General features: G+C 70.4%; 37 protein-coding genes (1 of these 37 cut by a window edge). 18 read left to right on the forward strand and 19 right to left on the reverse strand.

The window, feature by feature from the left end; all coding sequences use genetic code 11:
• The 4 genes from asnB to nadE form a co-directional block, all read right to left on the reverse strand.
• On the reverse strand, positions 1–443 hold the start of the coding sequence (gene asnB / locus CAP_RS27820) for an asparagine synthase (glutamine-hydrolyzing) (RefSeq protein ID WP_044246541.1). It extends 1,579 nt beyond the left edge of the window; only the first 443 of its 2,022 coding nucleotides appear in the window; it begins with the start codon at positions 441–443; its stop codon lies beyond the left edge, outside the window.
• Complete coding sequence (locus tag CAP_RS27825) at positions 443–2,059, reverse strand: class I adenylate-forming enzyme family protein (RefSeq protein ID WP_081865324.1); 1,617 nt, start codon at positions 2,057–2,059, stop codon at positions 443–445. The genes asnB and CAP_RS27825 overlap by 1 nt, the downstream gene beginning before the upstream one ends.
• A 78-nt stretch (positions 2,060–2,137) precedes the next feature.
• A complete protein-coding gene (locus CAP_RS27830) occupies positions 2,138–2,401 on the reverse strand; it encodes an acyl carrier protein (protein WP_044246543.1) in 264 nt (87 codons plus the stop codon).
• A 111-nt stretch (positions 2,402–2,512) separates the two neighbouring features.
• Positions 2,513–3,487 (reverse strand): NAD(+) synthase, encoded by a 975-nt coding sequence (nadE, locus tag CAP_RS27835; RefSeq protein ID WP_044246545.1) that lies wholly within the window; start codon positions 3,485–3,487, stop codon positions 2,513–2,515.
• Between the two features lie 274 nt (positions 3,488–3,761).
• On the opposite strand from nadE, the gene pyrR reads away from it, so the two are divergent.
• Positions 3,762–4,316, forward strand: coding sequence for a bifunctional pyr operon transcriptional regulator/uracil phosphoribosyltransferase PyrR (pyrR, locus tag CAP_RS27840; RefSeq protein ID WP_044246547.1), 555 nt, complete (start codon positions 3,762–3,764; stop codon positions 4,314–4,316).
• Positions 4,313–5,263: an aspartate carbamoyltransferase catalytic subunit gene (locus CAP_RS27845; RefSeq protein WP_081865325.1), complete on the forward strand. Its 951-nt coding sequence runs from the start codon at positions 4,313–4,315 to the stop codon at positions 5,261–5,263. Before pyrR ends, CAP_RS27845 begins: the two co-directional genes overlap by 4 nt.
• Positions 5,264–5,801: 538 nt before the next feature.
• Here CAP_RS27845 and CAP_RS27850 read toward each other — a convergent pair.
• Complete coding sequence (locus CAP_RS27850) at positions 5,802–7,220, reverse strand: hypothetical protein (RefSeq protein WP_231511729.1); 1,419 nt, start codon at positions 7,218–7,220, stop codon at positions 5,802–5,804.
• 185 nt (positions 7,221–7,405) lie between these two features.
• Here CAP_RS27850 and CAP_RS45685 point away from each other — a divergent pair, with 185 nt between their 5' ends.
• The 9 genes from CAP_RS45685 (at position 7,406) to ribD (ending at position 14,775) form a co-directional block, all read left to right on the forward strand.
• Positions 7,406–8,158: a YceD family protein gene (locus CAP_RS45685; protein WP_052376124.1), complete on the forward strand. Its 753-nt coding sequence runs from the start codon at positions 7,406–7,408 to the stop codon at positions 8,156–8,158.
• Positions 8,159–8,162: 4 nt separating this feature from the next.
• On the forward strand, positions 8,163–8,363 hold the full coding sequence (rpmF, locus tag CAP_RS27860; RefSeq protein WP_044246550.1) for a 50S ribosomal protein L32: 201 nt from the start codon (positions 8,163–8,165) through the stop codon (positions 8,361–8,363).
• A gap of 35 nt (positions 8,364–8,398) precedes the next feature.
• Complete coding sequence (locus CAP_RS27865; protein ID WP_044246552.1) at positions 8,399–9,400, forward strand: beta-ketoacyl-ACP synthase III; 1,002 nt, start codon at positions 8,399–8,401, stop codon at positions 9,398–9,400.
• Positions 9,401–9,556: 156 nt separating this feature from the next.
• Positions 9,557–10,501, forward strand: coding sequence for an ACP S-malonyltransferase (fabD, locus tag CAP_RS27870; protein ID WP_063748763.1), 945 nt, complete (start codon positions 9,557–9,559; stop codon positions 10,499–10,501).
• A gap of 61 nt (positions 10,502–10,562) precedes the next feature.
• Positions 10,563–11,309, forward strand: coding sequence for a 3-oxoacyl-[acyl-carrier-protein] reductase (fabG, locus tag CAP_RS27875; RefSeq protein ID WP_044246614.1), 747 nt, complete (start codon positions 10,563–10,565; stop codon positions 11,307–11,309).
• Positions 11,310–11,559: 250 nt separating this feature from the next.
• Entirely contained in the window at positions 11,560–11,808 is a 249-nt protein-coding gene (gene acpP / locus CAP_RS27880) for an acyl carrier protein (RefSeq protein ID WP_044246556.1), read from the forward strand.
• Between the two features lie 86 nt (positions 11,809–11,894).
• The gene (gene fabF, locus CAP_RS27885; RefSeq protein ID WP_044246558.1) at positions 11,895–13,139 is read left to right on the forward strand and encodes a beta-ketoacyl-ACP synthase II; all 1,245 of its coding nucleotides are present in this window, start codon (positions 11,895–11,897) and stop codon (positions 13,137–13,139) included.
• Positions 13,140–13,146: 7 nt separating this feature from the next.
• On the forward strand, positions 13,147–13,608 hold the full coding sequence (nrdR, locus tag CAP_RS27890; protein WP_044246560.1) for a transcriptional regulator NrdR: 462 nt from the start codon (positions 13,147–13,149) through the stop codon (positions 13,606–13,608).
• Between the two features lie 63 nt (positions 13,609–13,671).
• Positions 13,672–14,775: a bifunctional diaminohydroxyphosphoribosylaminopyrimidine deaminase/5-amino-6-(5-phosphoribosylamino)uracil reductase RibD gene (gene ribD / locus CAP_RS27895; protein WP_231511730.1), complete on the forward strand. Its 1,104-nt coding sequence runs from the start codon at positions 13,672–13,674 to the stop codon at positions 14,773–14,775.
• Between the two features lie 37 nt (positions 14,776–14,812).
• Here ribD and def read toward each other — a convergent pair whose 3' ends face one another.
• The 3 genes from def to CAP_RS27910 all read right to left on the reverse strand — a co-directional run bounded on the left by def (position 14,813) and on the right by CAP_RS27910 (position 18,304).
• Complete coding sequence (def, locus tag CAP_RS27900; protein ID WP_044246565.1) at positions 14,813–15,325, reverse strand: peptide deformylase; 513 nt, start codon at positions 15,323–15,325, stop codon at positions 14,813–14,815.
• A gap of 26 nt (positions 15,326–15,351) precedes the next feature.
• Positions 15,352–17,661, reverse strand: a complete 2,310-nt coding sequence (locus tag CAP_RS27905; RefSeq protein WP_044246568.1) for an ATPase, T2SS/T4P/T4SS family — start codon at positions 17,659–17,661, stop codon at positions 15,352–15,354.
• A 382-nt stretch (positions 17,662–18,043) separates the two neighbouring features.
• Positions 18,044–18,304, reverse strand: a complete 261-nt coding sequence (locus tag CAP_RS27910) for a hypothetical protein (RefSeq protein WP_156041200.1) — start codon at positions 18,302–18,304, stop codon at positions 18,044–18,046.
• A gap of 402 nt (positions 18,305–18,706) precedes the next feature.
• Here CAP_RS27910 and CAP_RS27915 point away from each other — a divergent pair, with 402 nt between their 5' ends.
• Positions 18,707–18,928 (forward strand): cold-shock protein, encoded by a 222-nt coding sequence (locus CAP_RS27915; protein WP_044246572.1) that lies wholly within the window; start codon positions 18,707–18,709, stop codon positions 18,926–18,928.
• Between the two features lie 196 nt (positions 18,929–19,124).
• Here CAP_RS27915 and CAP_RS27920 read toward each other — a convergent pair whose 3' ends face one another.
• Positions 19,125–20,123: a formylglycine-generating enzyme family protein gene (locus CAP_RS27920; RefSeq protein WP_044246574.1), complete on the reverse strand. Its 999-nt coding sequence runs from the start codon at positions 20,121–20,123 to the stop codon at positions 19,125–19,127.
• Between the two features lie 150 nt (positions 20,124–20,273).
• On the opposite strand from CAP_RS27920, the gene CAP_RS27925 reads away from it, so the two are divergent.
• The 3 genes from CAP_RS27925 to fxsT all read left to right on the forward strand — a co-directional run bounded on the left by CAP_RS27925 (position 20,274) and on the right by fxsT (position 26,027).
• Positions 20,274–21,803 (forward strand): SIR2 family protein, encoded by a 1,530-nt coding sequence (locus tag CAP_RS27925; RefSeq protein ID WP_044246576.1) that lies wholly within the window; start codon positions 20,274–20,276, stop codon positions 21,801–21,803.
• 26 nt (positions 21,804–21,829) lie between these two features.
• A complete protein-coding gene (locus CAP_RS27930; RefSeq protein ID WP_231511731.1) occupies positions 21,830–22,954 on the forward strand; it encodes a tetratricopeptide repeat-containing protein in 1,125 nt (374 codons plus the stop codon).
• 223 nt (positions 22,955–23,177) lie between these two features.
• Positions 23,178–26,027 carry an FxSxx-COOH system tetratricopeptide repeat protein gene (gene fxsT, locus CAP_RS27935; protein ID WP_044246577.1) on the forward strand — a complete coding sequence of 950 codons (2,850 nt, stop codon included), beginning with the start codon at positions 23,178–23,180 and terminating at the stop codon, positions 26,025–26,027.
• A 42-nt stretch (positions 26,028–26,069) separates the two neighbouring features.
• Here fxsT and CAP_RS54095 read toward each other — a convergent pair whose 3' ends face one another.
• From CAP_RS54095 to CAP_RS27965, 5 genes are all read right to left on the reverse strand, one after another.
• Positions 26,070–27,935 carry a dihydrolipoamide acetyltransferase family protein gene (locus CAP_RS54095; RefSeq protein ID WP_081865327.1) on the reverse strand — a complete coding sequence of 622 codons (1,866 nt, stop codon included), beginning with the start codon at positions 27,933–27,935 and terminating at the stop codon, positions 26,070–26,072.
• Positions 27,936–27,946: 11 nt separating this feature from the next.
• Positions 27,947–28,930, reverse strand: coding sequence for a pyruvate dehydrogenase complex E1 component subunit beta (locus CAP_RS27950; RefSeq protein WP_044246578.1), 984 nt, complete (start codon positions 28,928–28,930; stop codon positions 27,947–27,949).
• Positions 28,927–29,904 carry a pyruvate dehydrogenase (acetyl-transferring) E1 component subunit alpha gene (gene pdhA / locus CAP_RS27955; protein ID WP_044246579.1) on the reverse strand — a complete coding sequence of 326 codons (978 nt, stop codon included), beginning with the start codon at positions 29,902–29,904 and terminating at the stop codon, positions 28,927–28,929. The genes CAP_RS27950 and pdhA overlap by 4 nt, the downstream gene beginning before the upstream one ends.
• Entirely contained in the window at positions 29,901–31,223 is a 1,323-nt protein-coding gene (locus CAP_RS55200) for a putative metal-binding motif-containing protein (protein ID WP_081865328.1), read from the reverse strand. Before CAP_RS55200 ends, pdhA begins: the two co-directional genes overlap by 4 nt.
• Positions 31,224–31,406: 183 nt before the next feature.
• A complete protein-coding gene (locus CAP_RS27965) occupies positions 31,407–32,930 on the reverse strand; it encodes a serine/threonine-protein kinase (protein WP_269324689.1) in 1,524 nt (507 codons plus the stop codon).
• Between the two features lie 192 nt (positions 32,931–33,122).
• On the opposite strand from CAP_RS27965, the gene CAP_RS27970 reads away from it, so the two are divergent.
• Positions 33,123–34,196, forward strand: coding sequence for a hypothetical protein (locus CAP_RS27970; protein WP_044246623.1), 1,074 nt, complete (start codon positions 33,123–33,125; stop codon positions 34,194–34,196).
• 98 nt (positions 34,197–34,294) lie between these two features.
• A complete protein-coding gene (locus CAP_RS27975; RefSeq protein WP_052376128.1) occupies positions 34,295–34,576 on the forward strand; it encodes an oxidative damage protection protein in 282 nt (93 codons plus the stop codon).
• Between the two features lie 15 nt (positions 34,577–34,591).
• Here the strand turns inward: CAP_RS27975 and CAP_RS27980 are convergent, their stop codons facing one another.
• The 4 genes from CAP_RS27980 to CAP_RS27995 all read right to left on the reverse strand — a co-directional run bounded on the left by CAP_RS27980 (position 34,592) and on the right by CAP_RS27995 (position 43,108).
• Positions 34,592–36,679: a response regulator gene (locus CAP_RS27980; protein WP_044246581.1), complete on the reverse strand. Its 2,088-nt coding sequence runs from the start codon at positions 36,677–36,679 to the stop codon at positions 34,592–34,594.
• 7 nt (positions 36,680–36,686) lie between these two features.
• On the reverse strand, positions 36,687–37,103 hold the full coding sequence (locus CAP_RS27985; protein WP_044246582.1) for a response regulator: 417 nt from the start codon (positions 37,101–37,103) through the stop codon (positions 36,687–36,689).
• 121 nt (positions 37,104–37,224) lie between these two features.
• Complete coding sequence (locus tag CAP_RS45690) at positions 37,225–42,093, reverse strand: ATP-binding protein (RefSeq protein WP_052376130.1); 4,869 nt, start codon at positions 42,091–42,093, stop codon at positions 37,225–37,227.
• 121 nt (positions 42,094–42,214) lie between these two features.
• Positions 42,215–43,108: an SDR family oxidoreductase gene (locus tag CAP_RS27995; protein WP_044246583.1), complete on the reverse strand. Its 894-nt coding sequence runs from the start codon at positions 43,106–43,108 to the stop codon at positions 42,215–42,217.
• A gap of 99 nt (positions 43,109–43,207) precedes the next feature.
• Between CAP_RS27995 and CAP_RS28000 the strand changes: the two genes are divergently transcribed.
• Positions 43,208–44,110 (forward strand): LysR family transcriptional regulator, encoded by a 903-nt coding sequence (locus CAP_RS28000; RefSeq protein ID WP_044246585.1) that lies wholly within the window; start codon positions 43,208–43,210, stop codon positions 44,108–44,110.
• 122 nt (positions 44,111–44,232) lie between these two features.
• Here the strand turns inward: CAP_RS28000 and CAP_RS48775 are convergent, their stop codons facing one another.
• Positions 44,233–45,435, reverse strand: coding sequence for a glycoside hydrolase family 19 protein (locus tag CAP_RS48775; protein WP_081865330.1), 1,203 nt, complete (start codon positions 45,433–45,435; stop codon positions 44,233–44,235).
• Positions 45,436–45,804: the final 369 nt, after the last annotated feature.

Raw genomic sequence — 45,804 nt, forward strand, 5'->3', positions numbered from 1 at the left:
AGGGGGTTGATGCCCACCCGGTCGCGCGAGAAGAAGGCGCGTCTGCGGGTGACGTCCCAGAGGACGAAGGCCCACTGGCCATTCAGCCGGTCCACCATGGCCTCGCCGTACTCGGCATAGGCGTGGATGAGGATCTCGGTGTCGCTCTTCGTGCGGAACTGGTGGCCCTTGGCGGCGAGCTCTTCGCGCAGCTCGATGTAGTTGAAGATCTCGCCGTTGAAGCAGACCCAGAGGGTCTCCTCGGCGTTGGCCATGGGCTGCCAGCCGCCGTCGAGGTCGATGATCGACAGGCGCGCGTGGGCGAGGGCGACGTGCTTGTCGCGGTAGATGCCGTAGCCGTCGGGGCCGCGGTGGCGCAGGGCGCGGGCCATGCGCAAGGCGAGGTCACGATCGGGAGGGGGCGCTTCGAGGCGTACGTTGATGAGGCCAGCGATACCGCACATCAGAGTAGCTCGCTTTTCTTGACCTTGCCGCTCGCCGTCTTCGGCAATGTGTCGACGAATTCGACGAACTTGGGCACGGCGATCTCGTCCATGTCGCTGCGGACCTTGCGGCGGATGTCGTCGGCGCTGACCTCGGCCTGCTCTCCCCGAACCACGACGATCTTCACGGCCTGGCCGAGGACGGCGTCGGGGACGCCCACGGCCGCGGCCTCGATCACGCCGGGGATCCTGCACACCACCGATTCGACTTCGAGAGGGCTCACCTTCTCTCCGCGGGTCTTGATGATGTCATCTTTGCGGGCGACGAAGTAGAGATGGCCGTCGTCGTCGGTGCGGAAGAGATCCCCGGTGTGGAGGACGACCTCGCCCGGGAGATCGCCAGGCTGGAGGGCGCGCGCGGTGGCCTCGGGGTTGCGGAAGTAGCCGCGCATGACGTTGGGGCCGCGGACGACGAGTTCGCCGGTCTCGCCAGGGAGGGCGCGGGTGCCGTCCTCGCGCTGGATCCAGAGCTCTTCGTTGGGCATGGCGATGCCGACCGAGGCGGGTTTCTCCAGGGCGAGGGCGGGCGGGAGGTAGCAGACGCGGGTGCACTCGGTCTGGCCGTACATGGCGAAGAACTGGACGGCGGGGAGGAGCTCGCGGAGCCGGAGGACCTGGGCGCCTGGGAGTCCGTAGGCGGCGTTGGTCATGTACCGGAGGGCGCTGAGGTCTGCCTTGGCCAGGTTCTTCAGGGAGAGCATGGAGGCGAAGATGGTGGGGACGCCGGCGAAGCCGGTGATCTTCTCGTCGGCCAGGCGCTGGACGATGGGCCAGGGCATGGAGAAGCCCTTTTCGAGGACGAGGGTGCCGCCGAAGAGGTGGGTGACGAGGAGCTGGAAGAGGCCGTAGGTGTGCGAGAGGGGGAGGACGCAGAGGACGATGTCCTCGGGCGTGTGCGCGAGGTAGGTGCCGATGGCGGTGGCGCTGGCGCGCAGGTTCTGGTGGGTGAGCATCACCCCCTTGGGCTCGCCGGTGGAGCCGCTGGTCCAGCAGAGGGTGGCGAGATCCAGCTCGATGGAGCGCCGCGGAGGGGGCGTCTCGGCGGCAGCGGCGAGGGCTTCGGGGAGGTCGCGACCCTCGGGAAGGGGGTGCGCGGTGGGGGCGGCGGTAGCCGCGGCCGCGGCGGCGGCGGCGGCAGGTGCTGGCGCTCCGGTCAGGAAGAGCGCAGGGGGAGGGGTGCCGTGGGAGAGGTCGGGGAGCGCGGCGAGGCACTCGTGCGCGCTGCGGGCGACGATGAGGGCGCGGGGCTCGGCGACCTGGACGACCTGGCCGAAGCGGCGGCCGCGGGTGTTGGCAGGGAGGAGGGAGGGGACGCCGTCGGCGCGGATGGCGCCGTAGTAGGTGACGACGGCGTCGATGCCGTTGTCGAGGACGCCGATGACGCGCTCGCCGCGGGTGACGCCCGCTTCGCGGAGGGTGGAGGCGCAGCGGTCGACCAGCGCATTCAGCTCTGCGTAGGTGAGCCTTCGTCCCTCGCTGATCAGCGCCAGCCGGTCGGGGGTGGCCTGCGCGCCAGCGCGGAGCGCGTGATCGATGAGGAAGCGGTCCGAGAGCGGGTCACGGAGGGGTGTGTGCACGGGGTCCTCGGCTCCACGAGTGCGGGAGGAGGCGATGCCCGTCAGCGCTACCCCGTGACTCGCTCGGCAATGGCTCGTTCAGGAGGCGCCGTTCTTCTTGTTCTCGACGTACGCGGTCAAGCGGGCGATTGAACCGAAATTCTCGGGGACCATCTCTTCGTCGGCGACCTGGATGCCGAGGTCGGATTCGAGGTACGAGACGATCTCCAGGACGGCGGTGGAGTCGAGGATGCCCTGATCGAGCAGGTGCACGTCCGCCCCCAGGTCTTCGGTGGCGCCGCGATACCCGAACGAGGTGACCAGGAACTTGCGGATGGTGGATTCAGTGGTCGCGGTGCTCATATTCAGCAGGTACGTCTATCACTTCAGGGTTCAGGGTGTCGAGCGCGTGGTGACGCTACACAGGTAACGCCCCGCATGCCGCGTGGGCGTTACCTGGGCGTCGTGCGGGGATCAGGCCTTGGGAAGATCGTGGACGAGCATCGGGCGCGCGTGCAGGTACTCGGCGACGCGGCGCTTGGCCTCGATGTCCTTGTAGACGCGCTCGACCTGCTCGGGGGTGATGCCCACGGCAGGCGCGGTCTCCGCGGCGGGCACGCCGTGGTTGTGCGCGTAGAGGCAGAGGTCCATCTTGTCGTGGGGGAGCGAGAAGTAGAACTCGTCCTGGCCCTGGGGGAGCGAGAAGGTGTCGGTGGTAGGGGCGCGACGCCGGATCTCCTCGGGGACGCCGATGTACTCGGCGAGGGCGTAGACCTGGGTCTTGTAGAGGTGGGCGATGGGCTTGAAGTCGGCGGAGCCGTCGCCCTGCTTCACGAAGAAGCCCTGATCGTACTCGAGCAGGTTGGGGGTGCCGGCCACGGCGTAGTTGAGGCGATCGCCGTGGTAGTACTCCATCATCTTGCGGCAGCGCTGCTTGAAGTTCGTGGCGGCGACGAGCTGGAGGTAGGCCTTGAGCGGCATGCGCCGGGTGCGGGGCTCCTCGCCGGGCGGCTGCACGGTGAGTTGCGAGACGTTGAGCCGGTCGCTTTCGAGGATGGAGGGGAGGGTGATCTTGAAGCGCCAGTCCTCGGCGTACTCGGGGAAGACCATGCGGATGGCTTCGTCCTGGCGGGCATAGCAGCCGAAGCCGGAGAGCGCGGGGCGGATGCTCTCCACGACGGCGTCGATGCCGAGGTGGTCGGCGAGGCCGCGGCCGAGCCGGAGGGCGTCGTCCGAGGTGTCACGCTCGGGCATGAACAGGCCGGTGACTTTGTCTTTGCCCAGCGCGCGCGCGCACAGGGTGACCACGACCGAGCTGTCGATTCCGCCAGATATCCCGACCACGGCGCCTCTGCGGCGCAGCTTGCCGAACACCTGATCACGGATGGCTTGCTCGATCTCGCTCGCCACAGCCGGAGCATCGATCTTGAGGACGTCTCGAGAAAACATGGACCCATCCACCTCTTGAGAAGTCCGAGAGCCTAACGGAAACAGGGGTGAAAGGGGAACCCCTCACCGGGAATTCCGGAACCCTGTGCTGCGCCATGGATCGGGGCTGTCGCAGCGGTCCGACGCAGACGGGAGCGGCGAGGGGCGGGCTTCCGTGCGAGGCGGGCTTCTGCGCGAGGCGGGCTTCTGCGCGAGGTGGGCGTCTGCGCATGGCGGGCTTCTGTGCGAGGCGGGCTTCTGCGCGAGGCGGGCACGTGCTAGCCCTGCCGTCGCGATGGCAACCCTCTTGGACCCGCCGGCGATCGCGCGCGGCTTGCGGCGTGTGGCTGGAGAGATCGCGGAGCGTGACAGTGGCATCCAGGATCTGGCGCTGATCGGGATCCGCCGGGGGGGAGAGGTCCTCGCCCGGCGGATCGCGGCGCTGCTCCTGGAGCTGGAAGGGCACGCTCCGCCCGTGGGGGAGGTGGACATCACCCTGTACCGGGACGACGCGGCGACGGCGCTGCCGAACCCGCGTATCGGGCCGAGCCACATTTCCTTTCCGGTGGAGGGGCGCCGGATCCTGCTCATCGACGATGTGCTCTACACGGGGCGCACGATTCGCGCGGCGCTCGATGCGGTGCTCGATTACGGGCGGCCGCGGCGCATCGAGCTGTTCGTGCTCTTCGATCGGGGGGGCCGGGAGCTGCCCATCCACCCCGATTACGTGGTGCGGGCGGCGGTGGTGCCGCCGGAGGAGCACGTGGACGTGGTGGAGCGGGACGGGGAGCTGTGGACGCTGTCGACGGCCTCGGGTGAGGCGCGCGCGGCGAAGGAGGGCGGGGCGTGAGGCGGGTGTTCCAGCGCCGGCACCTGCTGGGCATCGAGGGGATGAGCGGCGCGGAGATCGTGGCCATTCTCGACGCGGCCGAGTCGTTCTTCGATGTGTCGCGCCGCAGCGTGCGCAAGGTGCCGACCCTGCGCGGCAAGACGGTGATCAACCTGTTCTTCGAGGCGTCGACGCGGACGCGGACGTCGTTCGAGCTGGCGGGGAAGCGGCTGAGCGCGGACGTGATCAACATCAGCCCCTCGACGTCGAGCACGACGAAGGGGGAGGGGCTGCTCGATACGGTGCAGAACCTGCAAGCGATGCAGCCCGATGTGCTGGTGATCCGGCACGGGGCGTCCGGCGCGCTGCACCACGTGGCGCCGCGGGTGCGGGCGGCGGTGGTGAACGCGGGCGACGGGATGCACGAGCACCCGACGCAGGCGCTGCTCGATGCGTTCACCATCCGGCGGCAGAAGGGGAAGGTGGAGGGGCTGACGGTGACGATCTGCGGGGACATCCTCCACAGCCGGGTGGCGCGGTCGAACGTGCACCTGCTCAAGGCGCTGGGGGCGCAGGTGCGGCTGGCAGGGCCGCGGACGCTCTTGCCGGCCGCCGCGGCGTCGCTGGGGGCAGAGGTGTTCCACCGGCTGGAGCCGGCGCTGGAGGGGGCTGACGTGGTGATGATGCTGCGCATCCAGCGGGAGCGGCTGCAGGGGGCGTTCCTGCCGACGTCGCGGGAGTACAGCCGGGTCTTCGGGCTCAACGCGGCGCGGCTGCGGCTGGCCAGGCCAGATGCGATGGTGATGCATCCGGGGCCGGTGAACCGGGGGGTGGAGATCGATCCGGCCGTGGCCGACGGGGAGCAGAGCGTGATCCTCGATCAGGTGGAGGCAGGGGTGGCGGTGCGGATGGCGGTGCTGTGGATGCTGGCCGCCGAGCCCAGTGAGGCGCCGCCCGCAGCAGGGTGAGGGAGGCCGGGGCGAGAGGGGGAAGAAGCTGGCGTGAGGGGGGAGAGGCCGATACGACAGGAGCGCCGTCCGCCATGGTGGAGGCGGAGGGCGTGGGGTGGGGAGCTGGGCTGACGTGGTCGGGAGTTCCGGCGACGTGGTCGGGAGCTGGGCTGACCTGGTCGGGAGCTGGGCCGACGTGGTCGGGAGCTGGGCTGACGTGGTCGGGAGCTGGGACTGACCTGGTCGGGAGTTCCGGCGACATGGTCGGGAGTTCCGGCGACGTGGTCGGGAGTTCCGGCGACGTGGTCGGGAGTTCCGGCGACGTGGTCGGGAGTTTCGTCCGACGTGGTCGGGAGTTTTGTTTTCCTGCTCGGGAGTTGCGCGATCCTGTTCGGGGAAGGCGTTTTCAGGGTGAAGGAGGGCGCGCGGGGGGTGAGGGAGGACGCGCGAAGGGTCAGGGAAGATACATGTGGGGTGAGGGGGAGGGTGGGATGAGGGAGGGGCGCGGGGCGAAGAGGGAGGGGGAGGCGTCCGTCATGGTGGAGGAGGGAGCAGGTCAGTCAGGCTGGTGGAGGACCTGCTGGGTGCGCTCGAAGAAGTAGAAGCGCTCGTGGCCAGGGCGCTGGAAGGTGAGGGCGCCGAAGGCGTTGATGGCGATGGCGACGGCGCCGAGGACGTAGAAGGGGGCGCGGAGGGGGCGGCCGCTGGCGGCGATCATGGCGAAGAGGAAGGGGGCGAAGTCGTTGGAGAAGCGGTAGCCGAACTGGACCCAGCCGCTGTTCTGGTAGAGGAGCGAGGGGAGCATCACCGCGGCGGCGGTGAGGGCGAGCGCCCAGAAGAGGGGGGTCGCGCGCCGGGGCCAGAGGGCCCAGGCGTAGAGGGGGGTGGTCAGCCAGAGGGCGAGGCCGTGGGCGTTGATCTGGAAGGGGGCGCCCTTGACCTCGGTGTAGGGGAGGGAGGTGAGCACCACGGCGAGGTTGCGGGGGAGGTAGTGGTACGAGAAGAGGCCCCAGCGTTCGATGCGGGCGCGCCAGCCGATGGCGAGGTAGCGGTGGCCGAACTCGAGGGGGTCGTCGAAGCGGGCGTGGTTGTGCCAGAGGAGGAGGGCGAGGACGGCGGCCGCGGGGATGGCGAAGAGGGTGAGCTGCCAGAGGAGGCGGGGGAGGCGGCGCGGGTCGTCGCCGGCGCGGGCGATGCGCGCGGCCTCCCAGAGGAAGAAGGGGGCGGCGAAGCCGAGGGGGGTGCGGGTGGCGAAGCCGAGGCCGAGGGCGAGGCCGGCGGCGAGGGGGTGGGCGGCGTCGATGGCGCAGTAGAGGTAGGCGCAGGCGAGGGCGGCGCCGACGACGTGCGCGGCGAACCAGACGGTGCCCTGGACGGCGCTGAACCAGTAGACGGTGCCGAGGGCGAAGAAGAGGGCGAGGGCGGCGTTGTCGCGCTGGGTGCGGCGGGTGCGGGGGGCGAGGCGTTCGAGGGCGAGGAAGAGGACGGCCGGGGCGATGCCGGCGAGGGCGATGAAGAACTGGCCGTCGCGCACGCGCTCGGCGCTGCCCGCAAGCTTGACGAGGGGGGCGATGAGGACGGCGGGGAAGGGGGGGAAGCTGACGAAGACCTTGTCGGCGAAGACGGCGAAGTCGTTGTTGCCGGTGTACGCGGGGGGCGGGCCGCCGAGATCGAGGCGGCCATGGAGCCAGGCTTCGGCGAGGAGGGCGAAGTGGTTGAAGGGGGTGTGGGCGGCGAGGCGCTCGCGGGCAGCGGTGACGAGGTAGAGGAGCGTGGTGAGGGTGTAGAGGGCAGCGGCGATGAGGAGGCGGCGGCGGGCGCGGTCGGTGCGCTGGGCGGTGAGTTCGGCGATGCCGGACGGCCGGTCTTCGGGCGCTGGGACGGGCGCTGGAACGGGCGCTGGAACGGGCGCTGGAACGGGCGCTGGAACGGGCGCTGGAACGGGCGCTGGGTCGGCCTGGCGCTTGGGGGTCATCGAGAGGGGCGGCACGCTACCATGGGGGATGGCGGTGGAAGCTCCCCGGACGATCGAAAGGCTTGCGAGCGGGGCCACCTCGCGCTAGGCACTCTCCCCCCCGGTCTCCGTCAGCGCGCCTCGTTGCAGCTCCGGTCCGTGTCCGCCGCTTCCGAGCGGTCAGCTCCCCGGGGGCGCCCGTCGCCATGCCGCTGCTCTCCTTCGTTGCCAATGACATCGACATCACCGGGACGCCGGTGAATGCCGCCCTCCCGGTGGAGTGGCTGGACAAGGAGCTCGCGGACGCGGAGGCGAAGGCGACGTCCGCCGGGAAGGTGAGCGGTCGGCTCTCCCGGTCGGGGCCGACGGACATCGTGGTCCGGGCGCGGGTGCTGGCAGACCTGAACGTGCCTTGCGCGCGCTGTCTGGGGCCGGCGAAGGCGGCGGTGGACACCGAGATTGCGCTGTTTCTCCTGCCCGCCAAGGCTGCCCGTCCGGGGAGCCAGGGGGAGGGGGCAGGCGCGCGGGAGGGGCGCAAGCCCGCGAAGGGGGACAAGGAGCAGGAGTACGAGTTCACCTCGGAGGAGGCGGACCACGATGTCTACGACGGGGAGGTCGTGGTCCTGGATCCGTTCGTCAGGGAAGCAATCCTGCTCGAACTCCCAAGCTTCCCCTTGTGCTCGGAAGCATGTCCGGGTATCCGTCCCGCCGTGCCGGGGTCTGCGGAGGAGGGTGACTCACCGCTCGCCTCGGAGCAGCCTCCCGAGGAGCGTCCGGCCTCGATTGCCGACCTCCGCGACAGGTTTGCTCAGCGCTCGGGTCGTGCCCCTGGCGCATTCGGTCCCCACAAGGGAGCGAATGGTTTCACGGGCGCCGTTCCTTCGCTGACCAAAGAGACGTTCCAAGAGACGTTGAAAGAGATGCCCGACGTGGCGTCGAAGAAGAGCAAGAAGGAGTAGCCCCGTGGCTGTCCCGAAGAGGAAGAAGACTCCCCCCAAGCGCGACATGCGGCGCGCTCAACACGACAAGGTCACCCCGGTGCAGGTCATCTCCTGCGAGAACTGCGGGGAAGCCAGGCTGCCGCACCGCGCCTGTGGGGCCTGCGGGCACTACAACGGCCGGAAGGTTGCCCCCACGGGCGACGAGGGCGGCAGCACGAGCTAGCCGACCGGACGCCTTCCTGCCTTGAACGAGCGCTCATGAGCACCCCAACGCCGACGCCCCGGAGCCGCATCCTGGGCACCGGGCACTACGCGCCGGCGCGGGTGGTCACCAACGTCGATCTCGAAAAAGTCGTCGATACCTCGGACGCCTGGATCACGGATCGTACCGGGATCCGGCGGCGGCATCTGGCCGCAGACGGCGAGACCACGAGCGACATGGCCGCGGCCGCGGCGCGTCACGCGCTGGAGGCCGCAGGGCTGAGCGTCGCCGATCTCGACATGATCATCGTGGGCACGATCAGCGGCGATACGCCGGTGCCGTCGTGCGCGGTGCACGTGCAGCAGAAGCTCGGCGCGGAGGAGATTCCGGCGTTCGATATCTCGGCGGCATGCGCGGGGTTCCTCTACGGGATGACGATCGCGGATCAGTTCATCGCCACGGGGACGGCGACGTGCGTGCTGGTGATCGGGGTGGAGCTGCTGTCGCGGCTGGTGAACTGGGAAGACCGGACGACCTGCGTGCTGTTCGGGGATGGGGCCGGGGCGGTGGTGCTCGGGCCAGCGCGCGGGGACGGGAGGGGGATCCTGTCGACGTGCCTGTTCTCGGACGGGGCGCTGTCGACGTCGCTCATCGTGCCCGCAGGGGGGACCGCGGAGCCGGCGACGCCAGAGGGGCTCGCAGGGAAGCGGAACAAGGTGCACATGGTGGGGCAGGACATCTTCCGGTCCGCCATCAAGAACCTGACCAGCGCGTCGACGCTGGCCCTGAAGGCGTCGGGGCTGAGGAGCGCGGAGCTCGACTGGGTCGTCGCGCACCAGGCGAACCTGAGGATCATCACCCAGGTGTCGGCGCGGCTCGGGTTTCCGCTCGAGAAGTTCGTGCTCAACATCGAGGAGTACGGGAACACGTCGAGCGCGTCGATCCCCATCGCGCTGGATGAGGCGGTGCGCGACGGTCGGATCCAGCCGAACCAGAGCGTGCTGCTCTGCGCGCTGGGCGCCGGCCTCTCCTGGGGCGCGGCACTGGTCCGGATGTAGTACTGCGTACCCTGGAGCAGGGGCCTTCGGTCCCTACGCTCCCGATGGTCGCTACCCCGTGCCCTCGTGTGGAGCGCTGCGCCAGGGATCCGTACCGGGTGGGAGAGGCGCGAGCCGAGTACGCAAAGGGGTCGGCCCGTGCTAATCGGCGGGGCCGTGAAGATTGCATGGCTGTTTCCTGGGCAGGGTGCGCAAGAGGTGGGCATGGGCAAGGCCCTGGCCGAGGCCTCCGAGGCGGCCCGTGGGGTGTTCGCAAGGGCCGATGCCGCGCTCGGTGAGCCTCTCTCGGCGCTGTGCTTCGAGGGGCCGATGGAGGCGCTGACCCTGACGCGGAACACGCAGCCGGCGCTGGTGACGGCGAGCTGCGCGGCGCTGGCGGCGCTGCGGGAGCGGTACCCGGATCTGCCTCGACCTGCCTTCGCGGCGGGGCACTCGCTCGGGGAGTACAGCGCGCTGGTGGCGGCGGGGGCGCTCTCGCTGGAGGACGCGGTGCGGCTGTGCCGGCTGCGGGGCGCGGCGATGCAAGAGGCCGTGCCGGCCGGGGAGGGGGCGATGGCGGCGGTGATGGGGGTGGATGCGGCGACGCTGCGGGAGCTGTGCGCGGAGGCGGCGGCGGCGGCACAAGGGGAGGTGGTGTCGCCGGCGAACTACAACGGGCCGGGGCAGACGGTGATCGCCGGGCACGGGAGCGCGGTGGGCAGGGTGGGGGAGCTGGTCGCGCAGAAGGGGGGGAAGATGGTGATGCTGAAGGTGAGCGCGCCCTTCCACTGTGCGCTGATGCAGCCGGCCGCAGAGCGCCTGGCAGGGCCGCTCGCGGAGACGGAGATGGGGGCGTTCGCGTTCCCGGTGGTCGCGAACGTGGACGGGGCGCCGAACGTGGACGGGGGGCGCGCGCGGACGCTGCTCGTGGAGCAGGTTGCGAGCCCGGTGCAGTGGCTGCGCACCATCGAGCGGATGGCGGAGGAGGGGGTGACGCACGCGCTGGAGATCGGGCCCGGGAAGGTGCTCGCGGGGCTGGTGAAGCGGATCTCCAAGCAGATCGCGGTGCACGGGGTGAACGATCCGGCGAGCGTGGAGCGGGTCGGGGCGTTTCTTGCGTGAGGGCGCTGGCTGGCGTTTGATGGCGTCTGCGGGCGCTTGAGGTAGTGGAGGCTCGATGTCGATGTTCGGGATGACGGGGAAGGTGGCGATCGTCACCGGTGGGTCGCGGGGGCTGGGGCGCGCGGCGGCGGAGGCGCTCGCGGCGCAAGGCGCGCACGTGGTGCTGACGTACGTGCGCGGCGAGGCGGAGGCGAAGGCGGTGGTCGAGGCGATCACGGCGAGCGGCGGGAAGGCCGAGGCGGTGGGGTTCGATCTCGCGGACATGGCGGCCTCGGAGGCGGCGGTGACGGAGGTGGCGAAGCGGCTGGGGCGGCTGGACATCCTGGTGGCGAACGCGGGGATCTCCATCGACAACCTGCTCCTGCGGCTGAAGGAGGAGGAGCTGGATCGGCTCTTCGCGGTGAACGTGAAGGGGGCGATTGCCTGCTCGCGGGCGGCGATCAAGGTGATGATGCGGGCGCGGAAGGGGCGGGTGGTGCTGCTGTCGAGCGTGGTGGGGGAGATGGGGAACGTGGGGCAGACGGCCTACGCGGCGACGAAGGCGGCGCTGCTCGGGGTGACCAAGTCGCTCGCGCGGGAGTATGCGAGCCGGGGGATCACGGTGAACGCGGTGGCGCCGGGGTTCATCGAGTCGGACATGACCGCCACGCTCAACGCGGAGCTGAAGGAGGCGATGCTGAAGGGCATTCCTCTGGGGCGCATCGGCCGCGGCGAGGAGGTGGCCGCGGCGGTGGTGTTCCTGTGCTCGGACGAGGCGAGCTACATCACCGGGCAGACGCTACGCGTCAACGGTGGGATGTACGTGTAAGCGCGTGCGCGGCAGAAGTCTGTCATGCGATCGCGCGCTCGTACGTAACTCGTACGTAACTCGTACGTAACTCGTACGTAAAAGAAGATGCTTCCGGATTTCTGTGATGCAGTGAAGTCAACGATGGGCTAGTAGGGGCCCGCGAACGTGTGGCTCTGTCCCGGTTCGACGGGTCGGTCAGCCTTCGTTTGATTGTACGGCGAGGCCCCTGGACTTGATCGGGAGCCCGATTTTTGCTGGAGAGGATGCCATGGCAGAAGGGCGCGACATCACGGCCGAGGTGAAGCGGATCATCAAGGAGCAACTCGACGTCGACGAGAAGGACATCAAGTCCGAAGCGACGTTCATCGAGGATCTGGGCGCTGATTCGCTGGGCCTCGTCGAGCTGGTGCTTGCGTTTGAAGAGGCGTTCGAGATCGACATCTCGGACGAAGACACGGAGAAGATCCGGACGGTCCAGGACGCCGTCGACTACATCGAAGCCAACACCAAGAAGTAACGTCTGCCGGATGGGGGTCCGCCGAGCCGGTGCCCTGACTTTCACGTCCGGCCCCGTGCTGCCCGGCCCCTTGCTGGGAAATACCCATGGAACGCGTAGTCATCACGGGCATCGGGCTCGTCACGCCGAACGGCATCGGGACGCAGGAGACGTGGCGCTCGGTCGTCGCGGGTGAGTCGGGCATCGGTCCGATCACCCTCTTCGATGCTTCCCAGTTTCCCACCCGCTTCGCGGGTGAGGTGAAGGGGTTCTCCGCCGAGCAGTGGATGCCGAAGAAGAAGGTCAAGGAGATGGGCCGCTTCGCCCACCTCGCCCTGGCCGCAGCGCAGCTCTGCATGAAGGATGCGGCGATCGAGCTGACGGAGGAGGACCGCGAGGAGTGCGGCACCCTGATCGGTGTCGGGCTGGGCGGGCTCGAGTACCTGTACCAGCACTCGCTCACGCTCCACGACAAGGGGACCTCCAAGGTGAGCCCCTACTTCATCCCCACGGTGATCGCGAACCTCGCGGCAGGGCAGGTGGCGATCGCGCTGAACCTGCGCGGGGTGAGCTACTGCAACACGAGCGCCTGCTCGTCGAGCGCGCACTCGGTGGGCGAGGCGTTCGAGTGGATTCGCCGCGGTCGCTCCTCGATCATGCTGGCAGGCGGCGCGGAGGCGACCGTGACCGGCCTCGGCGTCGGCGGGTTCAGCGCGATGTTCGCGCTCTCCAGGCGCAACGAGGAGCCGCAGCGCGCGAGCCGGCCCTGGGATCGCGATCGCGATGGGTTCGTGATGAGCGAGGGCGCGGGGTGCGTGCTGCTGGAGTCGCTCACCCACGCGCGGAAGCGGGGGGCGACGATCTACGGGGAGGTGACGGGGTACGGCGCTTCCTGCGATGCGTACCACATCACCAAGCCGAGCCCCGAGGGTGAGGGGGCGCAGCGGGCGATGAAGATGGCGCTCGCGGACGCGCGGCTCGCGCCCGATCAGATCGGCTACATCAACGCGCACGGGACCTCGACGGGCCAGGGCGACGTGGAGGAGGCGCGGGCGATCCTCTCGCTGTTCGGCGATCACGCGCGGGAGAAGAAGCTCTGGGTGAGCTCGACCAAGTCGATGATGGGTCACCTGCTCGGCGCGGCAGGCGCGGTGGAGATGGCGCTCTCGACGCTGGTGCTGCGGGAGGGGGTGGTACCTCCGACGATCAACCTGGACAACCAGGATCCGGAGTGCACGCTCGACTTCGTTTCGGGCAAGGCGCGGGAGCGCGTGCTCGACCACACGATGAGCAACTCCTTCGGGTTCGGGGGGACCAACGTGTCGCTGGTGCTCTCCCGCTTCAAGGACTGATCTTCCCATGAAGTGCCCCTTTTGCGGCCACCTCGAAGATCGGGTCATCGACTCACGCGCGGGTGGCGCAGGGGAGGTCATCAGGCGGCGGCGGGAGTGCGCGGCCTGCGAGCGGCGCTTCACCACCTACGAGCGGGTGGAGGACATTCTGCCAACGGTGGTCAAGAAGGACGGCCGCCGGGAGCCCTTCGACCGGCAGAAGCTGGGCCGGGGGCTGCGCATCGCCTGCAACAAACGGCCCGTGTCGACGGAGCAGCTCGAGGCGATGGCGGACGCCATCGAGCGGGAGGCCCAGGAGTCCGAGCGGCGGGAGATCACCTCGGCCGAGCTGGGGGAGCGGGTGATGCGGCACCTCCGGGGGCTGGACGAGGTGGCTTATGTCCGGTTCGCCAGTGTATATCGGTCCTTCCGGGACATCGACCAGTTCATGGCGGAGCTCGGCAAGCTTGTGAAGGCCAAGACGCCCTAGTAGATCCGGTCTCCTCCGATGCCAGCGCAGACCACGCGCCCAGACCCCGCTTTCGACCTGGCCATGATGCGCGTCGCCATCGACGAGGCACGCAAGGCCATGCCTTCCCCCAATCCACCCGTGGGGGCGCTGGTGGTGAGCGCCGCGGGGGAGATCCTCGCGACGTCGCACCACAGGCGCGCGGGCGAGGAGCACGCGGAGATCATCGCGCTCAACGCCGCCGGTGAGGGGGTGCGGGGCGCGACGCTCTACGTGACCCTGGAGCCCTGCAACCACGAGGGGCGGACGCCGCCGTGCGTGGACACCATCCTCAGCTCGGGGATCAAGCGGGTGGTGGTGGGGGCGCTCGATCCGAACCCGCACGTGGCCGGGGGCGGGGCGCAGCGGTTGAGCGACGCGGGGCTGCCGGTGGAGGTGGGGGTCGCTGGCGCGGAGGCGCGCGCGCTGATCGCGCCGTGGGGGAAGTTCATCACCAACGGGCTGCCGCACGTGGCGCTCAAGCTGGCGCTGTCGCTCGACGGGCGGATCGCGACGCGGACCGGGGCGTCGAAGTGGGTGACCGGGCCGGAAGCGCGCGCGAAGGTGCAGGAGCTGCGGGCGCGGCACGATGCGGTGGCGGTGGGGATCGGGACGGCGCTCGCCGACGATCCGCGGCTGACCGTGCGGGAGACGTCGCTCCTGCCAGAGGGGCGGCAGAGTCCCATCCGGCTGGTGTTCGATACGCGCCTGCGGCTGCCGCTGCACACGCGCCTGGTGCAGACGGCGCGGGAGGTGCCGACCTGGGTGCTCTCGGGCGCGGAGGCGTCGGAGGAGGCGGAGCAGGCGCTCGTGGACGCAGGGTGCGTGGTGCTGCGGACGCCGACGTCGGCCGAGGGGCGGGTGGACGTGACGGCGGCGATGCGGCTGTGCGCGTCGCAGGGGATCGTGTCGATCCTGGTGGAGGGCGGGGCGGAGCTGGCCGGAAGCCTGCTGGCGTCGCGGGTGCCAGACGAGCTGCATGCGTTCGTGGCGCCCATCCTGCTCGGGCCTCGGGGGCGCCCCGGCGCGGTGGACTGGGCAGGGCCAGACACGCCGGTGGAAGCGCCGCGGATCATGGATCCGCGCTGGGAGCTGTGCGGGCGTGATGCGTACGTGAACGGGCCGCTCGCGTTCCCCCCGCGGGGCTGAAGAGCTGAGCTTCAGTCGGCGGTGGCGGAGGAGAGCTTCAGTCGGCGGTGGCGGAGTGGCGCTTCTGCATCTTGCGCTGGACGATGCGCTTCTTGAGCATGCCCATGCGGTCGATCATGAGCACGCCGTCGAGGTGATCGGTCTCGTGCTGGATGGCGACCGCGAGGAGGCCGTCGGCGGAGATCTCGAAGGGCTTGCCGCTGCGATCGAGGGCGCGGACGGTGACGTTCTCGGCGCGCTTGATGTCCTCGCTGACGCCCGGGAAGGAGAGGCAGCCCTCGGGGCCGAGCACGTCGCCTTCGCGCCGGGTGATCTCCGGGTTCACGAAGACCATCAGGTTTGAGGGCTCGTCTTCGTTCGCGACGTCGATGATGAAGATGCGGTAGGGCTCGCCGAGCTGGGTGGCCGCCAGGCCCACGCCAGGGGCCGCGTACATGGTTTCGGCCATGTCATCGATGAGGCGCTGAAGCTCGGGCGTGATCTGGTCGATGGGCTGTGCCTTCTGTCGGAGGCGGGGGTCGGGGTAGTGAAGGATGGTGCGGATGGCCATGGGTCCAGCTCGGTAGGGTAGCGTCGTCAGCGGCTCCGTCGAAGGGGAGCTGTGTCGATAGTAATGCCTCGCGCGGCGAGATCCTCCACGATCATGGGGATGACGCCGGAAGGATGGAAACTACCTTCGATGGCGCCCCCTGCGGCCGTTCGCTCGACCGAGAAGGTGAGCACGTCGCGTACGGCGATGTGACCGCGCTCGATCACGAGGTCGGAGACGCGGAGGACGCGGTCGCGGCCGTCGCGGAGACGGGCGATCTCGACGACCAGGTCGAAGGCCGAGGCGAGCCACTCGTGCACGGCCTCGACAGGGATGCCCGGCCTTGCGGCGGAGATGTCGGCGACGAGCCGGGGGATGGCCTGGCGCACGGTGGGAGCACGGCACCCGGCGAGGACGCCGCTCGTGCCTTCGCCGATGGCGAGCACCACCTCGGCGGCGACGTGGCCCGAGAGGCCGTGCACCAGCACCCGGTCGGGTCGGAGCCGGGCGGCGCTGCGCACGGCGCGGGTCACCAGGGCCGCGGTGGCGCCGAGCGGGATGGCGATGGCGTGCGGGGGCTGGACGACCAGCTCGTCGTCGTCCTGGAGGGCCACCAAACGGTCGTCGGTGCCGCCTGCCGCGGCGAGCGCGCCGAGCAGGGTGACCGCGCCCGTGCCGCGCGCGCCCACGACCAGCACGTTGGCGCGCGCCGCAGCGCACTGCGCGAGGAGCCCTGCCATGCCGCGGGAGATGGTGCCGCTCCGGACCAGTTCGTCGAGGGTGTGCTCCACGCGCTGGGGCTTGCGCACGGTGAAGGCAGAGTTTCCGCCGGTGCGGGGGGAGAGGACGGCGAGCAGCTTGGCGCCGCGGGGCAAGGTGCGTTCGAGCAGCGTTTCGCCCTCGGCGCTGGCCTCGCCTCCGAGCACGCAGAGGCGCTGGATGATGCGCGCGAGGGCGGCCTCGCTGCTGAAGCCAACCTCGGCGGTGGTGGTCCTCCGGGCCTGGGTGACAAGGATCTGGTCGTGCCGGAAGACCTGGATCTCCGAGACGTCGTCGTCTTGCAGGAGGGTCTCCAGGGGGCCGAGCTGCAGGAGTTCGCGGCGGGCGTCGGTCGCGGTGGTCTCCGGGTCGACGTCGTGGGGGAAGTCTCCCGCGGCACGCATGCCCATCACGGCCTCGCTCACGCTCACCTCCAGGCGGCGCGCGAGGGCTTCGTCCGGGGTGGCGCCGCCCGCGAGGAGGCGGAGGTCGACGTTGCCAGCGACGCGCTCCATGAGGCGGGTGAGGGCCTGCTGGCGGCTGGCCGAGGCTGCGGGTTCGGGGATGAGGCCGCGGTCCGAGGCAGGGGGGACCACGGCGCGCCGGGGAGAGGCGGCGGGGTAGCTGCCGGTGCCGGTGGGGATGGGGGCCGCGGCAGGGTAGCTGCCGGTGCCGGTGGGGATGGGCGACGCCGCGGGGTAGCTGCCCGTGGAGCTGAGGACCGGGACGGAGGAGGTGGTGAGGGGCTCGCGGGGCGTGGCGCGGTCGGCGCCGAGGAAGTTGGGCGTGACGCGCGAGGGAGGCTGGAGGGAGGGGACCTGGGCGGCGCGCAAGGGGCCCGGGATGGGGGTGTCCGGGCTGGCGTTGCCGCTGCCGGACTGGCGCGGAGAAGGGACGCGCGGGGGGCCCGGGAAGGGCTCGATGGACTCGTCGGGGTCGTTCTCCAGAGGGAAGTGGCTGATCACCTGCCCGCCGCTGCGCGATGGTTCGCTGCGCTGCTCGATCTGGGGGGAGGGCAGCGCGAGGCCCCTCTCTGCAGACGAGGGGGGCACGGGGACGAAGGGTGGGTCGGTGCCCACCTGGACAGGTGCAGGCGCGGGGGGGCGGCGGTCGGCAGGTTCGGCTGCAGGCGACGAGGCGCGGTCGAAGCCGATCAGGGCAGGGATGCCGACGGTCGCTGCGGGGGTGTAGCCCCGCTCGGGGGGGTCACTGGCGAGGGCGCCAGCGTGGGCGTCGGCTTCGGGAGGCTCCTGGTGGGTGGGGAGCGGGGCGACCAGTCCTTCGGAGGGGATGACTGCGGCTTCGGCGGAGACGGCTTCGACGCGCAGGACGAAGTCGCCGATGTAGATCTTGTCGCCCTCGCGGACGATGGTCGCTTGCGCGATCTTCCGGCCGTTGACGTAGGTGCCGTTGGTGCTCTTGAGATCGGTGATGATGAAGCGGCCATCACGGTAGAGCAGGCGCGCATGCCGCTTGGACACGTTGCCCTTGGGCAGCATGAGCTCGTTGCCCTGGACGCGGCCGACGTTGATCTCGGTCCTGTCGAATACTTCGCGCCGCTCCGCGCCCCCCTTCTCGCTGATGATCACCGAGAACATTCCGTCGCCTCACGGTGCCAGCCGCAGAGCCGGTTTTTCCGGCGAATCTGCGCTGGAACCCACACGCTCACCCGGCCATACGAGCAAGGCTGCGTAGATCTGTCAACGAGGTGGCTCTTCGCCCCGGAGGAGGGCTGGGAGCACTGAAAGCGGGGTTCGAGGGCCGGAGGGACGCGCCACCGGGGGGCCGGGGCGGACACGCTGGAGGTCAGGGGAGGGGAGGCACGTGATCAGCCGTCGTCAGCCGTCGTCAGCGCTCCAGTCAGCGTGTCGTCAGCCGTCGTCAGCGTGTCGTTGGCGTGCTGTCAGCGTGTCGTCAGCGCGTGGTCAGCGCGTGGTCAGCGCGTGGTCAGCGCGTGGTCAGCGCGTGGTCAGCGCGTGGTCAGCGCTCTACCGGGCGGGCAGAGGTCGGCGCGGAGGCGACATCCCGGCCGCTCCCGAGGCGGCGATCCTCGACGTCGGTGGCGAGGAGGCTGAGGAGCTCTCCGGCGAGGGCCATCACTTCCTGCTCGTTCAGGCCATTCTGGCGCAGCTCGCGGTACATGGTCTTGGCCAGGATCCGCACCGAGCGGGGATCGTGGGGCTGGTCACGGGCCACCATGCCGGGGTTGTCGGGGAGGACGGCCACAGGGAAAGCAGTCATGCCAGGCGAGCGTTAGCGAACGGTGTGCCAGCGCGAAAGCCCGCAATTTCGGCGGCAGAAGCGGGTGAGGCGCGAAGGTAGGTTCGCTGAACACGCAGAAAGTGCAACCCTGGGTTTGCACCTCACCGGTTCCCTGCACGGTGGTTCGATGCAGCCAGACCCGAGCAGGTCGCGTGCAAGGAGGCGCTATGGTCCCGTTCCTTCGCACGGCTTGACCTGGAGCAGGGGGGACGTCTAGGGTGGCGGCGATCGGGCTGGAAGTTTCGTGAGGTTTGTTCGCGGAACCACTTCGGGGGGGCAGCGCCGTGGGGGGAAGCTCAGCGCCGTTCCGTTTGGACGCGACACCCTGGCCCGAGGAGCGGTGAGGCTCCTCGGCGGGCAGGATGGGACGGTGGAGGAAACATGGCTGTTGGGATCGTGAAGTGGTTCAACGACGAGAAGGGTTGGGGGTTCATCAAGCAGGAGACCGGCCCCGATGTCTTCGTGCACTACTCCCAGATCAGCGGTGATGGGCGTCGGCGCCTGTTCGAGAACGAGACGGTGGAGTTCGAGATCAAGGAAGGGCCGAAGGGGCTGCAGGCGGTCAATGTGATGCGCCCCGAAGCTCCCCTCGCTGGGCCCTGATTCAGGGTACGCCGCGCCTGAAAGGGCGACCCGGGTCCTCGGCGCGGCGTTCGCGCGAAGTCACGGGGGTAGCGACCACCGGGAGCGTAGGGGCCGATAGGCCCCTGAAAGAGCGACCCGGGTCCTCGGCGCGGCGTTCGCGCGAAGTCACGGGGGTAGCGACCACCGGGAGCGTAGGGGCCGATAGGCCCCTGATTCAGAGATGGGCGCAGCGGAAGCCGCGCCAGGTCCGGCGGGTGCTCGGGAGGTCGTGGAGGCGCGCCGCCGCACGGATCCAGGGGCGTCCGTGGACGTAGGAGCCTCCCCGGACCACGCGCTCGTCGCCCGAGGAAGGGCCGCGTGGGTCACGCGCGCTCTCGGCGGGGTACTGGGGGGCGTAGTAGTCGGCCACCCATTCCTCGACGTTTCCGGCGAGATCTTCGAGGCCATCCGGGGTGCGGCCGTGGAGGAAGGATCCGACGGGCGCGAGCTCGAGGAAGCCGTCGCCATCGTCGAGGTTCGTGGGGAGCGCGAGCTGACCGTGGTTTGCGTGGAAGGGGTTGTAGATATCGCCCCACGGGTAGCGGCGGCCGGTGCTCGTCCTGGAGAGCTGCCAGGGGGTGGCTCCCGCGTCGGTTCCTCCCTTGGCAGCGCGCTCCCACTCGGCCTCGGTGGGGAGGCGACCTCCCTCCCAGGCGCAGAACTGGGCAGCGTCGAACCAGCTCACGAGCACCACGGGGAAATTGGGCTGGTCGAAACGTTGCCCGCCTGACGCATAGGGGGGCTCGTCGCAGGCCCCGGCAGCGACGCACCGGCGGTACCGGGCGACCGTCACCTCGGTCCGGTCGAGCCAGTAGTCGGACAGGTAGACCTCGTGGGCCGACGCTTCGTTCATGAAGCTCTCGGCGATCTCATTGGTGCAGACCTGTCCCCCGGGTTCGAGCTTGCAGAGGGTGATCGCGTGGCCGATCTCGGGCTCGGTGGAGCCCATCCGGAAGCTGCCAGCGCGGATGCGCGTCGCGGCAGGGCCAGGGGTGCGGAGCGCGAGGATGCCGGCCTGGGGGTCTCCGCCGCCGTCGGGGACCACGGGGAGAGGCGCCGCTGGGGCCGGCGTCTGGCGGGCCTTTGCCCGGGGAGGAGCGTGCGGGGCAGGCGCGGAGGCGCCGAGCGAGAGGGCCGAGACGAGGGCCAGCGCGAGCGTGACCGCAGGGCGCATCGCCCCCACGGATAGCACGCCATCCACCGGCTGGCGCGTCGTCCCTCCCGGCCAGGACGCGAAGGGGACACGGGGGGGCCTCGAAGAGCGCTGCAAAAGTGCGCCTGGCAGCCAGGAGCGTTACACTCCGGGGACGCTGCCTGGGAGGCCATGGAGAACGTGACTACGACGGTCGCTGGGGTGGATGCCGCAGTGCTCGCAGAGCTTCAGGGTGCCCTGGAGGGGGGCGAGCTCGTGCTCTTCGTGGGAGGCGGTATCTCTGCGGCCGCCGGGTTGCCCACGTGGCGTCAGCTCGTGGACGGCGTGCTCGCGCTGATGCAGCAGCGGGGGATGGATGAGGCCCGCATCGACGAGGTCTCGGAGCTGGCGCGCAGGCACCACTACCTCGACGCGATGGCTGCGGCGCAGGACGCGCTGGGGCCAGCGTTTCGCTCGCACGTCACCCGGGCGCTCGACGACACGGATCGACCGATCCCGCCGATCGCGCGGGCGCTCGCGGGGCTGCGGGCGGATCTGCGCGCGGTGGTCACGACCAACCTCAATTACATCCTCGAGCGCGCCTTCGGGTGGGAAGCGCTGAGCCGGCTCTCGGACGACATCGCGAAGCGGCGGGGTTTCATCCTCAAGATCCAGGGGACGCTGCGCGATCCGGCGACGTGGGCGCTCACCCGGGAGCGCTTTCACGCGCAGCTCTCCTCGCCAGCCGCGCGGCGCGCGCTCGCCGGGGTGTTCTCGGCTTGCCCGGTGCTCTTCGTGGGGTTCGGGTGGGGGGACGACAGCTTCGAGCAGATGCTGGAGGACGTGCGCGAGCTCTCGGGGGGCGATCCTCCGCCCCGCTTCGCGATGCTGCCCGAGGCGAGCTTGACGCCCTTCCGGCGCAAGAGCCTCCAGGGGATGGGCTTCCGGCTCGTGCCCTACGACAACAGCGACGGATCGCATGCGAACGCGCTCCTGATCCTGGAGCACCTGGCGAGCGTCGCTCACGCGGTCGAGGTGCGCCCCGCGCCGAGGTCGATCCTGCCTCCGGCGATCCCGGATCTGGAGATCCCGCCCTCCTCGTCGGGGCTCGCGGGGCTCGCGGGCCTCGCCGGCTTCGGTGGCACGAGGGCGCTCGACTTCGGCGATCTGGAGATGCCGGCCGGGATGAGGGACGAGCCTCCAGCGCGCGCGGAGCCGGCCCTGGTCCTGGATCTGACGCGGAGGCGGATGAGCGAGCCCCCCGCGAACCCCATCGAGGTCTTCTTCTCCTACGCGGAGACCGACCGCGATCTGCGGGACAAGATCGAGACGCACCTGGCGATGCTGAAGCGCAAGGGCGTCATCCGCGGCTGGCACGAGGGGGAGATCGGCGCCGGCGAGGAGTGGGATCGGGAGATCCGCGAGCACCTCGAGTCGGCGAAGATGATCCTCCTTCTCATCAGCGCGGACTTTCTCGCCTCGGACTTCTGTTACGAGGAGCAGATGCGGCGCGCCATCCAGCGCCACGAGCGGGGAGAGGCGCGGGTGATCCCCGTGATCCTCGACGCCTGCGACTGGGAGCCGGCGCCCTTCGGCAAGCTGAGACCGCTGCCGGAGAACCGCAAACCGGTCACCCTCTGGCCGAACCAGAGCGAGGCCTTCGCAGACATCGCCAAGGGCATCCGGAAGCAGGTCGAGCAGCTCACCCAAAACCCCTCCTAGGCTCACCGAGCGCCGGCGCCCAGCCGGTGAGCCACTCCGAGGTGCCTCCCCCTCCCGGGGTCTGGGGTGTTCCGCCCTGGACCGGCCGGAACCTCGCCGCGCGCGACGAGCAGCTCGCCGAGATCAGCGCGGCGCTCGCGAAGCGGGGCATGGCTCCGCTCTGCGGGCTGGGCGGCGCTGGCAAGACCATGCTCGCTCTCGAGTACGCGCACCGGAACGCGAGCGCGTACGACATCGTGTACATGATCGCGGGGGACAGCACCTGGTCGCTGCTCAGCGGGTTCTCGGCGCTGGCGATGGAGCTGCGGGTGCCCGATCAGGAGCTGGTCCTCGACGAGGCGACGTCGTCGCAGACCTCGGGCGGATCGAAGACGTCGTCACGCCAGCCGCGGGTGGTGACCGCGGTGAAGAACAGGCTCGGCCGGCGGGGTCGCTGGTTGCTCATCTTCGACGGGGTGCTCAACGCGCAGCTCCTCGACCACTACCTGCCGAGCGTGGCGCAGGGGGGCCACGTCCTGATGACTTCGACCAACCCCATCTGGCGCGGGCTGGCGACGGTGACCGTGCGGGGCCTGTCCCGGGCAGAGTCGGTGGGGTTCCTGCTCCGGCGCACGGGCGAGATCGATGCCGAGGCTGCCGATGCGCTGGCGGAGAAGCTCGGTGACTTGCCGCTCGCGCTCGCGCAGGCCGGCGCCTACATCGAGGAAACCGGCAGGCCCCTCGCGGAGTACGTGAACCTCTTCCGGCAGCGCCCTGCAGCGCTCCTCGAACGTCCCCAGAGCTTTCCGGTGACGGTGGCGACGGCCTGGGAGAGCGCGCTGGCGGAGGTCTTCCAGAACTCCACCGCCGCCGATCTGCTCAGCCTTCTCTCCGCCCTGCCGATCGAGGAGGTGCCTCGCAAGCTGCTCGCCAGTATGTATGACCCCCTCGTGCTCGATGACGCGATCGCTGTGCTCCGCGTGCACTCGCTCGTCGAGGTCAGGCCGACGGGCCTGTTCGTCCATCGCCTCGTCAAGGTCATCGTGCACCACCAGCTTCGCCCGGAAGATCAACGACGGTGGAAAGTGGCTGCCGACCGCATCCTGCGCACGACGGGGCTCCGCCCTTCCAGCGTGGATCCGGCAGACAGCACGGAGCCCGATCGCAAATGAGCCTTTTCATCACCCTTCCGTCGGCTCGTTCCCTGCAAGTAGGTTGCAAGGGAGCGGACCGATGGTCCCGGTCCAGCGCGCAGTTCGCGGCCATCACCTCGCCCCCGGAAAGTTCGTCTGCCACGGGCGTTTCCGGGGGTGACTTCCTCACGGGTTGGGGGGTGCGTATGCTCTTGCACATCCGTCCTATCGTGAGAACTTACTCGCCCCTCGAGAGGACCTGATGCTTGCTCCGGCGAGGAACCCCATCGATGTGTTCTTCACCTACGCCTCCGGAGACGAGGATCTGCGGCCGAAGCTCGAGGTTCACCTCGACGCGCTGAAGCGGCAGGGGTTCCTGCGCAGCTACGGCGGGCTGCCGCTCGGCGGTGGCAAGGAGCAGCGGGAGCAGGCTGCAGCGCGGGTGCGGGAGGCGAAGATCATCCTGCTCCTCGTGAGCTCGGATTTCCTGCACAGCGAGCCCTGGCAGGCGCCGGAGCTGCGCGAGGCGATGGGCCGGGATTCCCTGGGGGAGTGCCACGTCATTCCCGTCATCCTGCGCCCGTGTCCCTGGGACAGGACACCGCTCGGGCGGCTGTCTCCGCTGCCGCGTCAGGCACGCGCGGTGACCAGCTATCCCAACCAGAGCGAGGCCTTCGCGGAGATCGCCAAGGGCATCCGCAGCGCCGTGCGTGACCTGAGCCCCGTGCAGCAGGGCAGCTCGCCCGACCTCGGCGATGCGGCGCCCGAGGTCAAGAAGCTGCCGCCGCGCAACCTGAGCTTCACGGGGCGGGATCAGCTCATCCGGGAGCTGCGGACGGCGCTCACCTCGGGCAGCCCTGCGGCGCTGACCCAGGCGATCAGCGGCCTCGGTGGGGTGGGGAAGACCCAGCTCGCGGCGGAGTATGCGCACCGCTACGCGAGCCAGTACGACGTGATCTGGTGGGTGCGCGCCGAGGAGCCCGCGATGATCGCCGAGGAGTTCGCGCAGCTCGCGGCGGCCCTCGGGCTGCCGGAGAAGGACGAGGCCGATCAGCGCCTCGCCGTGGAGGCGGTGCGGAGCTGGCTCTCGCGGCACGATCGGTGGTTGCTCGTCTTCGACAACGTCAACGATCCGAAGACGCTGACGTCGATCCTCCCCCATCCGCGCACCGGCCACGTGATCATCACCTCGCGCAACCCGAGCTGGCGCGGGGTGGCCACGCCCCTCCAGGTGCCGACGCTGGAGCGGAGCGAGTCGGTCAAGCTGCTGCTCAACCGCACGCACCAGCAGGACACGCCCGCGGCCGAGCAGCTCGCGGAGGCGCTCGGCGACCTGCCCCTGGCGCTGGTGCAAGCGGCGGCCACCATCGAGGAGACGCACGCGACGATCGCCACGTACTACAGCGCGTTCGGCGATCACCAGCGCGAGCTGCTCCTGCGCGGCGTCCCCACCGACTACCCGGCGCCGGTGGCCACCACCTGGGGCCTCGCCCTGCAGGAGGCGCAGCGCATCTCCCCGGTGGCGGTGGATCTCCTGAGGCTGTGCGCGTTTCTGGCGCCCGACGACATCGCGCGGGAGGGCCTCGCCGGCGCGGCGCAGCACGTGCCGCCGTCCCTGGCCGAGGCCATGGCCGACCCCTTCAAGCTCGATGAGGCGATAGCCGCGCTGCGGCGGTACTCGTTCATGGAGGCGCACGAGGGGGCGCTGTCCGTGCACCGCCTGGTCCAGGCAGTGGTCCGCGACCGGCTGCCTGTCCAGGACCTGCGCGTCTGGGCAGAGGCGGCGGTGCGCTTCGTGGCGCACGAGTTCCCGGAGAGCAGCGAGGACATCGTGACCTGGCCCCTGTGCGCGCGCTGGTTGCCCCACGCGCTCACCAGCGTGGGCCACGCGGAGACGCTCGACGTCGCCCGGGAGGCGCGCGCGCAGCTCCTGCATCGCTTCGCGGTGTACCTGCAAGGCCGCGCGGCCTTCGCCGAGGCCAAGGGGTACCTGGAGCGGGCCCTCGCGCTGCACGAGGACGAGTACGGGAAAGAGGATCCGCGCGTGGCCTCGGTGCTCCGGAGCCTGGGGAGCGTGCTGCACGATCTCGGGGATCTCGGCGGCGCGCGTGCCTGCTTCGAGAGGGCGCTGGGCATCGACGTGGCGACCCATGGTCATGATCATCCCGACGTCGCCCGTGACGTGAACGATCTCGGCAGCGTGCTCATGGATCTCGGGGACCTGACCACGGCGCGCAAGCACCTGGAGCGGGCGCTCGCCATCGACGAGGCCACCTACGGTCCTGACGATCCGAGCGTCGCGATCCGCCTCAACAACCTCGGGGCTCTCTTCCGGGATCTCGGCGACTTCGTGAGCGCGCGTGCGCACCTGGAGCGGGCGCTCGCCATCGACGTGCGCGCCTACGGGAACGATCACCCGACGGTCGCCATCGGCCGCACCAACCTCGGCCGTCTCCTGCACGATCTCGGGCACCTCCAAGGGGCGCGCGACCAGTTCGAGGAGGCGCTCACCATCGACGAGCACACCTACGGCTGCTTCCACCCCCGGTTCGCCCTGGCGCTGAACAACCGCGGGCGCGTGCTCCGCGATCTCGGCGACCTCTCCGGCGCCCGCGCCGACTTCGAGCGCGCCCTCGCCATCGTGGAGGCCACGTACGGCCCGGACCACCCCGACGTCGCGCGCGATATCAACAACCTGGGGAGTGTCCTCAGGGATCTGGGGGATCTGGAGGGGGCCCGCAGTTGCTTCGAGCGGGTTCTCAAGATCGCCGAGGCGACCTACGGGCTCGATCACCCGGCCGTGGCCATCGGCTGCAACAACCTGGGGAGCGTCCTGCAAGCCCTCGGTGATCTCAAGGGCGCCCGCGCGGAGCTCGAGCGCGCCCTCTCCATCGCGCAGACCACGTACGGCCCCGAGCACCCCGTGGTGGCGAGCATCGTCAACAACCTGGGGCGGGTGCTGCAGGCTCTGGGGGACCTCCCGGGGGCGTGGCAGCAGATCGAGCGCGCCGTCGCCATCGCCACCAAGGCGCTCGGGCCCACGCACCCCTCGGTGCAGATCTTCGCGCGCAACCTGGCCCGCGTCGGGGACGCGCTCGGCAGCAACGCCTGACAGGGGGGCGGGGCGAGGGGACGCGGGTCCCCTCGTCGAGACTTAGAGGAGGATGTGCATCGGCCGCTCCAGGAGCTGCCGCAGTGCCTTGAGGAAGGATGCGCCCACGGCGCCGTCGACGACGCGATGGTCGCACGACAGGGTCATGGCGAGCTTTCGTCCGGGGACGACCTGCTCTCCCTTCACCACCGGCTCGCGGCGCACCTGACCCACGGCCAGGATCGCGCCTTCGGGCGGGTTGATCACCGCCGCGAACTCGTCGATGCCGTACATGCCGAGGTTCGAGATCGAGAACGTTCCGTTCGCCATCTCCTCGGCGCGCAGCTTCTTCGCGCGTGCCCGCGTGGCCAGATCACGCACCTCGCTCGCGATCTGCAGCACGGACTTCTGATCCGCGTTCCGCAGCACGGGCGTCATGAGCCCCTCGGGGACGGCGACCGCCACCGAGATGTCCACGCGCTGGTGGACGAGGATCGCCTCCGGCGTGAACTGCGCGTTGCACTCGGGGACCCGGCGCAGGGTGATGGCGCAGGCCTTGATCAGCAGGTCGTTGAACGAGACCTTCGGGGCTTCCTGGCCCACCGGCACCCCGGCGGCGAGCTCCGCGTTGATCTGCTCTCGCAGCGCGTGCAGCGGATCGGCGTCGACGTCGATGGTCAGGTAGAAGTGCGGGACCTGCTGCTTCGACTCGGTGAGCCGCCGCGCGATGGCCTTGCGCATCATGCTCAGCGGGCGGGACTCGGGCGTCGCCAGCCCATCCGCGCCGGCAGACGGGGTGGCAGGTCGGGCCGGGGCAGGGGACTGCGCCGCCTCTGCGGGCTTCTCGGTTGCAGGCTTCTTGGCCTTCGCGGGGGACGGAGCGGCCGCGGGGGCCTTCGCAGGCTGCGGCGCGCTCAGCGCGGCCTCGACGTCGCGGGCCACGATGCGCCCGTTGGGCCCGGAGCCGGCGATGTCGTGCAGGTCGAGGTTGTGCTCACGACCGAGCTTCCGCACGTACGGCGAAGCGCGGACACGGCCCGGCTCCGGCTGCTCACCCTGAGCTGGCGCTGCGATCTGGGACTCCGGCTGCTTGAGCGCGGGGTCCTTGGGGGCGGCCTTGCTGGCGTCCTGCGTGGGAGGAGCCTTCTTGCCGGCGTCGCCCTTCTTGGCCTCCGCCTTCTTGGCCTCCGCCTTCTTGGCCTCCGCCTTCTTGGCCTCCGCCTTCTTGCCGTCCTGCGTGGGAGGAGCCTTCTTGTCGGCGTCGCCCTTCCTGGTCTCGCCCTGCTTCGACGGCGCCTTCTTGGCCTTCGTCTGCTTCGGCGCGTCCTCGTCGGCGTCGCCGTCGTCGGAGTCCTCCTCCTTCTCGGAGTCGTCCTCGGCGTCGGCGTTCTCGTCGCTCCCGTCCGCGTCGTCGTCGCCGTCGTCGCTGTCGTCGGAGTCCTCCTCCTTCTCGGAGTCGTCCTCGGCGTCGGCGTTCTCGTCGCTCTCGCCAGCGTCGTCCTCGTCGGCATCGCTGTCGTCGGCGTCGCTCTCCTCCTCGCCGGAGTCCTCGGCCTCCGAGTCATCCTCGTCGGCGTCGTCCTTCTTCTTGGAGGTCTCCTTCTTCTCGTCCTTCGCCTTCTTCTCGTCCTTCGCGCCTCCACCGTCGGAGTCGCCGCCGGCCTTCGCCACCAGCTCGGAGATGTCTTCTCCCTCCTTGCCGAGGATGGCCACCGCCTGACCGAGCTTGGCCACGCTGCCCGCCGGGATCAGGATCTTGAGCAGCGTCCCCTTGTCGAAGGAGCGGTACTCCATCGCCGCCTTGTCGGTCTCGACCTCGGCGAGCAGGTCATCGACATCGACCTGGTCCCCTTCCTTCTTGTGCCATTCGCTGATCTGCCCCTCTTCCATGGTGGGGGACAGCTTCGGCAGCTCCAGGATCTTCGCCATTCGACTCTCCTTCAGCTCCGGTAAAGCACTTGGTTCACGGCCTCGAGGATGCGCGGCACGCTCGGAATGACGTGCTGCTCCAGCTTGGCGTTGTACGGCATCGGGTAATCCAGGGTCGAAACCCTGAGCACGGGCGCGTCCAGATCGTCGAAGGCCAGGCGCTGGATGCGGTCGGAGATCTCCGCGCCGACGCCGCCGAACGGCCAGCCTTCGTAGGCCACCACGGCCCGGTGCGTCTTGCGGACGCTCTTCACGATGGCCTCCTCGTCGAGCGGCCGGATGGAGCGCAGATCGATCACCTCGGCGCTGATCCCTTCCTTCTCCAGGGCCGCCGCCGCCTCCAGGCTGACGTGGGTGAGCCGGCTCCAGGCGATGATCGTCACGTCCTTGCCCTCGCGCGCCACGTTCGCGACGCCCATGGGGACCAGGAGCTCCGGATCGTCCGGCACCTCGCCCTTCACGTTGTAGAGCGTCTCGCTCTCCATGAAGAGCACCGGGTCCTCGTCGCGGATGGCGGACTTCAGCATCCCCTTGGCGTCGGCGGGCGTCGCGGGCGCCAGCACCTTGAGCCCGGGCACCTGCGCGTAGAAGTGCTCCATCGCGTGCGAGTGCTGCGAGCCCACCTGCCGGGCCGACGCGTTGGGCGCGCGGAGGACGATGGGGACGCTGAACTGACCGCCCGACATCTGCCGGATCTTCGCCGCGTTGTTGAGGATCTGGTCGAACGCCACCGCGGAGAAGTTCCAGGTCATGTACTCGACGATGGGCCTGAGCCCGACCATGGCCGCGCCGATGGAGATCCCGGTGAACCCGCTCTCGGTGATGGGGGCGTCGATGACCCGCTTCGGGCCGAAGCGCTCGAGCATCCCCTCGCTCACCTTGTAAGCGCCCTGGTAGTGCCCGACTTCCTCGCCCACGAGGAAGACGCGCTCGTCCCGCTCCATCTCCTCGATCATCGCCGCTCGGACGGCGTCTCGATACCGCAGCGTGCTCATCGCGCGAACGCTCCCGTGTACGTGGTGGGCGCCAGGATCTCCGGGCCCGGCTCGGGGCTCTCCTCGGCGAAGCGGATCGCGTCGGTCACCTCGTCCTCGACTTCCTTCTCGATGCGCTCCAGCGCCTCGCTCTGGCCCTTCTCTTCGAGCTCCACCCGGGCGCGGAGCACCACGTCTTTCCGCTTCCGCTCCTCGAGCTCCTCCTTCGTACGGTACTTGCCGGGGTCGCTCATCGAATGCCCGCGGAACCGGTACGTCTGGATCTCCACCAGGGTCGGCTCCGATGTCTCCCGCACCCGATCGACGATGGCGCGGAGGCGGTCCCGCACGTGGATCACGCTCTCGGCGGCGAACCGCTCCCGCGCCATCCCGTAGCCGAGCGCCTTCTGGGACACGTCGGCCACGCTGAGCGTGCGCGAGATGGGCGTCCCCATGGCGTACTCGTTGTTCTCGCAGACGAACACCACCGGGAGCCGCCACAGCGACGCGAGCGACATCCCCTCGTGGAAGTCGCCGATGCTCACCGCGCCCTCGCCGAAGAACACCATGGAGACCCGGTCTTCGCCGCGGTACTTCGAGGCGAAGGCGGTGCCCACCCCGATGGGGATGTGACCTCCCACGATGCCGTAGCCGCCGAGCATGTTGTGCTCGCGGTCGAAGAAGTGCATCGATCCCCCGAGACCCTTCGAGCAGCCGGTCACTTTCCCGAAGAGCTCTGCCATCGCGGCGCGCGGCGCCATCCCCCGGGCCAGCGCCAGGCCGTGATCCCGGTAGGTGGTCAGCATGTAGTCGTCTTGCCGCATCGCGGCATGCGCCCCCACGGCGATCGCTTCCTGCCCGATGTACAGGTGCAGGAAGCCGCCGATCTTCCCCTGGGCATACGCCCGTGCCGCTTCTTCCTCGAAGCGGCGGATCAGGAACATCTGCCGGTAGAGCTTGAGATGCAGCTCGTCGCTCGTGTCCAACGTCGTCATGGGCCTCCAGGGCGGGTGTAGGAGACTTTGGACCTCCTGACAATGCGCCTCCGGCATATCAGGGCGCCCAGCATGACCATGCCGACCCCGGTCGATGTACCCGCGTCGTGATTCTCGCCGCGAGAGCCCTCTGCGGTGCCCACCCCACACCCCCCGCGCAGCTCCATGCGCGCAGGCGCAAGCGAACCTGCGGGGCCTCCGCCTGACCCGCCACCCTCGCCTGACGCAACGCATTCTCCCGCCTCGCAGGTGTGGTTGTCGGGGCAGGCGGTCGCCGAGAGATCCTGGTCGGCCGTTCCGTCGCAGTCGTTGTCGACGCCATCGCAGCGATCATCCGGGAAGCTTGGGGCGATCTCCGGATCGCCGTCGTCGCAGTCATCGCCTCCGCAGAGCGCGGCCGGGTGACCGTCTCGGTCAGCGTCGAGGCATGCCCCAAGCACCTCCACCGACAGCACACCCGGACCGCCGACGTCGCTGGTGCAGGGGCCGCTCGGGCCTCCCTCCACGTTCGCGCTCAACCCTGCCAGCATCCCGTCCCCCGTGCGGATCACCACCACCCCCCCGGCGCCACCGCCCCCGTGGGCGTACGTCCCCGTGCCGCCGGCCCCACCGCGCACGGACAGCACGCCGCCGCCCGACAGCAGCGCCGCGCGGAGCTGGATCGCGCCTCCGGCACCCCCGCCGGATCCGAGGTCGAGCACGCTCAGGCCATCGCCCCCGCGCGCCCAGATCTCGCCGTCGATCTGGATCTCGGCGGCCTCCAGCAGCACCACCCCACCCCCGTGGCCGCCGCGTGACGGCACCGACAGGGGCATCGCGGACACGAAGGCACCCCCCGCGCTCCCGGGCAGCAGCATCTCCACGGGGGTCAGGTAGCTCTGACCACCGTCCACCGCCTGATCCAGTGCACCGCACGCCGCGAGCACGCCGCGCGCACCCGTACCAGCGCTCCCGGCGCCCGATCCTGGTTGCCCTTGTAGCCCTGGCTGCGCGGCGTGCTTGCCGCTGGCATCGCTCCCCGTGGGTTCCCCGCCGTCGTTCCCGTCGTTCCCCTGGTAGCCCGCGCCACTCGCGTCGATGACCCCGCCGGACTCGATCACGATCCTGCCGGCGCGCACGTGCAAGGTCGCCGGCGCACCGGTGCTCTCCACCACGCGCAGGGTGGCGTCGGCCCTCACGATCAGCTCCGAGAACTGGTGCTCTCCGCTGAGGATCTTCACCCCCTCGATGATCCTGGGAGGAGCAGCCTCGGCGGCTCTCGCGGTGACCAGCAAGAGCATCGGGACTGCGGTCATCGCGGCGCATATCTCGCGCAACATGCGCCCGATGCTAGACCGAGCCCCCACCACCCGGGCGACAAAACAATGGGGCGCCACGTCCTCCGGCCCCCGCACTCCGGCGCGCGCCGCTCTTTTATCGGCGCTTCAGCTCGGCGCTTCAGCTCGGCGCTTCAGCTCGGCGCTTCAGCTCGGCGCTTCAGCTCGGCGTTTCAGCTCGGCGCTTCAGCGCTCCCGCAGGTCTTCCAGCGTGCCCGCGCCCCCGGCATCGACGGCCGTGCCTGCGTCGTTCTCCTGGCCAGCATCCGCGCCGTCGGTCTGTGCAGCGCCTTCACCCGGCCGCGCGGAGGCGTCAGGATCCACGCCGGCGTCCAGCTCCGAGGCGGGCTGTGCGCTCGTCCCGGCGCCTGCGGCATGCTCGACCTTCGGCCGCGTCGGCCGCGCTGTGGGGGTCGTCCGCGGCCTTGGTGCAGCCGTCGCGCTCGGCGCTGCCGCCGACGAACTCGCCGTCCCCTCCGGGGTCACCTCGCTCCCCTCCACCGAGCGCAGCGCCGTGCGCAGCAGCAGCGTCGCGGTCACCACCACCACGGCGCCGCCGAGGATCACCTGGCCCAGCTTGCGATCGCGCGGCAGGGGCGCGTTCGGCACGCGCGGCTCCGGCTCGTTCATCGCGTCCAGCGCCCCCAGCATCCCCGATCCGATGAGCGCGTGCCCCGGCTGGCTCCGTGGCTCGGAGGCCCGCCCGCCGAAGGACGGTGACGAAGGGGAGGAGGGCGGCACCTGCAGGGGCGGGTTCGCGAGCGCTGCTGCCCGCGCGAGGGTGTGCCCCTCCAGCGCGCTGGCCAGCGCGCGACCGAAGGCCTCGCAGCTCGGGAAGCGGTCCTCCGGGCGCTTCGCGAGCCCCCGGGAGAGCACCTCGTCGAGCGCCATCGAGCCGAGCCGCTCTCCGATGGGCTCCGGTGCCTCGTGCGCGATCCGCGCCGTCACCGTCACCGCGTCGTCGCCCGGGAAGGCGCGCTCACCGCTCGTCGCCTCGTACATCACCGCGGCCAGCGAGAACTGATCGCTCTCCGACGAGAACTTCCCGGCCCGGAACGTCTCCGGCGCGCTGTACGCCGGCGTGCCCATCAGCCCGCCCTGGTGCGTCAGCGTCGAGTCCGGCACGCGCGCGATGCCGAAGTCCGCGACCTTGCCTCCCGTGCTGGAGAGGATGATGTTCTCCGGCTTCACGTCGCGGTGCACGACGCCGGCGCGGTGGGCGAGGGTCAGCGCCTCGCCCAGCTCGCGGGCGAGCCGCGCTGCCTGGTGCGGGGTGAGCGGCCCCTCGCGCAGGCGATCCTTCAGCGTCGGACCCTCCACGTACTCGAACACCAGGTACAGGCCGAGCCCCGGATCCTCGCCCATGTCGTGCAAGGTCACGATGTTCGGGTGGGCCACCCGCGCCGCCGCGCGCGCCTCGTGCCGCATCCGGACCACCAGACCCTCGCGCACGTCCCGGGGGATGCGCAGGTCGTCGCGCAGGTGCTTCAGCGCCACCTCCCGGTCGAGCACCGGGTCGTGCGCGAGGAGCACCCGGCCCATGGCCCCCTCGCCGAGCACCCGGAGCACCCGGTAGCGCCCGATGGACACCGGCAGCTCCCCGCGCCTGCCCTCGAACGCATGGCGACCCTGGCTCCCGTGGTCGGCAGCGCTGTCAGGTGCGGATGCGGGGCGATGCTCCCCGGGGTCGGGCGACGACGGCTGGGACACCTCGTCCCCGGTTCTATCCGCCCTCGGCCTCCAACGAAAGGCCCTGCGTACGGCCCGGTCAGGGTTATGCTCCGGCCCGCGCCTTCCGCCTCGGGGGAATTCCCCCGGGCTCTCGTCCTGCGGAGGCGCCGGGGGCTCAACCCCCGCACGCTGCGGCATCGCTGCAGCCTCGAAGAGCAGAGGGACCGCGCCATGGCGGAGAACGACGTGTCGACACCGGCAGCGACCACCGGAAAAAGCAGTGGAAAAGGAAAGGCCAGGGTCACCACCCGGACCAAGCTCATCGTCCTGGCGGTCATTGCCCTCACCGTGGTGATCGTCGTGCAGACCGGGCTCGCCGGGTACGGCTTCGCCCACCTCCGCGCCGCCACCTTCCCTGGCGACGCCGGCCTCCTCGAGCACATCCCCGCGACCTCCAGCGGCGTCCTGCTCGTCGACACCCACCGCCTGGATCCGGCCCTCCTCGGGCCCGAGGGCGGCACCGTGCGCACCTACCTGACGCGCACCCGCGACGACATCAAGAAGGCCACGGGCATCGACCTCTGGTTCGACGTCGACAAGATCGCCTTCGCGCCGCCGCTCACGGTCGCCCGGGGCCGCTTCGACGGGGCCTCCCTCGCGGAGCGCCTCAAGGAGTCGAGCTACAACGACGCCGAGTACCGGGGCGTGAAGTACCTGATCCGGGGCGGCCAGGACGCCCTCGCCGTCCTCGATGGCACCTTCCTCCTCTACGGCGACGAGACCGCCATCCGGGCCAGCATCGACGCTGGGGCCTCGAACGCCACCCTCGACGACCAGGAGGCGTTCAACGACCGCCTCGACGCGGTGGGGTGGGAGTACCCCGTCCTCGGCACCCTCCAGATCAACGCCGACAAGCCGAGCGTCAAAGAGATCCTCTCCGGATCCACCGGCCCCCGGGCCTTCTCCTTCGGGCTCGACACCAAGGGCGGCCTCTCCTTGAAGGCCCTCGTCGAGTCCGTCAACCCTGCCTCTGCCGAGGAGCTCCGCAAGCTCCTCGACGGAAAGAAGGCCGACGCTGCCGCCCTGCGCACCCTCGCGGGACCCGAGGCAGGTCCCGTCCTCGCCGACGTGGCAGCGCGGGCCACCCTCGTCGTTCCTCCCGGGTCGAGCCAGGTCGCCATCCAGCTCTCCTTCTCCCCCGAGGAGCTCGATCGCATGGCCAAGGCAGCCAGCTCCATCGGCAGCAACCTCGGCCAGATCTACGGCAGCATGCGCCTCTTCCAGCTCCTCGTTCCCTCCCCCTGAGGGGCATCGGGCGCCCTCCCCACCGACCCTCCCCACCGACCCGCGCGCCTGCATTCTTCTTGTCCGGACTCTGCCGGGCCCATGCTAGTACCCCCGTCATGTCGGAACCGCGGATGGTCCAGTGCCGGAAACTTGGCAAGCTGCTGCCTGGTCTGAGCCGGCCTCCTTTCAAGAACGAGCTCGGCAAGCGGATCTACGAGGAGATCTCGAAGGAAGCCTGGGACGAGTGGCTCAAGGAGTCGGTCCGCTACATCAACACGTACCGCTGGGACCTGGCGAGCGCCGAGGGCCAGCAGAAGATGATGGAGCAGATCGCCATCCACTTCGGCTTCGAGGAGGGCGAGAAGATCGAGACGGCCTGGACTCCGCCCAAGCCGTGAACGCCTGCGCGGCCCTCAGCCGCCGCGCCGCCCGAGCTTCGCCACCATGGCCACGAGTTCCAGCGTGTCCACCGGCTTCGTCAGGTACGAATCGAACCCTGCGGTCCGTGCCCGGCGCCGGTCGTCGATCCCTGCGAATGCCGTGAGCGCCACGGCTGGCGTGCGTCCGCCCCGCTCTGGCGGCAGGCTGCGCACCCTCCGCACCAGGCTGTAGCCGTCGCCGTCGGGCATGCTGATGTCGCTCATCAGCAGATCGTAGGAGCCTGCCTCCAGGGCCCGCAGCGCCTCGGCGGCGGTCCCCACGGCGGTCACCCTCGCCCCGTTCTGGCCGAGCACGGCGAGCAAGATCTCGCGCGCGTCGAGATCGTCCTCGGCCAGCAGCACCCGCATCCCGGCGATGGGCATGGTCTCGGGCGCGGCGGGGGGCGCTGGATCCGACGCGCGCGGCTGTGGCCCCTCGGGCCGCCGCAGCGGCAGCGACACCGTGAATGACGCCCCGTGACCCTCTCCCTCGCTCTCCGCGCGGATCGTCCCCCCGTGCAGCTCCACGATGTGCCGCACGATGGACAGGCCGAGTCCCAGGCCCCCGTGGGCCCGCGTCGACGACCCGTCGGCTTGCCGGAACCGCTCGAACACGTGGGGCAAGAACTCGGTGGCAATCCCGCGCCCGGTGTCCACCACCGACAGCTCCACCGCGTCCTCCTTGGTGTCCACCCGCACGTCGATCGCCCCGCTCGTCGGCGTGAACTTCGCGGCGTTGGTCAGCAGGTTCCACACCACCTGCTGCATCCGGTCCGGGTCTCCGTGGATGGCCGGCACCCCGTCAGCGATGTGCACCGACACCTGCAGGTTCTTCGCGTCGAGCGAGGGCTTCACCACGTCGAGCGCGCCCTCCACGGCCCGCCGCAGATCCATGGTGCGCACGTCGATCCGCAGCTTGCCGGAGATCACCCGCGACACGTCGAGCAGGTCCTCCACGAGCTGCGCCTGTGCCCGCGCGTTCCGGTCCACGGCCTGGAGCGCGCGCTCGCGCTTCTCGGGCGGCAGCATCCCGGCTTGCAGCATCCGGATCCAGCCCATGATCGCGTTGAGCGGGGTCCGGAGTTCGTGCGACACCACGGCGAGGAACTCGTCCTTCGCGTGGTTCGCTTCCTCGGCGCGGTGCCGCTCGCGCTCCAGGAGATCCACGAGCAGACGGTTCTCGATGGCGATCGACGCCATCCGCGCGAACTGCACGAGCAGCACCTCGTCCTGCCCGTCGAACTCTCTGCCCTGCCTGCTCGAGAGCAGGATCAGGCCCAGCTCATGGCCGTCCTGGCCCACGAGCGGTGTCGCGAGCAGCCCTCCTCCTCCAGGCCTGCGCAGCTCGGCGGCGAGTGGGTGTGCCTCCACCTCCGCCTGGGACATGCGCACGGGCCCCTTCGTCCTCGCCAGCAGATCGCGGATCGCCTGCGCGATGGGGGCCTCTGCGCCGAGCGGCGACGAGGCGTACTGCGCTTGATCTCCTCCCACCGTCCCTGCCGCTCCGCTCAGCGGCAAGAGCATCGCCGTCGCCTCGCGCCCGCCTGCCAGAGACCGCGCCCGCTCCACCAGGGCGCCCAGCACGGCCTCCAGCGACTCGGCCGCGTGCAGCACGAGCGACGCCTCCGTCAGCTCCCGCAGCTTCAGCGCGTGGCGCTCCAGCGCCCGCTGCGCCGCCGCCGCCTCCCGTTCCGCGCGGCGCACCCGCATCGCGTGCCGCAGGCTCTGCGCCAGCCGCTCCGGAGAGAGCGCGCCCTTCGAGATGTAGTCCGACGCGCCGGCCTTCATGATCTCGACGGCCGTCTGCTCGTCCCCCTGGCCGGTCAGCATCACGATGGGCACGTCGAGCCCCGCGTCGCGTGCCTGTTGCAGCACCTCCATCCCGTTCGTCCCGGGGAGGCGGTAGTCGAGCAGCACGCAGTCGAACGACTGCCGACGCAGCGCCGAGAGCGCCTCTGCCGCGCCGCTCGCCTCCGTCGCCTCCACGGACACGCCCGCCTTGCGCAGCGCGCGCAGCACGGCGAGCCGGTCGACCTGATCGTCGTCGACGATCAGGATCCGCAGCGCGTCGACCAGTTCCATGGGGGGCTCACGGCAACTCCACGAGCGTCCAGTATTTGTTCAGCGCGGCCATCACCTCCACGAAGGAGACGAAGGTGACCGGTTTGAGCAGGTAGCCGGCGACGTTCAGATTGTAGGCTTCCACCTTGTCGCGGTCGTCGTTCGACGTGGTGAGCACCACGACCGACGTCGGCGCGAGTTCCGCATCGGCGCGCAGCGCCCGCAGGAACTCGATGCCGTTCATCTTCGGCATGTTCAGATCGAGCAGCACCAGCCGGCGCTCCCTGGGCATCGTGTTCCCCCGGAGCATCTCCAGCCCCTCGAGCCCGTTGCTGGCCACCCAGAGCGGGTTCGAGATGTTGTTTCGCTTGAACGCCCTCTGGACGTTCATCACATCGACTTCGTCGTCCTCGACCAGAAGAATGTTCAACAAACGATCGCTCATGGCTCGGACCCCGTACCCATGGATCGGTGACTGACGGGCGACACCACCCTTCGAGAGCACCGCCCGATCCCGACACCAGCCGGGGCACGTACCATGCTGGTACACCGACGCCCCCCGCACCTCAAGCCACCAAGTTCTCGCCGCTTCTTCCAGGAATGCCAGGCACTGCTTCTCCTGGCACGGCGTTCGTCGATTCCGCGTGGACCCGCTGTCCTGCCGTGCCGGTCGAACGGATCCGTTGCTCACGATCGGGGGGCTGCTTGCGCCACGTGAAGGAGAAGGTCGCGCCTTCTCCCTCGGCCGAGGTGACCCACACCCGACCGCCGCGCGTCTCGACCACCTTCTGCACCACCGAGAGCCCGATCCCGGTCCCCTCCACCTTGTCGCGCGCCTCCAGGGTCTGGAAGATGCCCCAGATCCGCTCGTGGTACTGAGGCGCGATCCCGGGGCCGTTGTCGGTCACTGAGAACTCGACCAGCTCCCCTCGGTCCTGCGCCTCCACCCGCACCCGCGCGTCCTCCCGCCGCGCGTACTTCAGCCCGTTGCCGATCAGGTTCATGAACACCTGCTGCAGCGGGACCCGCTCCGCCTGCAACGTCGGCATCCCCTCGCCGATCTCCACGACCGCGCCGGGCCGCGGGGCGAGCAGCTCCACCACCTCTGCGAGCAGCGCGCCCACGTCGACGGGCTCTGCCCTGTCCCGCACCCTGCCTGCCCGCGAGTAGCTCAGGATCCCGTCGATCAGCGCCTCCAGCCGGTGCACGCGCCCCCGGAGGAGCCGCATCTGCTCCCGCGCCTCGTCGGTCATGCGCTCCGCCAGATCCTCCTCCACCCACTGCGACAGGTTGGCGATGCCCCGCAGCGGCGCCTTGAGATCGTGCGACGCCACGTACGCGAACTGGTCCAGCTCCCGGTTGCTCCGCTCCAGCGCCGTGATCAGGCGCTCCCGCTCCTGGTCCGCGCGCGTGCGGTCCGTCATGTCCCGCAGCGTCATCACCGCCCCGAGCCGTGACCCCTCCTCGTCCCGCAGCGGCAGCGCGCTCCCCAGCGCCACCACCTCGCTCCGGTCGGCGCGCCGGATGACCATCTCCGCGTCGATGACCGTCTCCTCCCGCGCCACTGCGCGGGTGAGCGGCAGCTCCTCCGGCGGGAAGCTCTCCCCGGCCCTCGTCAGGATCGCGTAGCCCCGCCCCTCACCCCCGATCGGCGCCCCTTGCTCCAGGTGCCCGTGGAGCTTCAGCGCCGCCTCGTTCGCGAACCGCACCCGTCCGGCGAGGTCCACCACGATCACCCCGTCCGCGATCTGCCCGAGGATCGCCTCCTGCTCGCGCGACGCGTCCTGCGTATCCCGGAACAGCCGCGCGTTGTCCACCGCGATCGCCGCGCGGTGCCCGATCTCCTCTGCAAGAGGGAGGTCGTCCGGCCCGAGGATCCGCCGCGACCGCGAGGTGGAGATGAGCGTGAGCAGCCCCAGCGTCTGGCCGCGGGCCTTCATGGGGACCACCACCATCGTCCGCGGCGCGAGCGCCCGCTTCACGGCGCGGTGCTCCTCGGTCGCGCCGAGCGACAGGGCCATCTCCTCGGTCATCTCCGCGATCAGCACCGACCGCCCCGTGAGGAGCGCCCGCGACCGCGGGTGGTCCGGGGGATCGCTCTCCAGCGACAGGCCCCGGAGCTGCGCGGCGAGCCCCGCGTCCCCGGGCGCCGCGTGGGCCACCTCCAGCCTCCGGAACGACCCATCCCGATCGCGCGCGTCGATCACGCAGAAGTCGGCGAGGTGCTGCACCACGCGCCGTGACGTCTCCCGCAGCCGGTGCCGCTCGTCGAGGGGCAGCGACAGCGCGGTGCTCACGTCGGAGAGGAGCAGGAGCGCCCGCTCCACCCGCTTCCTGTCGGTGACGTCCTCGAAGATCAGCGCGAACTCGTCGGGGTTGGGCCGTATCGCCGCGATCCGGAACCACGAGTTGAAGTGCTCGCCCCCGTAGTAGACCTCGTCCTGCCAGGGCGTGCCCGACTCCGCGACCGTGCGGTAGCGGTCCCACAGACCGCCCTCCCGCAGCCCCGGGAACGACTGCAGCATGCTCCCGCCGCCCGCGATCGTCCCTGCCGGCAGCCGGTTGATCCGCGAGGCGGCCTGGTTCTGGTAGCGGCGCTCCAGGTCCACCACCGCCCCCGCGGCATTGCGCACGATCCGGTGGTACGAGAACGCGATCGGCGACACCTCCTGCGATACCCGGAACAGCTCCTCGCTCCGGCGCAGCTCCGCGGCGAGGCTCTCCACCCGCTGCCGCGAACGCACCTGCTCGGTCACGTCGACCGCCACCGTCATCAGCGACGTCACCTGGTCCGCGTCGTCGCGGAGCGGCTGGGTGCTGAAGAGGAAGAAGGTGTCCTCCACGACGCCGTCTCCCCGGGTGTCGATCCCCACCCGGTACTCCTCGGCGCTGAACGCCTCTCCGCGCGCGTAGATCTGCTGCATCAGCGCGAACACCGGCGCGTCGTCGGGCAGCTCGGGGAAGACCTCCCGGAAGGGCGTCCCTGGCGTCACCCTCCTGCCGACCATCTTCTCGTAGCGCGGGTTGGCCAGCTCCACGACGAGCTCCGGCCCCGAGATGATGGAGATGGCGACGGGCGCCTGCATGAGCTGCGCGTGCAGCCGGGCCCGCGCGCGCTCGCTCGCGGCCCGCGTCCGTGACAGCTCGAGCTGCGTGGAGACCCGCGCGAGCAGCTCCTTCGCCGAGAACGGCTTGGCCAGGTAGTCGTCGGCGCCCGACTCGAGGCCCTCCACGCGCGCCTCTTCACCTGCCCGCGCCGACAGCATCACCACCGGCACATTCCTGGTGAGCGGCTCCGCGCGCAGCGCCCGCAGCAGCGAGAACCCATCGAGCCCCGGCATCATCACGTCCGTCAGCACCAGGTCGGGCACCCGCGCCTGCGCCGCGGCCAGCGCCGCGACCCCGTCGGCCACCGCCTCCACCGTGAACCGCTTCTTCAGCAGCCCGGCCACGTAGTCGCGCATGTCCGCGTTGTCGTCGGCCACCAGCACCCGCGCCCCGGAAATCTGGGGCGTCGCCCCGCCCCCGCTCCTCGCCCCGCCCTTCCTCTCTGCCCCGCTCCCTCCCTCCGCCGTGCCCGTGGCCGGCGCGTCGCTCACCCACCGGCTCGCCTCCTCCACGAACTGCGGCGCGAGCGCCGCCGTCAGCAGGCCCGACCGCTTCACCCCCACCCGAGCCGTCGGCAGGTGCGCCTTCCCCAGCGGGATGGACACCGTGAACACCGTCCCCAGGCCTACCGTGCTCTTCACCCGGATCGTGCCGCCGTGCATCCGCACCAGCTCGTGCACCAGCGCGAGCCCGATCCCTGACCCCTCGAAGGTCCGCGAGCGCGCCCCCTGGATCCGGTGGAAGCGCTCGAACAGGTGCGGGATCTCGTCTTCCTCGATGCCCGACCCCGTATCGCGCACCGACAGCTCCGCGTGCCCCTCCACCGCCTCCAGCGACACGGCGATGCCGCCGTCGAACGTGAACTTGAAGGCGTTCGAGAGCAGGTTGAGGACGATCTTCTCCCACATCTCCCGGTCCACGTAGGCCGGCTCCGGGAGCGGCGGGCACGCCACGTCGAGGCGCATGCCAGCCCGCTCCACCGCCGATCGGAACGTGCTCGAAAGGTCCGCCGTGAGCTGGGCGAGGTCCGTCGGCTCGTACGACGCCTGCGCCCGGCCCGACTCGATCCGCGAGAAATCCAGGAGCGCGTTCACCAGCTTGAGCAGCCTCAGCGCGTTCCGGTGCACCGCCTTCAGCGACTCGCCCCCGAGCACCCCCGCGGCCGAGGCGAGCCCGTCCTCGGTCGGCCCCAGGATCAGCGTCAGCGGCGTGCGCAGCTCGTGGCTGATGTTGCTGAAGAACAGCGTCTTCGCCTGATCGAGCGCCGCCAGCTCCTCGGCGCGCCGCCGCGCCTCGGAGACCATGCGCGCGTTCCCGAGCGCGCTCGCCACGTGGGTGGCCACCAGGTTGAAGAACGTCCGGTAATCCTCGTCGAGCGCGAGCCGCGGGTTCACCCCCGCGACCAGCAGCCCGTAAGGCCGCTCCTGCCCCGCGGCCGCCAGCGGCAGGATCACCGCGCTCGTCGCCGGCTCCGGCCAGGCCCCGCCCGGCAGCGCCCCGAACCGCCTCCCGAGCGCCCGCTCCACCACCAGCGCTCCCGTCCGCACCGCCTCCCCGAGCTGCCAGCTCCCCGCGCTGTCGGCGAGCGCCACCACCGGCACCCGCGCCGCGTGCCCCTCGGGCAGCCCCGACGCCCCGACCAGGCGCGCCTCGGTCCCCGTGTCGTCCAGCAGGTAGAGCAGCGTGAACGGCACGGTCCCCGTGTGCTTCTCCAGCGTCGCCAGCGCCGTCGCGCACGCCTCCTCCACCGTCCGCGCCTGCCCCGTGTGCGCGCCCAGCTCCCGCAGCACGATGAGCCGCCGCTCCCCGAGCACCCTCCCTGTCGTCTCCGTGCACGCGCAGAAGATCCCCGCGATGCTCCCGTCCTGCTCCCGCACCGGGCTGTACGAGAACGTGACGTACGTCTCCTCCAGGTAGCCGTTGCGGGTCATCATCAGCGGCATGTCCTCGGACCATGTCGCCTCTCCGGTGGTGCGCACCCCGTCGAGCATCGGCCCGATCACGTCCCACAGCTCGGCCCAGCACTCCCGCCCTGGCCTCCCCAGGTACTGCGGGTGCTTGCTCGCCCCGAGGATGGGCCGGTACGCATCGTTGTAGAGCCGCGCGTACTGCGGACCCCACCACAGCTCGATCGGGAACCGCGACGCCAGGCAGATGCTCACCGCCGTGCGCAGGCTCTCCGGCCAGCGCTCCACCGGACCCACCGGCGTCGTCGACCAGTCGAAGGCCCGCATCAGCGTGGCCATCTCCCCGTTCCCCGGGAACGTCCGCGCCAGGAGCGCCTCCTTCGACCTTGCCTGCGACGACGCCCGCTCCGTCTCACCCATGCGCGCATCCTGCAGGGTCACCCGGCAGCGCGTACAGGAAAACGCGAGCCGCTCGGGTGAAGGTGATCACCGCGGAGCGCTGCCCGGCGACGCACTGTGGGGACGACCCCCCACCCCTGCATCAATGCACGGGGGCTGCTGCCAGCGCTTCCCGGTGGCGCGTCAGGAAGCTCCGCACGTCCTCCGCGGGTTGACCGGTCAGATCCTCCACCGCCTTCGTGGCCACGTTCAGCGTCCCTGCGGCGATCGCCACATCGATCGAGGCGTAGACCCTGGCCAACCCTGCCGGCAGACCCGCCTGCTCCAGCCCCGCCTCCAGCGCCGCGGGCGTGATCACCACGTACTCCACCGGCTTGCCCGTGATCTCCGCGGCGAGCTGCGCCACCTCGCGGAGCGACACGGCCCCGGGCCCGGTGACGTCGATCACCCGCTTTCCCTCGAAGTCGGAGGCCAGCACTGCGGCCGCCACGCGCGCGCAGTCCTCGCGCGAGACGTAGCCGGTCGCGCCGTCCCCCGTCGCCGCGGCGAGCTGCCCCGTGGCCACGGCCCGCGGCACCTGCGCGAGCAAGAGGTCCACGTACAGGTTGTTCCGGAGGATGGTGTACCCGATCCCGCTCTCCGCGATCGCCGCCTCGGTCCCGTCGTGATCGGGCGCGAAGAGGATCGCCGAGCCTGGCCCGGGGTTCGTCAGCGAGGTGTAGACGAGGTGCTTCACGCCGGCCTTCACCGCGGCCGCCACCGCGTTCCGGTGCTGCGCGAGCCGCGCCCCCGGCCTGTCCACCGCGTCGGTGCTGATGAGCAGGAGCCGCGTCGCCCCGGCGAATGCCTTCTCCAGCGAGGCCGGCGCGTCGAAGTCGGCGTGCCGCACCTCGACTCCCCGCGCCGCGAGGTCCGCGAGCTTCTCCGGAGCGCGGGTGGTGGCGATGACGTGCCCTGCGTTCCGGGCGAGCAGGTGCTCGATGACGCGACGCCCGAGCTGACCAGCGGCACCCGTGACGAGAATGTTCTGGGACATGACCGAGATCTCCTTCGCTGAAGTTCCCGGTAGAGTTGCGCCTGTCCCGACCTCACCGCAACGCGCCGCGGCTGGTTACAGTGTCCCGCCGTGGGAACAATGGACCTCAACCACCTCTCCCTCTTCACCGCCGTCGCGGAGACCGCGAGCTTCACCGAAGCTGCCCGTCGCCTCGGCGTCCCCAAGTCCACCGTCAGCCGCGCCATCGCCACGCTCGAAGCTGACCTCGGCGTGCGGCTCCTCCAGCGCACCACCCGCGCTGTCGCCCTCACCACCGCCGGTCAGGCCTTCCTCGCCCGCGTCGGTCCCCACCTCAGGTCCCTGACGGCCGCCGTGGGCAACGTCCCCGAGCTCGACGAAGAGCCCTCGGGCACCCTCCGCCTCACCGCCACCGCCGACTTCGGCACCGCGGTCCTCGCCGAGATCCTCGTCGGCTTCTGCCGCCGCTACCCCCGCGTCACCCTGGACATGGCGCTCACCAGCCGCACTGTCGACCTCGTGAAGGAAGGCTTCGACGCCGCCTTTCGCTTGCTCCTCGCGAAGCCCAGGGACTCCGGCCTCATCGCCCGCAAGCTCGTCGACCTGAACATGCAGTACTACGCCGCCCCGGAGTACCTCCTCGCCCGCGGCACCCCGAAGACCCTCGACGAGCTCGGCGACCACGACAGCGTCTCCCTCACGGGAGGACGACCGTCGCTTCCCAGCGAGCGCGTGCTCGCGAAGACCCACACCCGCCTGCTCGCCGACGACGGCTTCTTCGCGCGCGAAGCCGTCCGCCAGGGCATGGGCATCGGCCTCTTCCCGTCGTTCCTCGCCCAGCAGGACGTGCTCACCGGCAAGCTCGTGCGCGTCCTGCCCCGCTGGACCCTGCCCACCGGCGGCATCTTCCTCGTGTACCCCAGCGGCCGCCACCTCCCGAAGAAGATGGTCGTCCTCCGCGAGCACCTCACCGACGCCCTTCGCGCCCGCTTCCAGGGTGCCCCGAAGAGCACCCCGACCTGAAGCGGCATCGCCGGGCGCTGGTCCCCTCCGGGGCGAGGACCTGAAGTAGGCCAACGAGGCGCAACGAAGCGATGCGCCGCAGATCGGCCGGACAGCGACGGGAGCCCTACTGGGAGAGGCTCTCAGCACCCCGTGTTGTTCCCGGGGCTCACCCCGAGCATCTGCGTGAACGACATGTACTTGTTCACCCGGCTCGCCACCTGCCCGGGGTTCCGGCCACCGCACTCCAGCGCCCCGTTGATGGTGCGGATCGTCTCCCCGAAGCCCGCCCCCGAGACGATGGCGTTGTGCGCCGTCATGTTCCCGGCGCCGTTCTGCGTCGTCCAGAACCAGAAACCCGTCCTCCACGCCGCGTTGGCGTCGCGCGACAGCAGATCCGGATCGTTCATCAGCGGCAGGTTCAGCGCATTGCCGGCCGCGCAGTAGTTCCCGTTCCACGAGAGCTGGATCGGCCCCCGCCCGAAGTACTGCTTCCCGCCCGCGCAGCCGCACCCCGCCGGCCCCCACGACGTATCGCAGTACGTCGCCTTGTTGATCTCCTCCACGTACACCAGGTCCCCCGTCTCGTGCGACACGTTGGCCAGGAACGCCGCCACCTCCCGCTTGCGGACCTCGGTGCTGCCCTGCGTGGCGAGGTCGGGGAACGTCGACGCCGCCGCGATCAGCGCCCCGTACGAGTAGAACGGGTTCCGGTTCGGGAACATCTGGTTGAACACCGACTCGGTTAGGATCCCGCCGAACCCGCTCCCGTTGCCGCCGTTGTTGCCGCCGTTGTTGCCGCCGTTGTTGCCGCCGCCGGGCGTGCAGCCCGTGTACGGATCCCAGAACCAGGTGCTGATCGTCGGGTCGTAGCCGGGGTTCGCGTGCTCGGCGATGTACAGCGACCCGTTGAACTTCACGATGTCGCCGGGGTTGTAGTTCGCCCCCTGCTGCCACGCCGGGTAGTTGCAGCTCCCGCCGTTGTTGCCGCCGCCGGTGCTGCCACCGCCGGTGCTGCCGCCGCCGGTGCTGCCGGTCCCGCCCGAGCCTGCGCAGCTCCCCGTCTCGGTCCACAGCGCGGCCACGGCCGCGGGCGTCCAGCCCGGGAGGCTCGTGTGCGCCTGCAGGCACCGGTACGACTTGCCGTTGAAGCGCACCTCGTTGCCGACGCCGTAGGCCACGTTCTCTGCCCAGGCCGGCGCGCTCGCGCAGACCGCGGCCTCGTCGTCGACGTAATCCTCGTCGTCCTCGGGCGCCGTCTCCACGACGCAACCGGTCGCGCCCAGGGCAGCGGCGGCGAGGAACAGAGAGAGAACGGAACCCGAGATGGTGACGTTGCGCGACATGGGAGTCTTCCTTTGCAGTTCGAGTGCAGTCCGAGGTGTGTGAGTCGGCGTGACGGGTGGCCTCTCCGGCCGCTTCGTCGTTGCGACGCTGACTCCAGGGCTTCATTGCAGGGAGTGGGCCACGCACCCACATCCCCTCCACCACGCCCTTTTCGGCCTGTTTCTCGTGCTCCCGCGCCCTCCGGCCCCCCCCGGAGGTCCTCGACGATCCTTCGGATCACCCCCACCGGGTGATCTGCCGGATCACCCCAGCGATCCTCAGGATCTCGACCGCGCTGCTCCCCCCCACTGAACCCCCCCCGCGCGCTGCTCCTCCCGGCGCTGACCCCCCCGCGCGGACCCCCCCGCGCGGACCCCCCCGCGCGGACC

The organism is Chondromyces apiculatus DSM 436, assembly GCF_000601485.1.
Taxonomy (GTDB): domain Bacteria; phylum Myxococcota_A; class Polyangia; order Polyangiales; family Polyangiaceae; genus Chondromyces; species Chondromyces apiculatus.

Excerpts from the sequence above, each read along its gene's own strand:
- fabF (WP_044246558.1), top strand. The coding sequence starts at position 11,895 with ATGGAACGCGTAGTCATCACGGGCATCGGGCTCGTCACGCCGAACGGC.
- CAP_RS27850 (WP_231511729.1), bottom strand. The coding sequence starts at position 7,220 with ATGACCCCCAAGCGCCAGGCCGACCCAGCGCCCGTTCCAGCGCCCGTT.
- ribD (WP_231511730.1), top strand. The coding sequence starts at position 13,672 with ATGATGCGCGTCGCCATCGACGAGGCACGCAAGGCCATGCCTTCCCCC.
- CAP_RS54095 (WP_081865327.1), bottom strand. The coding sequence starts at position 27,935 with ATGGCGAAGATCCTGGAGCTGCCGAAGCTGTCCCCCACCATGGAAGAG.
- CAP_RS45690 (WP_052376130.1), bottom strand. The coding sequence starts at position 42,093 with ATGGGTGAGACGGAGCGGGCGTCGTCGCAGGCAAGGTCGAAGGAGGCG.
- CAP_RS27830 (WP_044246543.1), bottom strand. The coding sequence starts at position 2,401 with ATGAGCACCGCGACCACTGAATCCACCATCCGCAAGTTCCTGGTCACC.
- CAP_RS27995 (WP_044246583.1), bottom strand. The coding sequence starts at position 43,108 with ATGTCCCAGAACATTCTCGTCACGGGTGCCGCTGGTCAGCTCGGGCGT.
- CAP_RS27970 (WP_044246623.1), top strand. The coding sequence starts at position 33,123 with ATGGCGGAGAACGACGTGTCGACACCGGCAGCGACCACCGGAAAAAGC.
- CAP_RS28000 (WP_044246585.1), top strand. The coding sequence starts at position 43,208 with ATGGACCTCAACCACCTCTCCCTCTTCACCGCCGTCGCGGAGACCGCG.
- CAP_RS27905 (WP_044246568.1), bottom strand. The coding sequence starts at position 17,661 with ATGTTCTCGGTGATCATCAGCGAGAAGGGGGGCGCGGAGCGGCGCGAA.
- pyrR (WP_044246547.1), top strand. The coding sequence starts at position 3,762 with ATGGCAACCCTCTTGGACCCGCCGGCGATCGCGCGCGGCTTGCGGCGT.
- nrdR (WP_044246560.1), top strand. The coding sequence starts at position 13,147 with ATGAAGTGCCCCTTTTGCGGCCACCTCGAAGATCGGGTCATCGACTCA.
- CAP_RS27910 (WP_156041200.1), bottom strand. The coding sequence starts at position 18,304 with ATGACTGCTTTCCCTGTGGCCGTCCTCCCCGACAACCCCGGCATGGTG.
- pdhA (WP_044246579.1), bottom strand. The coding sequence starts at position 29,904 with ATGACGACGTTGGACACGAGCGACGAGCTGCATCTCAAGCTCTACCGG.
- CAP_RS27915 (WP_044246572.1), top strand. The coding sequence starts at position 18,707 with ATGGCTGTTGGGATCGTGAAGTGGTTCAACGACGAGAAGGGTTGGGGG.
- CAP_RS27865 (WP_044246552.1), top strand. The coding sequence starts at position 8,399 with ATGAGCACCCCAACGCCGACGCCCCGGAGCCGCATCCTGGGCACCGGG.
- CAP_RS55200 (WP_081865328.1), bottom strand. The coding sequence starts at position 31,223 with ATGTTGCGCGAGATATGCGCCGCGATGACCGCAGTCCCGATGCTCTTG.
- nadE (WP_044246545.1), bottom strand. The coding sequence starts at position 3,487 with ATGTTTTCTCGAGACGTCCTCAAGATCGATGCTCCGGCTGTGGCGAGC.
- CAP_RS27920 (WP_044246574.1), bottom strand. The coding sequence starts at position 20,123 with ATGCGCCCTGCGGTCACGCTCGCGCTGGCCCTCGTCTCGGCCCTCTCG.
- fxsT (WP_044246577.1), top strand. The coding sequence starts at position 23,178 with ATGCTTGCTCCGGCGAGGAACCCCATCGATGTGTTCTTCACCTACGCC.
- CAP_RS27980 (WP_044246581.1), bottom strand. The coding sequence starts at position 36,679 with ATGGAACTGGTCGACGCGCTGCGGATCCTGATCGTCGACGACGATCAG.
- CAP_RS27950 (WP_044246578.1), bottom strand. The coding sequence starts at position 28,930 with ATGAGCACGCTGCGGTATCGAGACGCCGTCCGAGCGGCGATGATCGAG.
- CAP_RS27985 (WP_044246582.1), bottom strand. The coding sequence starts at position 37,103 with ATGAGCGATCGTTTGTTGAACATTCTTCTGGTCGAGGACGACGAAGTC.
- def (WP_044246565.1), bottom strand. The coding sequence starts at position 15,325 with ATGGCCATCCGCACCATCCTTCACTACCCCGACCCCCGCCTCCGACAG.
- CAP_RS45685 (WP_052376124.1), top strand. The coding sequence starts at position 7,406 with ATGCCGCTGCTCTCCTTCGTTGCCAATGACATCGACATCACCGGGACG.
- fabG (WP_044246614.1), top strand. The coding sequence starts at position 10,563 with ATGTTCGGGATGACGGGGAAGGTGGCGATCGTCACCGGTGGGTCGCGG.
- CAP_RS48775 (WP_081865330.1), bottom strand. The coding sequence starts at position 45,435 with ATGTCGCGCAACGTCACCATCTCGGGTTCCGTTCTCTCTCTGTTCCTC.
- acpP (WP_044246556.1), top strand. The coding sequence starts at position 11,560 with ATGGCAGAAGGGCGCGACATCACGGCCGAGGTGAAGCGGATCATCAAG.
- CAP_RS27925 (WP_044246576.1), top strand. The coding sequence starts at position 20,274 with ATGGAGAACGTGACTACGACGGTCGCTGGGGTGGATGCCGCAGTGCTC.
- CAP_RS27975 (WP_052376128.1), top strand. The coding sequence starts at position 34,295 with ATGTCGGAACCGCGGATGGTCCAGTGCCGGAAACTTGGCAAGCTGCTG.